This is a genomic window from Acinetobacter sp. SWAC5 (genome assembly GCF_003419885.1).
GTDB classification, from domain to species: Bacteria; Pseudomonadota; Gammaproteobacteria; order Pseudomonadales; family Moraxellaceae; genus Acinetobacter; species Acinetobacter cumulans.
Map to the genome: position 1 here is coordinate 1 of NZ_QUWR01000001.1, position 57,469 is coordinate 57,469.

59 protein-coding genes, 2 rRNA genes and 1 pseudogene (1 of these 62 cut by a window edge) are annotated in these 57,469 nt (G+C 40.4%); 28 read left to right on the forward strand and 34 right to left on the reverse strand.

The features are described from left to right. Both DYI81_RS00005 and rrf read left to right on the forward strand, forming a co-directional pair. A 23S ribosomal RNA gene (locus DYI81_RS00005) occupies positions 1–104 on the forward strand; the annotation flags it as partial. A gap of 244 nt (positions 105–348) precedes the next feature. Beyond that, positions 349–463, forward strand: a 5S ribosomal RNA gene (gene rrf, locus DYI81_RS00010). 230 nt (positions 464–693) lie between these two features. On the opposite strand, the gene DYI81_RS00015 is transcribed toward rrf, so the two are convergent. The 7 genes from DYI81_RS00015 to DYI81_RS00045 form a co-directional block, all read right to left on the reverse strand. Then, a complete protein-coding gene (locus tag DYI81_RS00015; RefSeq protein ID WP_117006350.1) occupies positions 694–1,119 on the reverse strand; it encodes a roadblock/LC7 domain-containing protein in 426 nt (141 codons plus the stop codon). A gap of 9 nt (positions 1,120–1,128) precedes the next feature. After that, positions 1,129–1,674 carry an ATP/GTP-binding protein gene (locus DYI81_RS00020; RefSeq protein WP_106986562.1) on the reverse strand — a complete coding sequence of 182 codons (546 nt, stop codon included), beginning with the start codon at positions 1,672–1,674 and terminating at the stop codon, positions 1,129–1,131. 16 nt (positions 1,675–1,690) lie between these two features. After that, on the reverse strand, positions 1,691–2,680 hold the full coding sequence (locus DYI81_RS00025; RefSeq protein ID WP_117006351.1) for a helix-turn-helix domain-containing protein: 990 nt from the start codon (positions 2,678–2,680) through the stop codon (positions 1,691–1,693). A 94-nt stretch (positions 2,681–2,774) separates the two neighbouring features. Continuing rightward, positions 2,775–3,134 (reverse strand): hypothetical protein, encoded by a 360-nt coding sequence (locus DYI81_RS00030; RefSeq protein ID WP_106986564.1) that lies wholly within the window; start codon positions 3,132–3,134, stop codon positions 2,775–2,777. A gap of 670 nt (positions 3,135–3,804) precedes the next feature. Next, complete coding sequence (locus tag DYI81_RS00035) at positions 3,805–4,455, reverse strand: hypothetical protein (RefSeq protein ID WP_106986565.1); 651 nt, start codon at positions 4,453–4,455, stop codon at positions 3,805–3,807. 19 nt (positions 4,456–4,474) lie between these two features. Beyond that, positions 4,475–4,903, reverse strand: a complete 429-nt coding sequence (locus DYI81_RS00040; RefSeq protein ID WP_106986566.1) for a ClpXP protease specificity-enhancing factor — start codon at positions 4,901–4,903, stop codon at positions 4,475–4,477. Between the two features lie 8 nt (positions 4,904–4,911). Further along, entirely contained in the window at positions 4,912–5,565 is a 654-nt protein-coding gene (locus DYI81_RS00045) for a glutathione S-transferase N-terminal domain-containing protein (RefSeq protein ID WP_106986567.1), read from the reverse strand. A 101-nt stretch (positions 5,566–5,666) separates the two neighbouring features. Between DYI81_RS00045 and DYI81_RS00050 the strand changes: the two genes are divergently transcribed. Then, complete coding sequence (locus tag DYI81_RS00050; RefSeq protein WP_106986568.1) at positions 5,667–5,903, forward strand: hypothetical protein; 237 nt, start codon at positions 5,667–5,669, stop codon at positions 5,901–5,903. Positions 5,904–5,988: 85 nt separating this feature from the next. Continuing rightward, positions 5,989–6,198, forward strand: coding sequence for a hypothetical protein (locus DYI81_RS00055; RefSeq protein ID WP_106986569.1), 210 nt, complete (start codon positions 5,989–5,991; stop codon positions 6,196–6,198). 68 nt (positions 6,199–6,266) lie between these two features. Here the strand turns inward: DYI81_RS00055 and rpsI are convergent, their stop codons facing one another. Together rpsI and rplM are read right to left on the reverse strand one after the other, a co-directional pair. Beyond that, a complete protein-coding gene (rpsI, locus tag DYI81_RS00060; RefSeq protein WP_106986570.1) occupies positions 6,267–6,653 on the reverse strand; it encodes a 30S ribosomal protein S9 in 387 nt (128 codons plus the stop codon). A gap of 12 nt (positions 6,654–6,665) precedes the next feature. Further along, on the reverse strand, positions 6,666–7,094 hold the full coding sequence (gene rplM / locus DYI81_RS00065) for a 50S ribosomal protein L13 (RefSeq protein ID WP_002117832.1): 429 nt from the start codon (positions 7,092–7,094) through the stop codon (positions 6,666–6,668). A 532-nt stretch (positions 7,095–7,626) separates the two neighbouring features. Between rplM and pdxA the strand changes: the two genes are divergently transcribed. Genes pdxA through DYI81_RS00080 form a run of 3 tightly spaced genes read left to right on the forward strand, consistent with a single transcriptional unit; the run spans position 7,627 to position 10,288 of the window. Further along, positions 7,627–8,595: a 4-hydroxythreonine-4-phosphate dehydrogenase PdxA gene (gene pdxA, locus DYI81_RS00070; RefSeq protein WP_106986571.1), complete on the forward strand. Its 969-nt coding sequence runs from the start codon at positions 7,627–7,629 to the stop codon at positions 8,593–8,595. A 30-nt stretch (positions 8,596–8,625) separates the two neighbouring features. Further along, the gene (rsmA, locus tag DYI81_RS00075; RefSeq protein ID WP_106986572.1) at positions 8,626–9,435 is read left to right on the forward strand and encodes a 16S rRNA (adenine(1518)-N(6)/adenine(1519)-N(6))-dimethyltransferase RsmA; all 810 of its coding nucleotides are present in this window, start codon (positions 8,626–8,628) and stop codon (positions 9,433–9,435) included. A 4-nt stretch (positions 9,436–9,439) separates the two neighbouring features. Beyond that, entirely contained in the window at positions 9,440–10,288 is an 849-nt protein-coding gene (locus tag DYI81_RS00080) for a symmetrical bis(5'-nucleosyl)-tetraphosphatase (RefSeq protein ID WP_106986573.1), read from the forward strand. A gap of 56 nt (positions 10,289–10,344) precedes the next feature. On the opposite strand, the gene DYI81_RS00085 is transcribed toward DYI81_RS00080, so the two are convergent. The 8 genes from DYI81_RS00085 to DYI81_RS18195 form a co-directional block, all read right to left on the reverse strand. Further along, positions 10,345–10,791: a DUF2147 domain-containing protein gene (locus tag DYI81_RS00085; RefSeq protein WP_117006352.1), complete on the reverse strand. Its 447-nt coding sequence runs from the start codon at positions 10,789–10,791 to the stop codon at positions 10,345–10,347. A gap of 144 nt (positions 10,792–10,935) precedes the next feature. Beyond that, positions 10,936–11,385: a DUF2147 domain-containing protein gene (locus tag DYI81_RS00090; protein WP_106986575.1), complete on the reverse strand. Its 450-nt coding sequence runs from the start codon at positions 11,383–11,385 to the stop codon at positions 10,936–10,938. A 51-nt stretch (positions 11,386–11,436) separates the two neighbouring features. Next, positions 11,437–11,886: a DUF2147 domain-containing protein gene (locus tag DYI81_RS00095; protein WP_106986576.1), complete on the reverse strand. Its 450-nt coding sequence runs from the start codon at positions 11,884–11,886 to the stop codon at positions 11,437–11,439. A 160-nt stretch (positions 11,887–12,046) separates the two neighbouring features. After that, the gene (locus DYI81_RS00100; protein ID WP_106986577.1) at positions 12,047–12,487 is read right to left on the reverse strand and encodes a DUF2147 domain-containing protein; all 441 of its coding nucleotides are present in this window, start codon (positions 12,485–12,487) and stop codon (positions 12,047–12,049) included. Between the two features lie 94 nt (positions 12,488–12,581). Then, positions 12,582–13,256, reverse strand: coding sequence for an LrgB family protein (locus DYI81_RS00105; protein WP_117006353.1), 675 nt, complete (start codon positions 13,254–13,256; stop codon positions 12,582–12,584). 9 nt (positions 13,257–13,265) lie between these two features. After that, on the reverse strand, positions 13,266–13,637 hold the full coding sequence (locus tag DYI81_RS00110; protein WP_106986579.1) for a hypothetical protein: 372 nt from the start codon (positions 13,635–13,637) through the stop codon (positions 13,266–13,268). A 35-nt stretch (positions 13,638–13,672) separates the two neighbouring features. After that, positions 13,673–15,013, reverse strand: coding sequence for a ribosome rescue GTPase HflX (hflX, locus tag DYI81_RS00115; RefSeq protein WP_117006354.1), 1,341 nt, complete (start codon positions 15,011–15,013; stop codon positions 13,673–13,675). 68 nt (positions 15,014–15,081) lie between these two features. After that, positions 15,082–15,210, reverse strand: a complete 129-nt coding sequence (locus tag DYI81_RS18195) for a hypothetical protein (RefSeq protein WP_256733497.1) — start codon at positions 15,208–15,210, stop codon at positions 15,082–15,084. A gap of 185 nt (positions 15,211–15,395) precedes the next feature. On the opposite strand from DYI81_RS18195, the gene DYI81_RS00120 reads away from it, so the two are divergent. After that, entirely contained in the window at positions 15,396–16,214 is an 819-nt protein-coding gene (locus DYI81_RS00120) for a lysophospholipid acyltransferase family protein (RefSeq protein WP_117006355.1), read from the forward strand. A gap of 20 nt (positions 16,215–16,234) precedes the next feature. On the opposite strand, the gene DYI81_RS00125 is transcribed toward DYI81_RS00120, so the two are convergent. After that, the gene (locus tag DYI81_RS00125; protein ID WP_117006356.1) at positions 16,235–17,866 is read right to left on the reverse strand and encodes a phospholipase D family protein; all 1,632 of its coding nucleotides are present in this window, start codon (positions 17,864–17,866) and stop codon (positions 16,235–16,237) included. A 103-nt stretch (positions 17,867–17,969) separates the two neighbouring features. Here DYI81_RS00125 and DYI81_RS00130 point away from each other — a divergent pair, with 103 nt between their 5' ends. Both DYI81_RS00130 and DYI81_RS00135 read left to right on the forward strand, forming a co-directional pair. Continuing rightward, the gene (locus DYI81_RS00130; protein WP_117006357.1) at positions 17,970–18,980 is read left to right on the forward strand and encodes a metallophosphoesterase; all 1,011 of its coding nucleotides are present in this window, start codon (positions 17,970–17,972) and stop codon (positions 18,978–18,980) included. A 158-nt stretch (positions 18,981–19,138) separates the two neighbouring features. Then, positions 19,139–19,492, forward strand: coding sequence for a hypothetical protein (locus DYI81_RS00135; protein ID WP_106986584.1), 354 nt, complete (start codon positions 19,139–19,141; stop codon positions 19,490–19,492). Between the two features lie 93 nt (positions 19,493–19,585). Here DYI81_RS00135 and DYI81_RS00140 read toward each other — a convergent pair whose 3' ends face one another. Beyond that, on the reverse strand, positions 19,586–20,896 hold the full coding sequence (locus DYI81_RS00140) for an MFS transporter (RefSeq protein ID WP_106986585.1): 1,311 nt from the start codon (positions 20,894–20,896) through the stop codon (positions 19,586–19,588). A 143-nt stretch (positions 20,897–21,039) separates the two neighbouring features. Next, positions 21,040–21,684 (reverse strand): hemolysin III family protein, encoded by a 645-nt coding sequence (locus DYI81_RS00145; protein WP_171356287.1) that lies wholly within the window; start codon positions 21,682–21,684, stop codon positions 21,040–21,042. A gap of 108 nt (positions 21,685–21,792) precedes the next feature. Here DYI81_RS00145 and DYI81_RS00150 point away from each other — a divergent pair, with 108 nt between their 5' ends. From DYI81_RS00150 to DYI81_RS00160, 3 genes are read left to right on the forward strand one after another with little or no spacing between them, the layout of a single operon-like run. Then, positions 21,793–23,013, forward strand: a complete 1,221-nt coding sequence (locus DYI81_RS00150; protein WP_117006358.1) for an SAM-dependent methyltransferase — start codon at positions 21,793–21,795, stop codon at positions 23,011–23,013. A gap of 9 nt (positions 23,014–23,022) precedes the next feature. Then, positions 23,023–23,448: a GNAT family N-acetyltransferase gene (locus DYI81_RS00155; RefSeq protein ID WP_117006359.1), complete on the forward strand. Its 426-nt coding sequence runs from the start codon at positions 23,023–23,025 to the stop codon at positions 23,446–23,448. Between the two features lie 2 nt (positions 23,449–23,450). After that, a complete protein-coding gene (locus tag DYI81_RS00160) occupies positions 23,451–24,170 on the forward strand; it encodes an endonuclease/exonuclease/phosphatase family protein (protein WP_117006360.1) in 720 nt (239 codons plus the stop codon). Positions 24,171–24,225: 55 nt separating this feature from the next. Here DYI81_RS00160 and DYI81_RS00165 read toward each other — a convergent pair whose 3' ends face one another. From DYI81_RS00165 to DYI81_RS00175, 3 genes are all read right to left on the reverse strand, one after another. After that, on the reverse strand, positions 24,226–24,567 hold the full coding sequence (locus DYI81_RS00165; protein ID WP_106985932.1) for a hypothetical protein: 342 nt from the start codon (positions 24,565–24,567) through the stop codon (positions 24,226–24,228). 320 nt (positions 24,568–24,887) lie between these two features. Beyond that, on the reverse strand, positions 24,888–27,017 hold the full coding sequence (locus DYI81_RS00170) for a 3-hydroxyacyl-CoA dehydrogenase NAD-binding domain-containing protein (protein ID WP_117006361.1): 2,130 nt from the start codon (positions 27,015–27,017) through the stop codon (positions 24,888–24,890). A 336-nt stretch (positions 27,018–27,353) separates the two neighbouring features. Continuing rightward, positions 27,354–28,559, reverse strand: a complete 1,206-nt coding sequence (locus DYI81_RS00175) for an acetyl-CoA C-acetyltransferase (protein WP_117006362.1) — start codon at positions 28,557–28,559, stop codon at positions 27,354–27,356. 218 nt (positions 28,560–28,777) lie between these two features. On the opposite strand from DYI81_RS00175, the gene DYI81_RS00180 reads away from it, so the two are divergent. Further along, positions 28,778–29,209, forward strand: coding sequence for an NUDIX domain-containing protein (locus DYI81_RS00180; RefSeq protein WP_117006363.1), 432 nt, complete (start codon positions 28,778–28,780; stop codon positions 29,207–29,209). Between the two features lie 117 nt (positions 29,210–29,326). On the opposite strand, the gene DYI81_RS00185 is transcribed toward DYI81_RS00180, so the two are convergent. Further along, positions 29,327–30,337, reverse strand: a complete 1,011-nt coding sequence (locus DYI81_RS00185) for an AraC family transcriptional regulator (RefSeq protein ID WP_117006364.1) — start codon at positions 30,335–30,337, stop codon at positions 29,327–29,329. Between the two features lie 210 nt (positions 30,338–30,547). On the opposite strand from DYI81_RS00185, the gene DYI81_RS00190 reads away from it, so the two are divergent. The 4 genes from DYI81_RS00190 to ygiD all read left to right on the forward strand — a co-directional run bounded on the left by DYI81_RS00190 (position 30,548) and on the right by ygiD (position 35,184). Next, the gene (locus DYI81_RS00190; RefSeq protein ID WP_117006365.1) at positions 30,548–31,687 is read left to right on the forward strand and encodes a CaiB/BaiF CoA-transferase family protein; all 1,140 of its coding nucleotides are present in this window, start codon (positions 30,548–30,550) and stop codon (positions 31,685–31,687) included. A gap of 288 nt (positions 31,688–31,975) precedes the next feature. After that, positions 31,976–33,619: a nitrite/sulfite reductase gene (locus DYI81_RS00195; RefSeq protein ID WP_117006366.1), complete on the forward strand. Its 1,644-nt coding sequence runs from the start codon at positions 31,976–31,978 to the stop codon at positions 33,617–33,619. Then, on the forward strand, positions 33,612–34,097 hold the full coding sequence (locus tag DYI81_RS00200) for a DUF934 domain-containing protein (RefSeq protein ID WP_117006367.1): 486 nt from the start codon (positions 33,612–33,614) through the stop codon (positions 34,095–34,097). Before DYI81_RS00195 ends, DYI81_RS00200 begins: the two co-directional genes overlap by 8 nt. 232 nt (positions 34,098–34,329) lie before the next feature. Beyond that, positions 34,330–35,184: a 4,5-DOPA dioxygenase extradiol gene (gene ygiD / locus DYI81_RS00205; RefSeq protein ID WP_117006368.1), complete on the forward strand. Its 855-nt coding sequence runs from the start codon at positions 34,330–34,332 to the stop codon at positions 35,182–35,184. Between the two features lie 82 nt (positions 35,185–35,266). On the opposite strand, the gene DYI81_RS00210 is transcribed toward ygiD, so the two are convergent. The 3 genes from DYI81_RS00210 to DYI81_RS00220 form a co-directional block, all read right to left on the reverse strand. Further along, positions 35,267–35,719: a VOC family protein gene (locus DYI81_RS00210; RefSeq protein ID WP_117006369.1), complete on the reverse strand. Its 453-nt coding sequence runs from the start codon at positions 35,717–35,719 to the stop codon at positions 35,267–35,269. A 289-nt stretch (positions 35,720–36,008) separates the two neighbouring features. Beyond that, complete coding sequence (locus tag DYI81_RS00215; protein ID WP_117006370.1) at positions 36,009–37,184, reverse strand: thiolase family protein; 1,176 nt, start codon at positions 37,182–37,184, stop codon at positions 36,009–36,011. Positions 37,185–37,292: 108 nt separating this feature from the next. After that, on the reverse strand, positions 37,293–37,814 hold the full coding sequence (locus tag DYI81_RS00220; protein WP_117006371.1) for a GspH/FimT family pseudopilin: 522 nt from the start codon (positions 37,812–37,814) through the stop codon (positions 37,293–37,295). Between the two features lie 376 nt (positions 37,815–38,190). Here DYI81_RS00220 and omp38 point away from each other — a divergent pair, with 376 nt between their 5' ends. Further along, positions 38,191–39,207, forward strand: a complete 1,017-nt coding sequence (gene omp38 / locus DYI81_RS00225) for an outer membrane protein Omp38 (protein ID WP_117006372.1) — start codon at positions 38,191–38,193, stop codon at positions 39,205–39,207. A gap of 135 nt (positions 39,208–39,342) precedes the next feature. Next, the gene (locus DYI81_RS00230; protein ID WP_106985944.1) at positions 39,343–39,873 is read left to right on the forward strand and encodes a cysteine peptidase family C39 domain-containing protein; all 531 of its coding nucleotides are present in this window, start codon (positions 39,343–39,345) and stop codon (positions 39,871–39,873) included. A gap of 142 nt (positions 39,874–40,015) precedes the next feature. On the opposite strand, the gene DYI81_RS00235 is transcribed toward DYI81_RS00230, so the two are convergent. From DYI81_RS00235 to DYI81_RS00245, 3 genes are all read right to left on the reverse strand, one after another. Further along, entirely contained in the window at positions 40,016–41,482 is a 1,467-nt protein-coding gene (locus DYI81_RS00235; protein WP_106985945.1) for an amino acid permease, read from the reverse strand. A 9-nt stretch (positions 41,483–41,491) separates the two neighbouring features. Then, positions 41,492–42,517, reverse strand: coding sequence for a methyltransferase (locus DYI81_RS00240; RefSeq protein ID WP_117006373.1), 1,026 nt, complete (start codon positions 42,515–42,517; stop codon positions 41,492–41,494). A gap of 64 nt (positions 42,518–42,581) precedes the next feature. Further along, a complete protein-coding gene (locus DYI81_RS00245; RefSeq protein ID WP_117006374.1) occupies positions 42,582–43,952 on the reverse strand; it encodes a uracil-xanthine permease family protein in 1,371 nt (456 codons plus the stop codon). Between the two features lie 173 nt (positions 43,953–44,125). Between DYI81_RS00245 and typA the strand changes: the two genes are divergently transcribed. Both typA and mscL read left to right on the forward strand, forming a co-directional pair. After that, positions 44,126–45,961 (forward strand): translational GTPase TypA, encoded by a 1,836-nt coding sequence (gene typA, locus DYI81_RS00250; RefSeq protein ID WP_117006375.1) that lies wholly within the window; start codon positions 44,126–44,128, stop codon positions 45,959–45,961. A gap of 279 nt (positions 45,962–46,240) precedes the next feature. Continuing rightward, positions 46,241–46,669, forward strand: a complete 429-nt coding sequence (gene mscL / locus DYI81_RS00255) for a large conductance mechanosensitive channel protein MscL (RefSeq protein WP_106985949.1) — start codon at positions 46,241–46,243, stop codon at positions 46,667–46,669. A gap of 96 nt (positions 46,670–46,765) precedes the next feature. On the opposite strand, the gene DYI81_RS00260 is transcribed toward mscL, so the two are convergent. Then, the gene (locus DYI81_RS00260; protein ID WP_106985950.1) at positions 46,766–47,188 is read right to left on the reverse strand and encodes a hypothetical protein; all 423 of its coding nucleotides are present in this window, start codon (positions 47,186–47,188) and stop codon (positions 46,766–46,768) included. A gap of 222 nt (positions 47,189–47,410) precedes the next feature. Here DYI81_RS00260 and eat point away from each other — a divergent pair, with 222 nt between their 5' ends. From eat to DYI81_RS17885, 6 genes and pseudogenes are all read left to right on the forward strand, one after another. After that, positions 47,411–48,850, forward strand: a complete 1,440-nt coding sequence (gene eat / locus DYI81_RS00265) for an ethanolamine permease (RefSeq protein ID WP_117006376.1) — start codon at positions 47,411–47,413, stop codon at positions 48,848–48,850. 25 nt (positions 48,851–48,875) lie between these two features. Beyond that, positions 48,876–50,261: an ethanolamine ammonia-lyase subunit EutB gene (locus DYI81_RS00270; protein ID WP_117006377.1), complete on the forward strand. Its 1,386-nt coding sequence runs from the start codon at positions 48,876–48,878 to the stop codon at positions 50,259–50,261. Between the two features lie 15 nt (positions 50,262–50,276). Further along, positions 50,277–51,095: an ethanolamine ammonia-lyase subunit EutC gene (eutC, locus tag DYI81_RS00275; protein ID WP_106985953.1), complete on the forward strand. Its 819-nt coding sequence runs from the start codon at positions 50,277–50,279 to the stop codon at positions 51,093–51,095. 765 nt (positions 51,096–51,860) lie between these two features. Beyond that, positions 51,861–53,336, forward strand: a pseudogene (locus tag DYI81_RS00280) (mechanosensitive ion channel); the annotation flags it as partial. 173 nt (positions 53,337–53,509) lie between these two features. Next, a complete protein-coding gene (locus DYI81_RS17880) occupies positions 53,510–53,683 on the forward strand; it encodes a hypothetical protein (RefSeq protein ID WP_165382494.1) in 174 nt (57 codons plus the stop codon). 142 nt (positions 53,684–53,825) lie between these two features. Next, the gene (locus tag DYI81_RS17885) at positions 53,826–53,975 is read left to right on the forward strand and encodes a hypothetical protein (protein WP_171356279.1); all 150 of its coding nucleotides are present in this window, start codon (positions 53,826–53,828) and stop codon (positions 53,973–53,975) included. An 87-nt stretch (positions 53,976–54,062) separates the two neighbouring features. Here DYI81_RS17885 and DYI81_RS00285 read toward each other — a convergent pair whose 3' ends face one another. From DYI81_RS00285 to DYI81_RS00295, 3 genes are all read right to left on the reverse strand, one after another. Then, a complete protein-coding gene (locus DYI81_RS00285; protein WP_106985971.1) occupies positions 54,063–55,262 on the reverse strand; it encodes an NAD(P)/FAD-dependent oxidoreductase in 1,200 nt (399 codons plus the stop codon). A gap of 235 nt (positions 55,263–55,497) precedes the next feature. After that, complete coding sequence (locus DYI81_RS00290; RefSeq protein ID WP_117006519.1) at positions 55,498–56,388, reverse strand: pyridoxal-phosphate dependent enzyme; 891 nt, start codon at positions 56,386–56,388, stop codon at positions 55,498–55,500. An 83-nt stretch (positions 56,389–56,471) separates the two neighbouring features. Next, a protein-coding gene (locus DYI81_RS00295; RefSeq protein WP_117006379.1) for an HlyD family secretion protein crosses the window boundary here: on the reverse strand, positions 56,472–57,469 show its 3' portion. Its footprint extends 124 nt past the window's final position; 998 of the gene's 1,122 nt are visible here — the last part of the coding sequence; its start codon lies off the right edge, out of view; it ends in the stop codon at positions 56,472–56,474.

Sequence of the window (57,469 nt, forward strand, 5' to 3'; positions counted from 1 at the left end):
TTCCTCTAAAGAGCCGTTGAAGACTACGACGTTGATAGGTTGGATGTGGAAGTGCGGTGACGCATGAAGCTGACCAATACTAATTGCTCGTGAGGCTTGACTATACAACACCCAAACAGTTGTTGTATTAAGCATCAATTGATTCACATATAATCAATCAAACTTGATTTAGTTGAAAAGCTAGATACATGAGCGAGGAATAAACAAACATTAATTATGTTTGTCCGAGCGCAAGACATAAAGCTATGCTTTATGTTAAAATCAACTCAAATATACCTGTTAATGAATTCTATTTGGTAGAAAGTAAGGCATCTCAATAAGACCTAACGAGTATCCATAAACAGTTGTGCTGGCGACAATAGCAAGAGTGAACCACCTGATCCCTTCCCGAACTCAGAAGTGAAACCTCTTAGCGCTGATGGTAGTGTGGGGTTACCCATGTGAGAGTAAGTCATCGCCAGCTCATTATTCGAAACACCCTCAACTAAATCGTTGGGGGTGTTTTTTTATGTGTGAAAAATATTATGGAAATTAGAAAAATTGGAATGTTATAAATAAAGGATATACAGAAAGAGGGCTTGGAGGATATTAGGGTCTAAGGGGGGGAGGTTACTTTACGAAGAAAAGAGATAAAAAAACACTCAAAGCAAGATGATTTGAGTGTTCTAGAATTTAAGAATCATGTAATGTATTTTAATCATCAAAATCTTGATCAGCATTTTTAATCACATTACTTGAGTTTTTTAAAGCGTATAGTAACTGACCAAGCAACACATCCTTATCCGCAAGTACAACAAGAATCATTGGATGTTGTTTTGCTTGAACTGAGCTTAATATCGCTTTACCATTTTCCGCATCAAGCGTAATAGATTGGCAACCAATTAAGTGAATTTCTTGTGTAAATGCTGTGACCATTGCGAGAATTGAGCTACTGACAGCAGCCAATTTTCCATTATTGTAGATATCTCTTTTGTGTAATGTTTCTAGTTCAAAACCATCAGTTGAACAAACCATTGCAAAATTTACGCCACGTACATTGGACATAATATTTTGTAATTCTTGTTTCGCAACATGAATGAGTTCAGGTGAAGCAGCACGTTTTTCTTTGATCTTAAACATAAGTGCTCCTTAGGCGCTGATATTGTGGTTAACTTCAACAGATGTGATTAATGCTTCTAACAGCAAAAGAGCATCGTCTTTTTTACGCGCATCTATAAAAAACAGAGGTGAAAATAAGTCTTGGCTAATAAGCCATTCTTTATACATACTCAAAGAATTGGTACTTGTATTATCATCCACGTGTGTAATACCAATGGCGATATTATCTGTGTAGTTTTGAAAGGTTTCTAGATAGCTTTCAAGCTCTTGTAAAGGTTCTTCTGAATTATGATCAATAAGGATAATAGCACCGATTGCACCTTTACAAATCACAGGCCAAATAAAATCAAAACGACTTTGCCCAGGTGTACCATATAATCCGATTTTTACACCGTCTTCTAAAGTTACTTCACCATAATCAATACCTACTGTTGTTTCCATTTTTTCATGGCTGTCTTGGTCGGTATTGAAGGCTTCTGTTAATAGTACGGGTACATCAGAAAGCGAACGAATTGCTTCAGTTTTTCCTGCACCCATAGAACCTGCAAATACAATTTTGTATTGCTGTAGAATCATAGATATTCTCCCTATATCAGAAACCAAATTTTCTGCGAATTTTTCCAAAAAAACTTTTGATTAGACTTTCTTCGGGTTTTTCTTCAAGAGTTTCTGGTGGGTTGTAATGGTTATCCCAAATATTAATTTTACTTAAGTTACCTGAAGCCATATTTGCTGCAATAAAACGGCGTACCGTTTGTATAGGGATATTATGTTGTTCCGAAATTTTTGAAATTTTGGCGCCTTGAATAAAGCAAGCTGACATTTGGAAGATTTGTTTACGATTTTCACGATCTTGCGGTTTTGGCCAAAAATGTATTCGATAATGGCCATCTTCGGGTGCAATTTGATAAAAGTTTGGAGAGAACCAAAAAAGATTCCATATCCAATCTTGTAAGATATAACAGTCTTTTCTTGAAGCTTTAATAAGATGTGAAGTCGAGGCAAATTCATAATTAAAACTAAAATCTGTTTCGAAATCTTTACGTTCAGAATTACAGAACACTAAATTTTGCTTAATATCAATCACGCCTAAGGCACCTTGTGCATCTGAAATATAGAGCTTATGGTGACCTTCATCGGTGTCATACATTGTTTTGAAATAGCTTTCAGTATATGGATGATTTTCTTTGAGAGTAGCTTGAGTGGCTCTTTTTACTGGGATTACTGGCTCATCAAGCGGAGGTGTAAAATCATTATGGATAATATGTTGATCAATCCATTGATTTAAATCTTGTGTACTTTGTATAGGTAGATAGAGCGTATTATTTTCTAATTTACCTGATAGGTTATTGTCTTTGGCTACTTTTAGCCAAGGAAAACTTTTATTATTTAAAATGCGTTGAATCCCTTCGGTATCAAAGAAATTTTCATGAATAAATAAGCAGTCTAAATTAATATCGGTTGCAGTTTTCCATTGAATGTTAAATTTATTGTCTATTATATTGCTTAGCTGGCCTTTGAGCTCTTCAGCATCGTGAATACTTAAACCAGAAATTGCAATATTAATATATTGCTTATTCATTATTATCTCTCTATCAACTGAACGGAATGTGATTTAGAAATAGCGGGGGAATAAAAACCCCTTATATAATAAATATATAAGGGGTTTTTTTGAATCAGGTGAAATCAAGATTTTTTTCGTATGCTTTTAACTCATGGCGTGCCATTGCTAAGTTAGCTTTTGCACGATCAAGTACTAAGTATAGGAAAACATTTTCATTTTTTTCTAATGGGCGGATCAAGTGATATTGTTTGCCTAAAGTAATTAGAATATCAACGATACTATCGTTTAGGTTTAATGACTGTGCTACACGGCGTTTAGCACGAACAACTTCGGTATTACCAGCAGCTGCTAATTCTAAGTCAATATCCCCACCACCTTGAGTCGCTAGTGCAAGGCCACTTTCTCCGTCTACAAGTGCTGCAGCATGAAAACCATCAATACTTGTGAGTGAATCTAATGATACTTTAGCCATAGTTATTTCTCTCTTTCGGTTATACATGTTGTTTATTTATTGTTTGTTACGGTAATTAATTTCAGAGGTTAATTACTTAAATTTATTATTAGCAAAGCAATATATCTTTTCAACAATGCATAATTTTTAGATCGAGATTGTGAAAAATGGCGAATAAATAGTGTGCGTTAGTTTGCATTTATGATTTAAAATTTTGTTTAAATCAGACTAAATTACTAAGTTTTGGTAAAATTATTTCAATATTACAAAATGTAATTTGTACGAAAAAACATGAAATTTTACAGGTTTTGCGGGATTGGTTACAAAAGTATACAAAAATATAAATAATTAAGCGTATGATTTTTAGCTCTTAAAAAAATAATAAGCCATATTTTATTACTTAAAAATCTTATTCTTATATAAAGAATTCATATATTAAAATGAAATAAATTAAACACTTACTGTTTAAATGAGTTTTTAATACTTCTAAAAAATCATGCGATTTTGCATGATGTTATTATTATTGCTTATATTATTAGAATAACCGTTAAGTAATTCATTTGTAATTGGCTTAAAAACTGTTGATCGATGTTTTTTTGGCAAGCAATGGGGGGTAAAAAAGCCCAGTTTTAAGTGCTGGGCTTGTATTTAAGTGTGCAATGCAATATTGCTGAAACACTTTGATTTCATATTAAGCAAAAATATTGCAGGCTGCTGAAGCCAAAACCCATAAAACTGCGAGTGCAACAATCGGTTCTAAAATTTTAGACCATGTTGGGATGCTCACAACAGTTTCAGTTTGTGCTTGATCGTCTTGTGTGTGTTGTTGGCTAACCATTTGATTAAACTCCTTCATAGATGCATCTAATGATATATCGTCCTGAGGGATTGGTTTAGAGCCAATAAGTTCTGTTAGGTTGTTTGTTGACCAAACCCAGTCATTTGCTTGTCCAGAAAGATGTTCAATTTGACCAATCAGTAGTTCTCGAATACTGTTTTGTGTATGACTACCCGTATCATGGAGTTGTTTAAGCTCATGTAGCTGAAGAGAAAATATTTCACTGGTGAGAGTTTCTAGTTCTGCTTTAGCAAGAATTGATTCGTTGTGTGCAGAGGTGGTGAGATGTCGAGCAACTTCTTGAATATACAGTGGATCAAGAGCATTAATTTCTTGATAGACTTTGGTTTCGTTTTCACGCCATTGTTGAATTAACTCGCCGAGTGTAAGTGCATTAATTTCTTGAATATGCTCTCGACGTTCTTGGCGGTTAAGTTGACTTAAAAGCGCTGGCTTTTGAGTGTCAATTTGTTCTGAAAAATATTGTACTAAATCAAAAGCCATTCATGTGCTCCGTTAATTTTTAATCTAGCAACCTTAAACTTGGTTTTTTCTTTGGTTGCTCGGTTTGTTCTTCATTGCTTGATTTTAAAGCATTTTGATCTGTATTGATATGTTCATATTCACTTGGATCAAAGAATAAACCTTGACCATTTTCACGGGCATATAGACCAATTACTGCATACATTGGGATATATAAATCACGTGATACGCCACCAAAGCGTGCAGAAAAGCTAATAGCTTCATTGCTAATAAGAAGTGCGTGTACGGCATGTGGTGCAAGGTTTAGCGTAATTTGACCATCTTGAATGAATTGTTCTGGTACGCTGGTGTGAGGTTGTGTTGCATCGACAAGAAGGTAAGGGGTGAGTTGATTGTCACAAACCCATTCATAAATAGCACGCGCTAAATATGGACGTGTGGGTGTGATATTTAATTCTTGTTCAGACATAATAAAACCTATGCTTTAGCTAATGACATGCCATAACGATTTTTTTCTTGCAATGTCATAGATTTGATAAATGCAGGACGACTAAAAATTCGTTGGCAATATAAATGAATTGGGCGACAGTGTTGTGCAGGTAGTTCGATCCCCATGCTTTTTAAACGCAGAAATATAGGGGCTAGCATGCAATCTAAAATACTTAATTGTTCAGACATAAAATATGGGAAATGCTGAAACAAGGGTGTGAGTGAAATAAGGGTATCGCGTAGTTGCTTTTGTGCTTTAACTCGATTCTCTTCATTCAGTGTATCTGGATGGCGAAGCATAATATCCGCTAATTTCATCCAATCTTGTTCAAAGCGCCAGATATATTGGCGTTGTTCTGCGCGAGGCATTGGTGCATCGGCATACAGTTTGTTTTGTCGATAGCGATCGTCTAAATATTCTGAAATGATTGCAGTATTAAAAAGTTTTAACTCATTTTCAATCATCATTGGTAATTGGTTATAAGGATTTAGGCTCGCCAGATCCTCATCTTCTTCATCAACAATAATTAAATTATATTTTATTTGTTTCTCGGCAAGGACATATCGAATCCAATGTGAGCGAAAGTCATCCGCATGGCTATACAGTGTAATCCCTTGTAAAGGCGCATTTTCGACTGACATATTTCCCAAGTTTTGGTGAATTGAATAATATAGAATACTAAAATTGGGGATTAAAATCACGGAAACAATTTTATTTATTCTAAAAATAGAGAACTTTAATAATGATAATACAGGCGTTGATTTATACATTTATTTTGATCGGTATAATCTCTATAGGTACTGCAAATGGATATTTTAACCAAGCTTTTTGGCGAAGCGAGGAGCTTTGGTTAGATGAAGATGATTTTGATGAAGAAGTTGAGCGCTGGTTAAGGTATGGAAATATTGCCTATAAAACTTGTATTGTGAGTTTTATCGTTTCGGGGATCCTAGGTTGTGTATATTGGTATCTTTACTAGAGGATAAATTTAAAACAAAGTAAAAAATTGATGATGCATTTAAGAAAAATTAGTTGCATCTAAGTGAAAATAGCAAATGCACTTTATGATGTTGTCTAAGTTACTATTTTTAATTGCCATAATTTTTATGGGAATGGATTTTTATATTGCCTTGGCTGTGGCATATAAATCTCATGCTGATTTTGATGAGGAATATCCAGAAGATTGTGGAAAGAATTATTGGGTAAAAAATGATCTCTCTGAGTTTAATCTGATTATTTGGGGGTATTTAGTTACCAAATTTAAAAAGATTTAAATATGGCTTAATAAATAAAAAAAGCCTTGGAAAATCCAAGGCTTTTTTGTCCGAATTCGGAAAACGAATTAACGTTTAGAGAATTGAGGACGTTTACGTGCTTTACGTAAACCAAGTTTCTTACGTTCAACTTCACGAGCATCACGAGTAACGAAACCAGCTTGACGAAGAGCAGGTTTAAGAGTTTCGTCAGAAGCGATCAACGCACGAGTAATACCGTGACGGATAGCGCCAGCTTGACCACCGATACCACCACCAGCAACAGTGATGTAAAGGTCATATTTAGTCGTAGCTTCAAGAAGCTCTAGAGGTTGGTTAACAACCATACGAGCAGTCTCACGACCGAAGTATTGTTCTAAAGAACGGTTGTTAATTACGAGTTTGCCTGTACCAGCTGACAAGAAAACACGTGCAGTTGCGGTCTTACGGCGACCTGTACCATAATTAGTAGCCATGTGCTGTATCCCTTAGATGTCCAAAACTTGTGGCTGTTGAGCAGCGTGTGGATGCTCAGTACCTGCATACACTTTCATCTTCTTGATCATTGCATAACCAAGAGGACCTTTTGGCAACATACCTTTAACAGCTTTTTCAAGAACTGCTTCTGGTTTGTGAGCGATTAACTTTTCAAAGTTAGTTTCGCGGATACCACCAGGGAAACCAGTGTGGCGATAGTATTTCTTATCAAGTGATTTTTTACCAGTCACTTGTACTTGCTCAGCATTGATAACAACGATGTAGTCACCAGTGTCAACGTGAGGAGTATAAGAAGTTTTGTGCTTACCGCGTAAACGACGAGCGATTTCAGTCGCAAGGCGACCTAAAGTTTTGCCAGAAGCATCAACAACGTACCAGTCGTGTTGAACTTCAGCTGGCTTAGCGCTGAGAGTTTTCATTAAACCACTACCTATTATAGTTGGTTTGGACTATGGAAGCTGTCCAAACAAAAGGAGACGCGATTCTAAACGAAAACGTGAAGAATCACAAATGAAAATATAAATTTCAAGCGCTGTATTCTAGTACATTTCTTCAGCAATAAACAGCAGAGAATTCAGAAAATATTAAAAAAGCAGATGAAAATAAATGATGTCAGATTCTAATCTGCTAAATCCGCTCATTTGGATCTTTATTTTTATGATCTGGGTTGCGTTTTCGTAGGGGGATGGAGCACGTTATTTTTAGTATTTATATATTGGATTTGTTTACAGGGTGTTGATGGCGCAATGATCTTTTTTAGATGTTGACTTCAGGTTTCTAGTGTCATTTTTCCATTGATCTATAGATTGGATTGTTGTTGGAAGAAAGATTATCGTGGTTGATGAGTATTTAGGCTCACATATTTTGACCATTCATTTTTAGTCAATTTAATTCGGCCCCTCATGCGTATCGCACAGTATAATAAGAGGATTACACATACAGGATAAACACATGCGTCCTTTATATATTACCAGTGGTGAGCCTGCTGGCATTGGGCCTGATATTAGCTTGAGTTTGGCAGCACGTGTTGATGAGCGACTAATTGTCGTTTTGGCTGACATAGATATGTTGCGCGATCGTGCCAAAATGTTAAATATCAATATTCAGATTATTGAATATAAAGGGCAAGAAGAACCCGCTGCCCAAGGGCAACTGTATGTCGAGCATGTGCCTTTATATGAAGATGTTGTGTTGGGTGTGTTAAATCCGAAAAATGCAGCTTATGTTTTAGAGCAATTACGACGTTCTGCTGATTATGCGATGTCTGGCAAAAGTGTGGGGGTTGCGACAGCGCCTGTGCAGAAGTCAGTGATCAATGAAGCAGGAATTCATTTTAGTGGACATACTGAGTATTATCAGGAATTTGCTGGTGTAGAATGCGTAGTGATGATGCTGGCAACTAAAACTTTACGTGTGGCGTTGGCAACAACACATTTGCCTTTACGTGAAGTGGCAGATGCGATTACTCAAGAACGTTTGCATCAAGTGATTGATATTTTAATTCATGATTTAAAAACCAAATTTAAAAAAGATCATCCGCATATTTTGGTGTGTGGCTTAAATCCGCATGCAGGTGAAGATGGCTATTTGGGCATGGAGGAGATTGAAGTGATTAATCCTGTGCTTGAGCGCTATCGTGCCCAGGGAATCAATATGAGTCTCAGTTTACCTGCAGATACTTTATTTACCCCTGAAAACTTAAAAGATGCAGATGCAGTTTTGGCGATGTATCACGATCAGGGTTTACCTGTGTTAAAATCTCAAGGATTTGGTGAAGCTATCAATATTACTTTGGGCTTACCCTTTGTTCGTACTTCTGTTGATCATGGCACAGCACTCTCCCTCGCAGGCACTGGTTTAGCAAAATGCTCCAGCTTGCATGCTGCTGTGGATTTGGCGCTTGATTTAGCGCATTCATGATTTTGTCTTATTTACACGTTGGAAATGTCTATGTATCAAATTAATGCCCTAAACCCAAAAGACGAAGGGCATCACACGCGTAAGCGTTTTGGGCAAAACTTCTTACATGACCAACGTGTCATTGCTAAAATTGTACGGTCGGTAAACCCGCGTACTGGTGACAATATTGTCGAAATTGGTCCAGGTCTTGCTGCACTTACATCACCTTTAATTGGTGAATGTGATGCTTTAACCGTGGTTGAACTTGACCGTGACTTAGCTGCAGGATTGCCAGGTCGTGTGCCATATCCTGAGCGTTTAACCATTGTAGAAACCGACGCATTAAAATACGATTTTACCGAATTGTTTGCTGAGGGGCGTCCTCTGCGCGTAGTCGGCAACTTGCCGTATAATATTTCTACACCTTTGTTATTCCATCTCTTGGAGTTTGGTGACAAAGTTAAAGACATGCACTTCATGCTACAAAAAGAAGTGGTAGATCGCATTACAGCATCGCCAAACACCAAAGAATATGGTCGTTTATCGGTGATGATTCAATACTTCTGTAAACCAACATTTTTGTTTGAAGTACCACCAGGTTCGTTTAATCCGCCACCAAAAGTGACTTCTGCTGTGTTTCGTTTAGAGCCTTATGCAGATAAACCAATTGTCGCGAAAGATGAAAAAGCTTTAGCGCGGTTAGTTTCACATGTGTTTACCCAGCGTCGTAAAACCTTGCGTAATAGCTTAAAAGGAATGTTGGTTGAAGATGGATTTGAAAATGCTGGGGTGGATCCGATGGCTCGTCCAGAGACCTTAACATTGGCTCAATTCGTTGCTTTAGCTGATCAAATGGTTTAACAAGATGACACGCGCAGTTCGATATAATTATGTAATTGGTGATGTGCAGGGCTGTTTTGAAGCTTTAAAAGCATTACTCAAAGAAATTAAGTTTGATGCAGATCAGGATTTTTTGTGGTTTGCGGGTGATTTGGTTGCTCGTGGAGAAAACTCTTTGGGCGCAATTCGCTTTATCAAGAAGTTAGTTGATAATGGCGTAGCTGCAACTGTGCTCGGCAATCATGATTTAAATTTATTGGCAGTTGCGCGTGGTATTAAAGAGATTAAGCCACAGGACAAGACTGAAGATGTTATTCATGCCTTAGAAAGTGATGACTTGATTCAATGGCTTCGTCAGCAACCACTGTGTTTATTTCCGAATGAACATACCGTGATTACGCATGCCGGTATTCCATGCAATTGGAGCGTAGAGCAAACCGCTCGTTTAGCCAAAGAAGTAGAAGCTGTACTTTCAGATGAAGACTTTGCGGTATTGGATGATTTTTTAGCAAATATGTATGGCAAGAAGCCAACGCTTTGGTCTGACGATTTAACGGGTCATGAGCGTTTGCGTTGTATTACCAATTATTTGACTCGTATGCGCTTAACCGATGCAGAAGGTCGCTTAGAGTTTAGTTTTAAAGACTCACTCGATGATCCAATGCCAGAAGGATTCAAGCCATGGTTTGAATTTGAATCACAGGCGGCTCAGACCCATCAGGTAATTTTTGGACATTGGGCGGCACTACAAGGCAAAACCATTTCGACACAGATTCAAAATGTTGATGGTGGATGTGTTTGGGGGAATCAGTTGATCGCTTACCGTCTAGAAGATCAAAAGCTGTTTTCGGTGGATAATCCAGTGCAACTGTAGATATTAAAAGATAATCATAAAAAAAGCCCCTATTGAGGGGCTTTTTTTATACTGGATTAATCTAAACGAATCCAAGTTTGGTTACGACCTAAGACTGATACGCCGATACTGGCACGAATGGTGAGGCGCTTACCTGTGCTATTCAAGCGGACTTTAGCGTCATATACATTGCCTGAAAGAGGGTCAATAATACGACCTTTTTCATAGTTATTGGTGCCTTTAATATGCTTTAAACCTTTAATGATTTCCATGCCTAAAATTGGCTGGTTCGTATACGGGGCAGGGCATTTGTTGCAGGTCTTTTGCGGTGTATAGCCTGGGCGTGGGGTAACTTTAATAATTTTACCTGTATAGCTATTATTGTCATCTTGTTGAATTGAGATAATTGCCTTGGCAGCCCCTGATTTATCATCAATTTGTTGCCAAAAACCAGAGATATCTTCTGCAAAAGAATGTCCTGCAAAACACAAGGTACTTACAGCAAGCAAAATACTTTTCAACATGATCGTCCAACCCCCCTAAAAAAGCTTTTTAATTTGCGGGCCTATGTTATAAAGTTTACTAGAATAGTCAACTTTATTTTTTAAAAAATGATCAATATAAAGTAGAAAAACCGCCTTGTGGCGGTTTTTGATAGGTCGGAAAAATTAGTCTTGACGAAGCCATGTTTGGCTACGGCCTAGGGCTGAAACACCCATATAGCCACGAAGCGTTAGGCGTTTACCATTGCCATTAATACGAACTTTTGCATCATAAACTTTGCCTGAAAGTGGGTCGATCACGCGACCTTTTTCATAGTTTTCTGTACCATCTACATGCTTTAACCCAGTTAGGATATCCATGCCTAAAATAGGTTGATTCGTATAGGGTGCAGGACAGTTATTACAGGTTTTTTGAGGAGTATAACCTGGGCGTGGGGTCACCTTAATAATTTTACCTGTAAACGTACCATTGTTTTCTTTGCGAATTTCAATCAATGCTTTTGGGGAACCTGACTTATCATCAATTTGTTGCCAAAGGCCAGATAAGTCTTGAGCAGCAACAGAGCCTGCCATGAACACACCCATCAAAAGTGTTGTAAGTTTGAGCTTTTTCATCATGCTATCCTTTTTATGATTTTGAGCTTATAGAGCAAAGAAACTAAGCAATTATTCTTGGCGAATCCACATTTGTGTACGGCCAATTGCTGATATTCCAATATAGCCACGTAAGTGCAAGCGTTTGCCATTTGACATTAACTTGCCTTTTAGGCTGTACATTTTCCCGGATAAAGGATCAAGAATTTTTCCTTCATCGTAGTTGTTTTCGTCCACCAATTTGAGGCCTTTAAATACTTCTAAGCCTAAAATAGGTTGGTCTGTATAGGGTTGTGGGCAATTTACACATTTTTCTCGTGGCGTATAACCTGGTCGAGGTGTGATCTTGATAATCTTTCCACTAAAAGACCCGTTTGTATCTTTTTTAATTTCAATGAGTGCTTTAGGTGAACCTGTTTTATCGTCAATTTGTTTCCAAACCCCAGTGAGGTCCTGAGCAAAACCCGATGTACTTAAAAAGAGTAAACCGATGAGAGATGCCCATTTGGTATTTTTATGCATCGTTCTTCTTCCTAGTTATTAAACTGTTCAATCTTTGAACTTAGTTTCATGTTAGGTAAGAATCTCTTGACGTGCAACTAGCTTTTGATAAAAAACTTCATAAAAAATGAATTTTGCCAAGAAAAATGTGACGAAATTCATATTTTATTTTGACTAATTGTTAGTCTTGGCGAATCCATGTTTGACTGCGACCTAATGCAGAGACCCCAACATAGCCACGTAGTGTTAAACGTTTACCATTTGGGCTTAATTTTGCCTTGGTGCTATAAATTTTTCCTGAAAGCGGATCTAAAATTTGGCCACGATCAAAGTTATTGTCTGTACTCTCACGTAAGCCTGTGAGGACATCTAAACCCAAAATAGGTTTATTGGTATAAGGCGCAGGGCAACCTACACACGTTTCTTTTGGGGTATAGCCTGCACGTGGTGTGATACGAATAACTTTGGCTGTGTACGTCCCGTTATTGGCTTTACGGATTTCTAAAAGTGCTTTAGGTGAACCTGTTTTATCATCAATATTTTGCCACAGACCAGTTAAATCGTTGGCAAAGGCAAGGCTAGAGAGTGAGCTAAGGACTAGTGCTGACATCAATTTACGCATGAATAAAAGCTCCTATTTATCTATTAATTCATTCACTTATTTAATTATAAGTGGAATAAACGAATGGAACAATGAGGGAAAAATGATCACTCAGTCATATTTTTTGTAGCATTAAAATGAAAGATGGCAGCCAAATTGCAGTGAATACTGCATTAACAGCCATACCAAAGGCTGCATAGCGACCAGCAATGCTTCCTCGTTGCCATGCTTGCGCTGTTCCAATGGCATGGGCAGCTAGCCCAAGTGCAAGGCCAGAGGCGCGTTCATCGTTAATGTGCCTGAGGATAAATGGTGAAAATGCAGCACCAATCACACCAGATAAAATGACAATTAAAATAGCTAAACTGACTGGCGCTTGAAGCAAGGTTGCAATATTGATGGCAATAGGGGTCGTCACTGCTCGTGTTGCAAAGGCCATGATGGTGGCATTGGATAAGTGCAAGAGATAGGCAAGTCCCATTGGCAGGGCGACAGCGCTAATACTGGCAAAAATAAGAATACTGACAATTCCCTTTAGTGGGAGGTCATCATAGCGCATGGCAGCCAGTGGTATCGCCAATGCAACGGTTACATAGCCCAGTAAGTGATTAAACAATGGGTTTACTTGTGACATATATTGCTCATAAGGAATGCCAAATACAGCAAGAAGCGCAATGACAAAACACATTGCAATCACAATCACAGGAATTTGTGGTAGGACTTTATTGATGGGTTTCGCGCAGATATAAGCAATAATGGTTAATACGAAGGCAAGGAGGATAGTCAGCATAAATTTCTCCTATAGCCACGTTTTAGAGATTTTGGCATACACCCAAAGCGGGATGAGCGTGCTAACAACTAATACGGTTAAAAATAGCGGAATTTCTTTGCCCATATGCATGAGCATCAGCAAAGAACCTGCACTAATGGGTAAGAAAGCAAAGGCGCTTTCTTTCATGATTTTATTGTTGGTATCAATCATGCGTGCTGGCAGATGCTTGAACTTACGCCATAATAACAGCACGGCCAGTAAGCTCAGCAGACCTACTAAGTTTCCAAGTTCTGGATGGTTAAATTGCCCCATGAGCCAGACCGCACCTTCACGAAAAATAATAATCAGTGCAACAGTGCCGACCCATGCTTTCCAATCGAGTGTTTTAATCCAATCCATTCTTGATCTTTCATTAAAATTTTATTTCTTTTGTTTTAACTGATTTGATCATCGATTTCAAATTCTTCTAGGGGACGTTGAAACTGCTGAGCACGTTCACCTAAGATTTCTTCAAGCGGTAAATGCGCTTGTTTAATCAATTGTTCAAGTTTATGTGGCGACATAATAACATGTAATTTTAAGTTGCCATGATCATCATAATGTTCGGATTGAATGACATTGAGGACATAAAACTGCGTGCGTAATTTGCCATAGGCTGGTTTTAGCGAGAGCTCAAAGCTTTGCATATTTCCCATTAAGCATTCATGCACAGCTTGGCGTAAATAATTGAGTCCTTGCGAGGTATGCGCAGATACATAGACACGCTCAGGTTGGTGTGGGCGATGATAAACAATTTTCGCTTGTTCACCTGATTGATCAATTTTATTGTAAACGCGTAATACAGGCACATCTGCACCAATTTCACGGAGGACTTTTTCTACTGCTTCAATTTGCTCAAGCATATCTGGGCTACTCGAGTCGATGACGTGCAGTAATAAACTGGCTTCGACTGTTTCCTCAAGCGTTGCTTTAAAGGATTCAACCAATGAATGCGATAAGTTACGTACAAAACCAACCGTATCTGCCAAGACTAAGTTACCAATCCCGTCCCAGGTTAAACGGCGTAAGGTTGGATCAAGTGTGGCAAACAGTTGGTCAGCTGCGTAGACATCACTGCCTGCTAAGATATTAAACAGTGTGGATTTTCCTGCGTTGGTATAACCCACTAAAGATACCGTTGGTACAGCGGCTTTTTTACGCGCAATACGACCTTGTATACGGGTTTGGCGGACTTTTTCAATGCGCTCTTTGAGTTGACCCATACGGATTCGAAGCAAACGGCGGTCTGTTTCAAGTACAGTTTCGCCTGGGCCTCTTAGACCAATACCGCCTTTTTGGCTGTCTAGGTTGCCACGACTGCGGATTAGGCGTGAAGCCATGTGTTGTAACTGCGCCAATTCGACCTGTAACTTACCTTCATAGGTACGTGCGCGTTGTGCAAAAATGTCTAGGATCAGTTCAGTCCGATCTACGACACGGCAATGCATGATTTTTTCAAGATTACGTGCTTGGGCAGGCGTGAGCGCATGGTCAAAAATGACTAGATCTGCCTCAAGTGCTTGAACTACTTCGGCAATTTCTTCGGCTTTACCTGAACCAATAAACAGCTTGGCATCTGGCTTAATACGTGAGGCATGAATATGTTGCAGAATCTCGGCACCAGCCGATTGCGCAAGTAGATGAAATTCTTCAGCATCGAGATCATCCAGCATTTGTACTGCTACACTGACCAAAATAACGCGATCGCCACTGTGCTGTTTATTCAAATGATTCACCCAGCCAATAATTTATAGATTAAACAGCTATTTTAGGCGAAAACTCAGGTGCCGAGCAAAGTACTACTTTAAAATACCCACGAAAAAAGTAAGGCAAAGCTCAGCATAAAACCAATATAGAGCAATGAAAGGCCACCAATCATCGCTAAAGCGGTGTGTTTTGACAGTTGTTCTGACTGAAGGTCGAGCTTGTGCATGAGAATGTGGATCTATTAATTCAATAGTATTATATTAATTGATTTGTTTATTCGATAAAAATGGGAAAAAGAAATCACAGTTTTCGGTTTTTATGATCAATGTAAAATTTCAACACGCAGTATAGTATGATGCGTGAAAGGCATTTTATGTCACGAAATACAATATTTTTAACAGCGATCATTTTATGACTCAACCTGTAGTACATCCACAAACAAACTCTAAAGGCGTCTCCCGATTTGTGCTTTATGTTCGAAAAGTCGTGGCCATGGTCGTTGCTGTAAGTGCAGGGTTTTATTTGGTGTTTCGTCACCGTTTATATAAAGATCCGAACAATCCTAAAAATACCCGTTATGTGCAGTACTTTTGTCGCAAACTGTGTAAGGTGTTTAACATTGATGTGAAGGTACATGGTGAAATACCGCGTGAACCTGCACTGTGGGTGAGTAATCATATTTCTTGGCTAGATATTGCTGTTTTGGGATCAGGTGCACGGGTGTTCTTTTTGGCCAAAGCAGAAATTGAGTCTTGGCCTTTATTGGGCAAGTTAGCGAAGGGTGGTGGAACTTTATTTATTAAACGTGGCTCAGGTGATTCCATGCGAATTCGTGAGCAAATGACTGATTTTTTAAAACAAGATAGTCCAGTATTATTTTTTCCAGAAGCCACCACAACAGATGGTACTCGAATTAAAAAGGTACATGGCCGCTTATTAGGTGCAGCCATTGAGGCGCAAAAACCTGTACAAATTTGCTTAATTTGCTATGTCAATCAGCAAGGTGAGCTGGATATGGTGGCGCCATTTATTGATGATATGACCTTTGCACAGCATGTAAAAAATGTGCTTGAAATGCCAGAAGTTACAGCGCATTTAATGAGTTTGCCTTCCATTGATTCGACAGGGCATACGGTAGATAGCTTAACAGCTGAAGTACAACAGAAGATGACAGAAGGCCTTGTGGCGTTACAAGCAAAAGTACTTCATACATCGCCTGTTGCATCTTAAACAGCATGCTAAGAAGGCTTTTACATAAAGCCTTCGATTGGTAACCAAGCAATCATTTTCATGCCAGCACGTTGCCACCATTTCATTTTTGGCTCTTTTTCATAGGTTCGAATTTGCTCATTGGCCAGCTTAATTTTCCAGTTAATATTTTGGTTGGCATCTAAGACCAGTTTATAGGCAAACTTACTTAAGTTTTCATCCATTGTATGGTGTACGGCTTTGGCCAATTGTGGGCTATATAGCAAGACACCAATTTCGGTATTGAGATAAGCCGAACGTGGATCAAAGTTAAATGAACCAATAAAGACCTGTTTTTCATCTAGTGCCATCAGTTTGGCATGTAAACTTGAACGGCTCAGCCCTTTAATGCTGACTTTGGCTTTTTTGGCCAATTCATCAGTATTGGCATTTAAGTTTTCAATATTTGGATTGGCCAAAAATTCATACAATTGCACGTCATTTTTGAGCAAGTCTTCGCGATATTTGGCATAAAACGCATGTACAACAGGCACGTCATTGGCCTTAAATGAGTTGGTCAGTACCCGTACTTTCGTGCCATGTGCAGCCAAATCGATTAATTGTTTTGCGCCCTTTTTTTCAGGGACAAAATATGCAGAAACAATATCGATGCTTTCATTTGGACGGTCTAAATGATTCAGCAATTGAAAGTTTAGATGTTCTTCTTTTTTTGCTTTGGCTTTAATTTTACTCGGTGAATCTTTGACTACTTCGGCTTTAACCCAGTCCAGTTGAATACTGTTGTTGAGCCAATTGTCAAAGGCATGGGAGCGGTTGGCCAAGTTTAAATAGTTTTGTACTGTTACTTCTTGATCATGCTTTTCTAATTGTTGTTTCAGTTCAGGAAAACGCAATGTGTAATGGCGTGGATTGACCAATTGCTTTACCGGGAAAGCGTAATCGTCGTTCCAGTATTCATCAAAAGAATGCACAATTTCATCAGATGCAGAACCCACCAACATCACATCTACATCAGAAAATTGATAGTTATCACTGACATTGTAATATTGATTACTCATATTACGGCCACCAATTAAAGCGATTTGGTTATCTGCAATAAAGCTTTTGTTGTGCATACGACGGTTGATGCGTTTTAAATCGAGCAACATATCCATTGCGCGATAATGTCGAAAGCGATAGGGGTTATACAATTTGACGTCAATATTGGTGTGCTGATCAAGCGCAAGATAAATGCCTTCCATTTTCTTGGCATTGTTGTCGTCAATTAATAAACGAACTTTTACCCCACGATCTGCCGCTTGAATAATCGAATGCAGGGCCATTGAGCCAATTTTGTCATTGTCCCAAATGTAATATTGTAGATCGAGCGTTTTTTCGGCTTTATTGATGAGCTCTAATCGGGCTGCCAGTGCTTCAAGCGGGTCATATAAGACGTGATAACCCGTTAAACCCGGCTTAGCATCGCGTAATGGGGTAATAATTTTGCCTAAGGTAGTTTGTTCTGTGGGTGTACTAAAACCGTACTCAACAGGTTGCTGGACTTGCTTGGGTAATGTTGTACATGCAGGAATACCTAAACATAAGCTCACACTGAGTAAGACCGCTGTTTTTTTTGTTGGACGCGATGTTTGAGTGGGGGCTAAGTGCTGAGCTTTGGGCTGGGCATTCGTCATATAGTAAGCTAATTTCAAAATTAGATTTGAGTATAGTGGCGAGCTATGAAAAGATAAATATAGTGACTAAGAAAACTGATCGATTAACTGATAGAGCAGATATATGTGGGATATGAATTCCGTGGTGATTTATTTTTATATAGCAATGGGACTCTTGGCTATTTGGGCCATCTCTCAGGCATGGCTGAGCCAATCACGAACGGAAACCATACATCCTTTTAAGGCCTTTGTTCACCTATTGGCTTTTTATTGCTCCTATTTATTAATTCCGCTGTTTTTCTTTAGCTTTTATGCGGGATGGAGTGGTTATTACGCCGTACATGAAGCTATTTTTATTGCCTTCATTACGGGGCTATTATGCTATGCACGTTTTATTGAGCCACATTTTATACAGGTAAAAACCCTTAAATATCAGCTTCACGAAGACCGTAAAATGCTGAAGCCTGTCAAAATTGCACTCATTGCAGATTTACATATTGGGTTGTTTTCGGGCCATGAACGTCAGTTAAAGCAAATTGTTGAAAAATTAAATGAACATAAGCCCGATTTAGTGGTGGTTGCAGGCGATTGGACTTATGAACCTGAAAATAAATTGGCTGAAGAATTGGCTGTGTTACAGCAAATTGATGCACCTGTTTATTCAGTCAATGGTAATCATGATGAGCAATATCCTGGACCACCGATACAAGAATTGCTAAATCGTGCCTTAAGCCAAAACAACGTAATGGATATTGAAGGGCAGGTGGTTGAGTTTAATGAATTTCGTTTAATTGGCATTGGTGATTTATGGGCAGGTAAAGCCGATATGCGCTTTATGCCACAGTTACCGCAAGATAAACCTTGGATTATTTTATCGCATAATCCAGATACGGTAGATATGGTACCTGAACTTCCAACACGTCCATTAATGCTGTCGGGGCATACACATGGTGGCCAAGTGGAATTGCCATGGCTGACCGATTATGTGATGAAAAAAGTTTCGATATTAGGTCATAAAAAAGGTTTATATCAGCATGAACATGCAGATGTGTTTGTGACTGTAGGCACGGGGATGGTCGGTGTGCCATTTCGTTTTCGTGTGCCACCAACCATCGATATTATTGAGTTGATTTAAACACAGCTCTTGTGAAGAGATTCACAGATTCTTTATATTAGAGTGGTGCTGGCTAAAATGATAAAAGCAACATCATGATGATTGAAAACACATTGTTATGCGGATAGTGTAAATGTAGTTTTGGCACAAGATCATTTTAATTACTTGAGAATAATTATATGTCAGAATTTTATAAAGAAGTGGGTACCTTATTTGGCTTGGATGAGCAACAAGCTGAGCATTTAAATCTAGGATTGGTACAACTTGCACAAGAGTTTAATCGTGCGTCTGAAGTGAGTGATCAGGCGTTTTCTGCACAGTTTTACCAAAAATTTGAGCAATTAGCATTGACCAGTGGTATTCAAGAAGATGAGATCGAAGCTTTGGTGAATGTGCTGTATTTTAATGATGTGCACCAGCAGGTCGTGACCTATATTGTGCCGAGTTATTATAATTCGGGTGGTGATCCAGAGCAGTTTGCGGATACTTACCAACTGATGATGGATGACTTGCAGCAAGAGCTGGAAGATTAATCTTGATATTGAATAATTGCTTGGCTTGCACAGCGCTAGAGTGAAATAAAAACGCCAGCATCATTGCTGGCGTTTTTATATGCATGACAAGACTTAGATTTGGTTGTTTACGTCATCATTTTTCGTTTCACGGATCAGCAAGAATGCGATCAATGAAAGAATAGACGCGGCAGTAAGGTAGTAACCTACAGCATATAAACCATAACCTGTCGCAAGTTTAGTTGCGATTAATGGCGCGAAAGATGCACCAAAAATACCTGCCAAGTTAAAAGTCAGTGCAGAACCAGTATAACGTACTGAAGTCGGGAATATTTCAGACAATACTGTACCAATTGGGCCGTAAGTTAAGCCCATAATGGCTAAACCAATACACAAGAATAAGAACACAATAGCTGTGCTACCAGACTCAAGTAAGCTAGAGAACATGAGGCCAAAGATTGCTGAAACTACACACACAGCAATTGAAGTGGTTTTTCGACCGAATTTTTCGGCAAAAACTGCTGACAATGGAATGAATGCTGCAAAGCAAAGCGTTGCAACCAATTGGAGTTTAAGGAACTCTTCACGTGTATAACCGAGTTGAGTTGTTCCCCATTGCAAAGCAAATACTGTAGTTAGGTAGAACACAACGAAAGTACAGATGGCTGCAATTGTACCTAAAATGAGCATGCCCCAATGCTTGGTTATCACTTCTTTAAACGGAATATTAACTTCTTTTTGTTTGTTTAAAACATTTTGGAACGCAGGCGTTTCATGAAGTTTTAAACGAATCCAAAGGCCCATAATCACTAGCAATGCGCTAGAGATAAATGGAATACGCCAGCCCCATTGCATGAAGTCGGCTTCAGACATGAAGTGACCTAATGTGAGGAATGAACCTGTTGCAAGAATAAAGCCGATAGGAGCTCCGAGTTGAGGGAACATACCATACCAAGCTCGTTTGCCTTCAGGTGCATTTTCTGTTGCCAGAAGTACTGCACCAGACCATTCACCACCTAAACCTAAACCTTGACCTAAACGGCACAGTGCCAATAACAACGGCGCAAAAATACCAATTTGTGCATAGGTTGGGAGTAAGCCAATACAAACGGTGGAAAGCCCCATGGTCAGCAAGGCTGCGACCAAGGTGGCCTTACGACCAATTCGGTCGCCTAAATGGCCAAAGAGTGCTGCGCCAATCGGGCGAGCAATGAAGGCAATTGCAAACGTAGCCAAAGACTGAATTGTCGCCGTCATCGGATCTGTACTTGCAGGGAAGAACAAATGCGGGAAAATAATAACGGCAGCCGTTGCATAAATATAGAAATCAAAAAATTCGATTGTAGTACCTACAAGGCTGGCTGTAAGTACACGAAATTTTGAATTGGTTGCTGGCGCTTGCGCAGCAGAATTTGTTGACGCCATGATAGACCTTACACTTACTAAAAATAAAAAAAACTTAGTTTTAAAAGCGTAATCTTTTTAAAAAAGGCGTAATTTCTTAAAAAAACAACAGCAATCTTCTCTGTTCTACTCGCTCAGGGTCGCTGAAATGAAGAAAGAGATGATTAAATCACGTACAGATAGATGGACAGAAAGTGTGATCCTGCACCTAACAATACAAAAATATGCCAGATAGCGTGGGTATATCTTACTCTTTTTAATGCATAAAACAATGCGCCTACGGTGTAAGAAAGCCCACCAATGATTAAAAAGGTTAAAGCTTGAGCGCTTAAAAAGTGTTTCATATCATCAATGACCAATAAAGCCAGCCAGCCCATAGCCAAATAAGCAAAGAGTGATACTTTTTGGAAAGAGTTAATGAATATTAACTTGAATAGTGTACCTACTATAGCGATGACCCACAGAGCAATTAATAAGTAGTGTGCTTTAGTGGTGGGAATAGCAATGGCTAAAAATGGGGTATAGGTTCCTGCGATTAAATAATAAATAGCCGTATGGTCGAGTTTTTTATAAAAATAGCGTCGATCGGCAGTGGTCGACATGTGATAAAGCATAGACGCAGAAAATAATAACACCATGCTCAAGGCATAAACGCATAGCCCGAACCATTGCCATGCAGGCAAATAAGCCCCTTTAATGACCAATAAAATACCAGCAATAAGGGCTAAAACTGCACCTACACCATGGCTGAGATAATTAATTCGTTCTTCAAGCGGGTCATAATCTGGAATCAGTGGAGCGTTGTTTATCATTTAATGTCGCCCAATATTTAAAATATACAGATGTATAATAATTGAAATTTGCATTTGTCGTAAGAAGATTTAAACTTTAGCTGCAATTATTTTTAGGTTTAAAGTATGTCCGCTTCGGCTTCTCTCTTTCCACAGGAACAGCAACTCCTTGATGTATTTCAGCAAGCGATTGATAAGCATCAATTTGAGCGCTTGATCCTGAGTCAATACAAGGGTGAACTTGAGCAGCTTGAAAAATTGACCTTAAGAGTCATTTCACTACAGCAACAACCTATGCTGAGTATTTTATACCGATATAAAACTCAAGATGTCACTAAAAATTATCCTTTAAGTGAAGCTTTGGATATTGTGCGTGAGTTATTACTGTGTTGTAAGCAGGCCAATTTATTTACGGCCACTGAAGAATTACAGCTGAAGAAAAACAAGAAAAAAGCCATGCTCACTGTCACTCAGCATAAGGCTGTCGCTAAGTCTGGGGCTGAACAGCAAGGCCATGACCGTGTTAAGCACCGTTATGTTGATCAGGACAGTTTATTTTTGCAACCGCTGGGCATTACAGATGCCAAAGCGCAAATCGTTCCAAGCATGGCCCGCAAATGGAAACAGATTAATAAGTTTGTTGAGATCTGTGCGGGGGCAGTAGAACAAATTCAGCAGCCTGATCGGCCTTTGCATATTGTCGACTTTGGTTCAGGTAAAGGTTATTTAACCTTTGCGCTGTATGACTATTTGGCAAAGCATCAGCAAACGCCTTTTGTGACAGGTGTTGAACTGAATCCGAAAATGGTTGAGTTTTGTCAAAATGTATCTGCTCAGGCAGGTTTTGAGCAGCTCGGTTTTTTCCAAGGTGATGTACGTACATACGAGCCAGAACGCTTGGATGTGATGATTGCCTTACATGCGTGTGATGTCGCGACGGATTTTGCGATTCATACGGGCATTCGTTTAAATGCGCAGATGATTATGTGCGCACCGTGTTGTCATAAAGAATTGCGTCCACAACTGACTGCGCCAAAAGTACTTTCACCGATGTTACAGTTTGGTATTCATGCAGGGCAACAGGCGGAAATGCTGACCGATACGATTCGGGCTTTATTGTTGAAAGCCTATGGTTATGAAACTAAAGTGTTTGAGTTTGTGGCCTTGGAGCATACCAGTAAGAACAAAATGATTTTGGCGGTTAAGCGTCAAGATTATAGTGAGCCAGATCAGGCTGTATTAGCACAAATACAAGCATTGAAAGAGATGTATGGGATTCAAAAGCATTCATTAGAATTGCTCTTGAATGATCAGTGGGACCAGCAAGATATTGGCTGTAAATGCTGAGAAAACGTGATGTCTAACTTCAAAGTTTTGTCTGGTGGATGGAGCGAATTGCAATCCGCAGTGGGGCCTGTGCGTGAAGCAGTTTTTATTCGAGAACAACAGATTGCTCCAGCTGATGAGTGGGATGCACAAGACTTGGTAAGTCTGCATTTTGCAGTCATGGATGGTGAAGCGTGTATTGCGACTGCGCGATTACTGGAAAATCACAGTATTGGCCGTGTAGCAGTGCTGTCTTCATCTCGTGGCAAAGGCATAGGCAAATTGTTGATGCTTGCTGTGATTGAGGTTGCAAAAAAACAGGGCAGACCTTTTGTTAAGTTGTCATCTCAAGTTCATGCGATTGAGTTTTATGTAGGGCTTGGCTTTAAGGTACAAGGTGAGGAATATCTCGATTGCGGTATTCCGCATATAGACATGCGACTCGAACTGGAATAAAGATGAAAATCATCACTTGGAATTGCAATGGCGCTTTTCGTAAAAAGGTTGAGGCTATTTTGCAATTTCAAGCAGATATTTATGTCATTCAAGAATGTGAAAGTCCTGAACAGGCGAATGGCTTGTATCAGCGTTATTTTTCAGATTTTCTTTGGAAAGGTGAAAATAAAAATAAAGGACTAGGGATCTTTGTTCGCGCAGGTATAAAGCTTAAAGCACTGCATTTACCTGATGAAAATCTTGAGCTTTTTTTGCCTGTGTTACTCAATGATACAGTACAGTTACTTGCAGTTTGGGCGAAACAAGCCAATTCTCCGACTTTTCAATATATTGGCCAGATTTGGAAGTATTTGCAGCTTAACTTGGCGCAACTCGATGAGACAGTACTGATCTGCGGGGATTTCAATAGCAATTCAAAATGGGATGTTTGGGATCGCTGGTGGAATCATTCAGATGTGGTCAGCATGCTGGAAAAACAAAATATTTTTAGTGTTTATCATCGCGCCTTGGCAGAGCAACAAGGCCATGAAAGTCAGCCGACCTTCTTTCTTCAGCGCAATCCACTTAAGGCTTATCATATCGATTATATTTTTGCATCCGATCAATATTGGAATCTAAAAAATGTAAAGTTGAGGATAGGTGATGCCCAAGATTGGCTGAGCCTCAGTGATCATTTGCCTCTGTGTTGTGATATCAATCCATTTACTAAAACACGCATGTGAACATCTTTTAAAATAAAAAAAGCGCTGTAGATCAGCGCTTTTTTTATACAGGAGATCAATGGCCGTGAGCGGTTTCTGAAGATGCTCCATGCGACATGCCGTTCATATTTGCATGCTCACTTTCGCTCATATTCATATCTTCAGCAGTTTGATTGCGCGCAGCTTCACGTGCTTGTTTTTGCTGCTGTGCTTCAGCCATTTGTTCCTGAGACATCGCAGGCGCATTTTTAAAAGCATGCTGCTGGGTATTGTCTTTCTTTTGCTGGCTTGGCATGTAATCTGGTTCATTGCTGACAGCAAGCCAGAAAAAGCCCATGAACAAGGCACCCAAAATACAGGAAATAATGAGTGCTTTCCAACCCCAAGGTGATTTTTCAGGAGATGTAGAATCGGTCATGATTGGATTCCAATAATCAAATAATCAACGAGATGTTATCTTATAACATGGAATGGCTGAATTAGGGATGATTATCTAGGAAAGTCATGATTATTTTAAGGTTTTTATTTATCCAAAATGAGCGAGCTGTTGAAGCAGTAGATTTAGACCTTTTTATGCATTTGTTTTCTTTTAATATGCTGCATCTATGATCTATCGTTCTCACTAGATCAGATTTTTCCTCTGAAGTGCAATTTATTCGGCCTTTAAAATGCTTTAGTGTGGCTATATAAAATAAAAAAGGAGCACTTGGCTCCTTTTTTAAATATGAAACGGATGGCTTAGATCAATTCACCCTTTGCTACTTTATCCTTCAGCAATTGTGGCGCTTTAAAGCGTTCGCCGTATTTTGCTTCTAGTGTATTGGCACGTAATAGCGCTTTTTCCAAACCATATTGGTTTAGGAATTGCAAAGCGCCACCTGTCCAAGGGGCAAAGCCAATACCGAAAATTGACCCGACATTGCCATCCACTGTTGACTCAAGCACGCCTTCTTCTAGGCAGCGTAGCGTATCGAGGGATTGTACAAACAGGAAGCGGTCAATCATTTCCTGTTCAGAAATATTGCTATCCTTTTGCCATTTGCTTAATCCATCCCAGAGATGCTTTTTACCGCCTTCAGGATATTCATAAAAACCTGCACCAGCTGCTTTACCTTTACGTCCGAACTCATGAATCATCGTTTGAATAACGTCATCCGCACCTGAGCGAGGCAAGTCTTTGCCTTCAGCTTGTAGGGCTTTACGGGTCTCAGCAGCAACATGCTCAGATAACGTTAAAGACACTTCATCTTGAATGGCCAATGGGCCTACAGGCATACCTGCTTTTAGTGCAGCCATTTCAATGCGGGCAGGGTGTACGCCTTCAGACAGCAGACGCAAACCTTCTTGTACAAAGGTGCCAAAGACACGGCTGGTAAAGAAGCCGCGACTGTCATTGACTACAATTGGTGTTTTGCCAATTTGCTGTACATAGTCATAGGCTTTGGCTAAGGTTTCAGCCGAAGTGTTTTTACCTTTAATAATTTCGACCAATTGCATTTTGTCGACAGGACTAAAGAAATGCAGACCGATAAATTTTGCTTGATCTTGAGATGCATTGGCTAAGCCTGAAATCGGCAAAGTAGAGGTGTTTGATGCAAAAATGCCGCCATCTGCCAAATAGGCTTCTGCTTCTTGTGTCACTTTGGCTTTCAATTCGACATTTTCAAATACAGCTTCAATGATCAAGTCACAGCCTTGTAGATCGGCAGCATCTGCAGTGGCATGAATCAGTCCTAAAACTTGATCACGTTTTTCTGCACTTAAACGACCTTGAGAAACTTTTTTATCTAGCAATTTTTGGCTATAGGCTTTGCCTTTTTCAGCAGCCTCAAGAGAAACATCTTTGAGTACAACTGTAATGCCTTTTGATGCTGTGGCATAAGCAATGCCTGCACCCATCATGCCTGCGCCTAAAATGCCGACTTTAGTGGCTTGCCATTTCGCGACGTCTTTTGGACGGCTTGCACCTGACTTAATGGCGTTAAGACCATGCCAAAAGGTGCCGATCATGTTTTTAGAAATTTGACCAGTTGCAAGGTAAGTAAAATAACGTGATTCAATGGTGAGCGCCGTATCGACATCGACTTGAGCGCCTTCAACAGCAGCCGCCATAATGGCTTCAGGCGCAGGGTAACAGCCCTTGGTTTTGTCACGCAGCATAGCAGGGGCAATGGCGAGCATTTGCGCCACAGTTGGAGTCGATGGTGTGCCGCCCGGAATTTTATAGCCTTTTACATCATAGGGCTGCTGTGATTTTGGATTGGCTTTGACCCACGCAATGGCTTTGTCCATTAATTCTTCAAAGCTATCTGCAGTGTCTTGAATCAGCCCCAATGATTTGGCTTTTTCGACACCAATTTGTTTGCCTTCCATCAAGAGTGGAAATGCATTTTGCAGACCCAATAAACGTACCATACGTACAATACCGCCACCGCCCGGCAGTAAGCCTAAGGTCACTTCTGGTAAGCCAAATTTAGCCTTAGCATCATTCAGCGCAATACGATAATGACAGCCAAGAGCTAACTCCCAGCCGCCAAGCGCTGTGCCATTTAAAGCTGCGGCAACTGGAATGCCGCGCGTTTCGATATAACGCAGTTTGGCTTTCATCTCTTCAATCATATTGAAGAATTCAGTTGCATGTTCAGGTGTAGCTTGAATCAGCTCATCTAAATCACCGCCAGCAAAGAAAGTTTTTTTGTTCGAGCGGAAAATGATCCCTGTAATATTGTCGTCTGCTTGCAGTTTGTCTACCGTTTCAGCCAGTGCAGCACGGAAGTCTGCATTCATGGTGTTGGCAGATTGGTTTGGAGAATCTAAAGTTAAAATGACGATATTGTCGGCATTTTTTTCAAATTGAATTGCGCTCATAAATTTTATCCAAATATTTTTTATGACGTTGCTAGTGACTTTTGAGATTTAAATTATTCATAGTCACTACGGAGTCTTTCCAAATTTGTTTATTACGGTTATTTCATTTCAGCTAAAGCAGTGCTTTAGCTTCATTCAGGTTCGACCTACCTTGCGAAATATATTTCTCATTCGGCAAAATGAGGAGCGATGCTCCGCAAGAAAACCATTTGTCATCCACAAAACCTGTCAACTAATGTCTTTTTTCTAAAAGTTCGCAGAAACATTATTTTCAATTTTTGGTCAGGTTGTGGATGACACATACCAAGTATCAAATGCTGTGTACGGTTCGGTTAATTAAACTAGCTCAATAATCGTTGCGATGCCCATACCGCCGCCTACACACAAGGTCGCTAAACCGCGCTTTTTACCTTGGCGTTCTAGTTCATCCATCAGGGTTCCTAAAATCATGGCACCTGTTGCACCTAGCGGATGTCCTAATGCAATCGCGCCGCCATTCACATTGACTTTGGCAGGGTCAACGTTGAGCTCGGTAATAAAACGCATCACCACTGCAGCAAAAGCTTCATTCACTTCAAACAGGTCAATATCATCAATGGTTAGGCCTGCTTTGGCTAAGGCTTTACGTGCAGCAGGTGCAGGGCCAGTCAGCATAATGGTCGGGTCTGCGCCCACTAATGCAGTTGCAAGCACTTTGGCACGTGGTTTTAGGCCTTGTTCTTTGACCGCTTTTTCAGAGGCAAGCAATACCACGGCAGCACCATCGACAATGCCCGATGAGTTTCCTGCATGGTGTACATGGTTGACCGCACCCACTTCAGGGTATTTTTGCAATGCAATCGCATCAAAGCCCATTTGACCCATCATGGCAAAACTTGGGTTGAGCTTGCCTAAGCCTTCTGCTGTGGTCGTTGGTTTAATAAATTCATCTTTAGCTAAAACAGTGACGCCTGCTTTGTCTTTAACCGGAACGACAGACTTGTCAAAATAACCCTTGGCTTGTGCTGCCGCTGCTTTTTGCTGAGAGTTGGCCGCAAAGGCATCCACATCTGCACGGCTATAGCCGTCAATGGTGGCAATTAAATCGGCTCCAATGCCTTGCGGAATAAAATCACAAGCCATATTGGTTTCAGGGTCGAGCGCCCAAGGACCGCCGTCACTGCCCATCGGCACACGAGACATCGACTCTACACCACCAGCTACCACAAGGTCTTCCCAGCCAGAACGCACCTTTTGCGCAGCCATATTGACTGCTTCTAAACCTGAGGCACAAAAACGGTTGATTTGAACGCCTGCCACATCATTATCCCAACCTGCTGCAATGGCTGCGGTTTTGGCAATGTCTGCGCCTTGGTCACCAATTGGGGTCACACAGCCCAATACAATGTCGTCAACTGCAGCAGTGTCAAACTGATGGCGGTTTTGTAATTCGTTTAATAAACCGGTCAGCAGGCTAATCGGTTTAACGGCATGCAGTGAACCATCTTTTTTACCTTTTCCGCGCGGTGTGCGAATGGCATCAATGATGTAAGCCTCGCTCATAATCCTGTCTCTTTGATGTATAAATTTTTATTGGTTTTTTGAGTGTACGGATAATTTGGATGAGTGCAATGACAAGAACGGGTCAGGTCAGATGTGATTTTTTGCCAGTTTGATTTTGTCTCTTGTAGCTAAAACAAGTATTCAAATGTGTGCCTGAATTAATTTTAATTTTTTGATTTGTCTGTATTAAGATATTGCGCCTTCTGTAGGAGTGATCAATGAGCCACATACGTGCAAAAGTGATTTGTTTATTTAGACATCAAGAGCAGGTTCTTTTAGCTCAAGCCTATGACCCAACAAAGAACGAGCATTATTTAATGCCCATCGGTGGCGGAATTGAGTTCGGAGAACGCGCTGCTGATAGCATCCGCAGAGAAGTGCAGGAAGAAATTCAGCAAGAAATTACCCAGCTGAAATATCTCGATGTACTCGAAAATATTTTTACGTTTGATGGAAAAGCAGGTCATGAAATTGTGTTTGTATATTCTGCTGTATTTATAGATCAGCGTATGTATGCTCAGGCAATGATTAAAGGTATAGAGTCGAATGGCGATGAGTATCAAGCGACGTGGTACACGCAGGCACAACTTACTCAATTGAACTTACCGATTTATTCTCTTGGCATAGAGGCACTTTTGTTTCAGTCCTAGCTTAAAGTATCGTTGAGTTTGTTTTAATACAATGCAAAAGCCCAAGCAGAGTGCTTGGGCTAAATGAATCACAGAGAAGTATAAGACAGTAAATTAGTCAAAAAGTCTCATTTCGACTTAGTGATAACCATGCAGTTGACGGTAAAGGCCTGGTGTTACACCTGTCCACTTCTTAAATGCACGGTGGAAAGTACTGGTTTCACTAAAGCCAACTTGCTGTGCCACATCTTCTAAAGTTAAAGCAGGGTTTAGCAATAGGTGAATCGCGGCATCACGGCGCAGTGCATCTTTTACACCTTGATAGCTTTTACCTTCGGCTGCTAGACGGCGACGCAATGTTTGAGGTGAAAGATATAACATTGAGGCAACATCGTTCAATGTTGGCATTTCTTCGCCAATTTGGCTCTTCAGCACTTCACGAATACGTGAAGTAAGTGAGTTGGTATTTTTAAATTTCACCAGCAGTTGTGCAGGGGCAGCTTTTAAGAATTCTTCTAAAGATTCTTCGTTTTGACGAATTGGAAGATCTAAATAATCCGCAGCAAAGGTGATTTCAGTACGTGGCGTATCAAACTGCATTACGGGCGCAAAGAAAAGCGCATCATATTCATCCGCATGTTCTGGGCGGCTATAGCCGAAATGTACACGCTCTAAAGGCAGACGACGCTCAATCAACCAAGACGCCAAGCCATGCCAAATCATGAGCATACTTTCAGTAATAAAATGATCAGGGTCCATAGATTTTGGGATGAGTGGCACCAAACGCGCTTCGTGCTTATCGCGTTCTAAGGTTACCGACCATTCATCACCAAATAATTTATAAAACTGAGAAGACAGCTCTAATGCATCACCCAATGTTTTGGCATGAATAATCAGCTGACACATGATGGCAAAAGTACCTAAACGACGTGGCTGAATATCAAAACCGACGTGTTCGTCTTGCGTCACCATCCACAACATTTTGATAAAACGCGTGTACTGTTCTGGAGAAATACGCGCTTTGGGTTGGCGCAGTAGTTCGGCTTCAATTCCGACGTGAGACAATAAAGTTTCGACATCCATGCCTAAGCGTTTTACACCAGACAAAGCAGCATTGACGAAATGGATACTGATCGTATCGCGGCTCATGTTGATTCCTTCAGGCTCTTTAATGTTCACAAATTTTGACCTAACTGACACTTAAAAAATTAAATATGGCAATTTACAACAGCGAAAATACCATTTTTACATGGTAAATTGCCGAAACTATCAAGGTAAATGGCTGAACATGACATTGTTTTGTATCATTTATATTTCTAATATGCATAAAAAATCAACATAAACAGAGTAAAAACTCCAATGTCAGCACCCCTAAAAGGCTTGAAAGTTCTTGATTTTTCCACACTTCTACCTGGTCCATTCGCCACTTTGTATTTGGCCGATCTGGGCGCAGAGGTTGTGCATATTGAATCACCTACGCGTCCAGACTTGGTTCGTTTGATGCCACCTTATGCAAATGGGCAGGCTGTGGCACATAGTTATTTAAACAGAAACAAGCAATCGATCGCACTCGATTTAAAAGACCCAAACAGTATTGCATTGCTGTATCAAAAAATATTAGAGGTCGATATTGTGGTTGAGCAATTCCGCCCAGGCGTTATGCAACGCTTAGGTTTGGACTATGCAACTTTGGCACAGATTAATCCTAAATTGATTTACTGCTCAATTACAGGCTATGGGCAAACCGGACTTTATAAAGATAAAGCTGGTCATGATATTAATTATTTAGCCTTGTCTGGAATCGCGGGATACAGTGGCCGTCAGCAGAGTGGGCCACCGCCACTCGGCATACAAGTTGCCGATGTTGCAGGCGGTTCTATGCATGCTGTTATGGGAATATTGGCTGCAGTCATTGAGCGCTATCAAAGCGGTATAGGACAGTATATTGATATTTCTATGACTGATTGTGCTGTGGCATTAAACAATATGGCGGCAGCCAGTAGTTTGGCTGGTGGTGAGCATGCCGAAGCCGAGCAAACGCATTTGAATGGAGCAACATTTTATGACTATTACCCAACGCAAGACGGGCGCTATTTTGCAGTGGGTAGTTTAGAGCCCCAATTTATGCTGGCTTTAGGGCAGGCGCTCGAACTACCCGTGCTTTTACAGAAGGGAGCATCATTTGATCAGGCTGACCGAGCAGAAGTGAAACAAGCGCTACGCGACAAATTTGCATCTGAGCCATTTGCAGTGTGGCAAGCATTGTTTCAAAACTTGGATGTATGTGTAGAACCCGTATTATCTTTGCAAGAGGCTTTAAATTCACCTTTGGCAGCTACGCGGAATTGGGTGGTTAATGTTCCCTTAAATGCTGAGGCCGTAGAAACCGAGCCACAGTTGGCCTGTCCAATTAAATTTTCACGTTCTCAGGCCAGTTATCAATATATTGGACAAGCACTTGATGCTGGCACTTGGTTTAAGTCTACAGCTGACGATTAGTGAATGATCATAGATGAATGCATGCTGTGGTTGATTGCAATTAACATCCTCTTTAATTAAAAGCCTACATCGTGGGCTTTTCTTTATGATAAAAAAATGCTAAAGATTAAATAAAATAATCAATATTAAAAAAAGCAATTACAAATGACCTGAAAGTGCCTATATCAATGATATTGAGATAGTCTTATCAATAAAATCGCTATTAAATATGTAAAAAACGCATTTTCTTGATAGATCAAATCTCGTTATTCTGTGCATCGTTATAATAGAAACTACTAGCTGTACGCCATGTATTTATATACTGATTTTGATCAGCAACTGATTAATGAACGTGTTGCACAGTTCCGTGACCAAACGGAACGTTATTTAGCAGGTAAATTGACAGAAGACGAATATCGTCCGCTTCGTCTGCAAAATGGTTTATATGTGCAGCGCTATGCACCCATGCTCCGTGTTGCTGTGCCTTATGGTTTAATGAACTCGACGCAACTGCGTAAAATTGCTTCACTTGCAACAGCGTATGACCGTGGTTATGCACACGTTTCAACACGTCAAAACTTCCAATTTAACTGGCCAGCGCTTGAAAATGTGCCAGATATGTTAGAAGAGTTGGCATCAGTACAAATGCATGCCATTCAAACCTCTGGTAACTGTATTCGTAACACGACAACAGACCAATATGCAGGTGTGGTTGCAGGCGAAATCGAAGATCCACGTGCAACGTGTGAATTGATTCGTCAATGGTCAACCTTCCACCCAGAATTTGCTTTCTTACCACGTAAGTTCAAAATTGCAGTATCTGCACTTGAAGAAATTGACCGTGCTGCAACAGCTTTTCATGACATCGGTGTTTACATCGTGCGTAATGAAGCAGGCGAGATGGGCTATAAAATTAAAGTGGGCGGTGGTTTAGGTCGTACCCCAATTATTGGTAGCTTTATTCGTGACTTCTTACCTCGTGAAGATTTAATTGCGTACTTAGAAGCTGTACTACGTGTTTACAACTTACACGGTCGCCGTGATAACAAGTACAAAGCACGTATCAAAATTTTGGTAAAAGCATTAACGCCAGAAGTATTTGCAGAAAAAGTTGAAGCTGAATTTGCACATACCATCAAAACATTAAAAATTGATGCTGCCACTTTGGCAAAAATGGATGCGAACTTTACGCCATTTAATTACCAAGATTATGCAGATGAAGATTTCACTGCAAAATTTGCTGAATATCCAAAATTCAAACAATGGTTCAACATCAACACCAATGCACATAAAGTAAAAGGTTACCGCATCGTAACGATTTCACTTAAACGTGCTGGCATTGCACCAGGTGATGTGACCACTGAAGAAATGAACTTGATTGCAGATCTTGCAGACAAGTACACATTTGGTGAGTTACGTACAACGCATGAACAAAATATTGCGTTGGTAGACGTTCCACAAAAAGATTTGTTTGAACTTTGGCAAGTATTGGATTCAAAGGATTTGGCGCGTGCGCATATTGGTTTTATTACTGACATTATCTGCTGCCCAGGCGGTGACTTCTGTTCATTGGCCAATGCGAAATCAATTCCAATTTCTGAAGCGATCTCTCGTCGTTTTGATGACCTAGATACGATTTATAACCTTGGCAAGCTTGATCTGAATATTTCAGGTTGTATGAATGCATGTGGTCATCACCACGTTGGTAATATTGGTATTTTAGGTGTAGACAAAAAAGGCGCTGAATTCTACCAAATCACGCTTGGCGGTAATGCTGATCATGATGCATCGATTGGTGACATCTTAGGGCCATCATTTGCAGCGGATCGCGTACCTGATGTTGTCGAAGAAATCTTAAATACCTATCTTGATCTTCGTGCGGAAGGTGAAGACTTTATTGATACCTATCGCCGTGTTGGCATTCAACCATTTAAGGAGCGTGCTTATGCTTAATACCGCACTACAAGTGCTCTCTAAAGATGGCACAATTGCAGACAATAGCTATCAAATCATTGCAGAAGATGGCGTATTACCACAAGGTGATGTGCTATTGACTGTTGAGCAGTTAGATCAGATTGCAAATGTAACGGGCAAAAAAGCATTGTTCTTAACGGTGGATGCTTCTCCTGAAACTAATGAATTTCCGCTAGATCAACTTGATGCAATTTTTATTGATTTTGCAGGCTTTAATGATGGTCGTGGTTATTCATTTGCTGCATTGTTACGTCGCCAAGGCTACCAAGGTGAACTTCGTGCCACAGGTGATGTATTTAAAGATGTATTAAATTACATGAAGCGTGCAGGCTTTGACACTTTTGTGATCAAAGAAGGCAAAGATATTCATGAAGCTGCTGCTGGTTTGGGTGACTTTACTCATCCTTACCAAGCTTCAACGGCTGTACCGCAAGCACATTATCAAACAGGTGCTTAATTAAATTAAGTAACTGAAAAAGCTGGACTGAGGTTCAGCTTTTTTTTGGCCAAATTAAATGCAAATAGAAATTTTAGTAATGGATGGGTGAATCTCAGCACTTCGCTATATGATCAATTTGCCTTATTTAGCTCCAGCGTTCTATTTTTGCAATGTTGTAGTGACGTAAACAGACTATCGGGACATGTATGAACTTTGCATAATAAAAATATCCATCACATAGGTGAATATCATGCACATGCAAACAGGCGATTTATCTCTTCTCAAAAATTGGAATGCAACACTTCCACACACTGCAGCTATGCCTGTTTTGTTTCTAGGGCATGGTTCACCCATGAATGCCATTCAAGACAATGAATTTACACGTGAATGGAATAGAGTAGGGGCGACTTTAGAAACCCCACCAACGGCCATATTATGTATTTCAGCGCATTGGTTGACTCAAGGTGGTACAGCGGTCACTGCGATGCAAATGCCACGTACCATTCATGATTTTGGTGGCTTTCCACAAGCTTTATTTGATATGCAATATCCTGCGTCAGGTAATCAAGCTTTGGTCGATGCAACTGTCGATGCAATCCAAAGCATTGATATTCATCATGACCATGAGTGGGGCCTAGATCACGGCACTTGGGCAGTGTTATGTCACGTTTTTCCTGACGCCAATATTCCTGTGGTGCAGTTGAGCATCGATTATAGCCAAGGTGCACAATATCATTATGATTTGGCAAAACAGCTTGCGGGGCTGCGCCGTAAAGGGGTGTTGATTGTTGCGAGTGGTAATTTGGTTCATAACTTGGGTCGAGTTGCCTTTGATAAAATCAACCATGAATATGGTTTTGATTGGGCGCTCGAAGCAGACCAGAAAATGCAGAGTTTTTTGTTAGCGCGTAATCACCAAGCACTCATTGATTGGGATAAACAAGGCACGGCTTTTAAACTCGCCATTCCAACGCCTGATCATTATTATCCAATGATCTATGCACTGGCTTTACAAGAAGACAAAGACGAGTTGAGTTTATTTAATGCCAAAGCAGTGGGTGGATCACTGACAATGACATCTTTTCGGTTAGATCAATTTGCATAAAATGACATGGTCACCGTATAAAAAAAGCGACCTTTCATTGGGTCGCTTTTTTGTGTCGAATGAGCTGAGATGCTGACCTCAATTACGCAGTTTCTAATTGGCAATTGATCATCCATTGAATGCCAAATTGATCGGTGAGTGCACCATATAATGCCCCCCAGAATGTTGGACTCAAAGCCATTTCAACTGTGCCATTGACGGCAAGTGCATCAAACAGTCGTTTTGCCTCATCTTGTTCACTGGCATCTAGATTAATCGAAATATAATGATTGGTGCCTACGGTAAATGCTTTATTGGTTTGAGCACAAAATTGTTCGCTAATATCTGAGGCCATTAAAACGGTATGTTCATTAATCGGAAGAGAAATATGCATAATTTTTTGACGGTCTGCCTCAGATAAAGGGGATTGACCTTCTTGTGTGGGCACATCGCTATAACGCATAACAAATAAAAACTCGCCACCAAAGACAGACTTATAAAAATTAAATGCCGCTTCAGTATTACCTTTAAAGTTTAAATAATGATTGAGTTGCATGTGAGCACCGCGTTTTTTGTTGTTGTGGTCACTTAAGATTAAGCTTAAATTCTTAAGCCAATGTGATTGCTGTGTTCAAAATTGTAATTGCTAGCATGCAAGCTTTATTAAAATGACGATAAGAAATTTTGATTTGAAGATCGGATTAAAAAATCCCCCATTACGGAGGATTTTATACAGATTTTTTGTGAGTGAAGATTGATATAGGACTTTAAGTTATCCATTAATAAGGAACTAAAGCGATGTTATTCATCTACCTAAATTCTTTTAAAAGGAGTGCCTTAAAGTCTTAAAGTACTTCAATCGCGACAGCAGTTGCTTCACCGCCACCAATACACAGCGCAGCAATACCGCGTTTACCGCCAGTACGCTTAAGGGCATGTATTAAAGTTAAAATAATGCGTGAGCCTGTAGAACCCACAGGGTGGCCAAGTGCACATGCACCACCATTAATATTCACTTTTTCTGCATCCAGTTTGAACTCATCCATTGGGCACATCGTCACCATAGCAAAGGCTTCATTAATTTCCCAAAGGTCAACGTCTTGAGCGTCCCAACCTGTAGCATTTAATACCTTTTGAATCGCGCCCACAGGAGCAATGGTAAATTCAGATGGATGCTGTGAATTTGAAGCATACGCAACAATTTTAGCTAAAGGGTTTAAGCCCTTTGCTGTAGCTTGTTCTGCAGAGGTTAAAACTAATGCTGAAGCACCGTCAGAGATAGAGCTCGCATTGGCAGCAGTAATGGTGCCATCTTTAGCAAAAGCAGGGCGTAATGTTGGAATTTTGTCGATATTGGCATTGAATGGTTGTTCATCTTTATCAATAACTACATCGCCTTTACGCGTACTCACAGTTACAGGCACAATTTCATCTGCAAAATAACCTTCAGTAATTGCTGTTTGCGCACGCTTTAAAGAACGAATGGCAAAGTTATCCATCTGTTCACGTGTATAGCCTTTGCTGTTGGCCATGTCTTGTGCAAATGAACCCATTAAACGACCAGTCTCAGCATCTTCAAGACCATCAAGGAACATGTGATCTTTGATTTCGCCATGGCCCATACGGAAGCCAGCACGTGCTTTAGGTAGCACATAAGGTGCATTGGTCATGGATTCCATACCACCAGCAACTACAAACTGTGCAGAGCCAGCTTTAATCATGTCTGCTGCTTGCATCACAGCTTTCATGCCAGAACCACACAATTTATTAATGGTGACTGCGCCAGTCGAATCAGGCAGACCAGCTAAACGCATCGCTTGACGCGCAGGGCCTTGTTTTAAGCCTGCAGGAAGCACACAGCCCATAATGACTTCTTCGATATCTGTTGCTTGTAAGCCTGAGCGAGCAATTGCTTCTTTAATTGAAGCTGCACCTAAAGTAGGTGCTGTTACACTTGCTAAGCTTCCTTGAAAGCCACCCATTGCGGTACGCGCACCATTAACAATTACGATGTCAGTCATTGTGATTTCTCCGAATCTGTTTTATTAAAATAGTTAAACCCACAGCAGTATATAAAAAAAAGCCGTGGAGAAAATGACCTTTGTGCCAGAACTTTAGACCCACCAGTTCTAACAACTGTTGATATTTTCTAGCCGTACATGGCCCATTTTACTCATGATGATTTTTTGATGAGGCAAATCGATCAGTGAGCAATGGAAAAAACTTCCGTTAGAACCAATAGGCATTCCTGTTGTGGCCTGAAAGGTTAGGCTCGGAATGCTGAGCGTGCCATGCCAATCGAGAGTGCTGTATTTAAGGTTGAGTTTTTCCTGATGCAGAATGTTTTCTGTACTATCAATTTGTCGATTTTTATTGTTATCGACAAAGATTACAAAGCCAGTGCTCCATTTGCTCGGCTGACATTGAGTGAAATTTTCACTCGGACAGATCACAATATTGGAATTTTGAATGGAGGCAAAATTTTTAGCTTGACGACTAAATGTTTGTATTTTCTTTGCTGTGAGTTGCATTTCTTGCATGGCTTGATGCCGTTGGAATGCGGGTAATGCATAGCTTGAAATGATACAAATAATTGCCACGCACACGATGAGTTCTAATTGTGTGAAACCATTTTTTACTATAAAAAACATTGGATTGAACCTTGTATTTGGTATTTATTTTTATTAATTCATGTTATTAATAATGTGCTTCAACACATTTTTGAGTTGAGCAAAAATTTTTATTACTCAAGTTTTAATAAAACTGCTAAAATATTTAGCAAGTGAAAAATAAGCGATTCACAAGAATAAATTGAGTAAAAAATTACCGAATTACAACGGAAATTGTAAGTAATTTTGTCAATAATTTACTTGATTAGACTAATCAAGCACTTGGAAAACCATTGAAGTGTTTGTATGATTCGGCGTGAATAGCTTAAAAAATAAAACTGGGGTATTAGAAAGCCTATCTCAGGATGCCGGTATTTTTAGGCTTGAACAACAATTGTTATCTCTGGAGGATAAATCCATGAAAATGAGTCGTATTGCTTTAGCAATGCTCGTAGCTGCTCCTTTAGCAGCTGCAAATGCAGGCGTAACTGTTACTCCATTAATGCTTGGTTACACATTCCAAGACACTCAGCACAACAATAGCGCTAAAGACCACTTAACTGGCGGTGCTGAACTTCAAGACGATTTATTCGTTGGCGCAGCGCTTGGCGTTGAATTGACTCCATGGTTAGGTTTCGAAGCTGAATACAACCAAGTTAAAGGCGACGTTGAAGGTGCTGGTGTTGCTGCTGGTGCAGAATACAAGCAAACTCAAATCAACGGTAACTTCTATGCTACTTCTGATTTGATCACTAAAGACTACGATAGCAAAGTTAAGCCATACGTATTGTTAGGTGCTGGTCACTACAAATACACTGGTGCTGGTCTTAAAGACGAAGGTACTTTGGGTAACGCAGGTGTTGGTGCTTTCTGGCGCTTAAATGACGTTCTATCTCTTCGTACAGAAGCTCGTGCTACTTACAACATCGACGAAGATTTCTGGAACTACACAGCTTTAGCTGGTCTTAACGTAGTTCTTGGTGGTCACTTGAAACCAGCTGCTCCTGTAGTTGAAGTTGCTCCTGTAGCTCCTGTAGCTCCAGTTCAACCAGCTCCACAAGAGTTGACTGAAGACCTTAACATGGAACTTCGTGTGTTCTTTGATACAAACAAATCAAACATCAAAGATCAATACAAACCAGAAATCGCTAAAGTAGCTGAGAAACTTTCTGAGTATCCAAACGCTACTGCTCGTATCGAAGGTCACACAGACAACACTGGTCCACGTGCACTTAACGAACGTCTTTCTTTAGCTCGTGCTAACTCTGTTAAAACAGCACTTGTTAACGAATACAACGTAGATGCAGCTCGCTTGTCTACTCAAGGTTTCGCTTGGGATCAACCGATTGCTGACAACAAAACTAAAGAAGGCCGTGCTATGAACCGTCGCGTATTCGCTACGATTTCTGGTAGCCGTACTGTTGTAGCTAAATAAGATTCAATAATTATTTATTGAATTGAGTTTAAAAAAAGCAGCCGAAAGGCTGCTTTTTTTATGGGGGCGAATTTTGCTGAGTTTGTTAGAATAAGCCTGTATGAAGATAAAGAAATCAATTGACTGCGAGTTGCTATGGGCTTGAAGATACCAGAGGCTTTATTAAAGCTAAAATCTAATAGTGGAGTTTATGCTGTGTGGATGGTGCTACAGCACTATGGGATACAGGCAGACATACAGCGGTTGGTTAAAATTACTGGCTATGATGGCGAAGGGGCATTTAGTATCGGTTTAGCATTGGCATTGCAAAAGTTAGGTTGTAAAACCAGTTTTCATACGGCACCAGATCCAGATAAGCAACCTAAAGAAATTGAATACTATCAAGAAGCCAAGCAACTCAATATTCCAATTCAAGCTGCTTTAAGCTATGAGCAAATTAAAGAAAAGATCGATCAGGGTTACTTTGTAATTGTGTATTACGATACTGTTGAAGGGGTGGGACACCATTCTTTGGTGTATTCAATGAATAGCCGTGAAATTTGTTTTTTTGATAATTTTACGACTTTATCTGCACGAACTTTTGAAAAAAGACGTAAAGCAGAAGGAATTTGTCGTCAGGCGATTGTGATTGATGGTTCAAAATTAGCTGATATTAAATTGAGTTAAGTTGCTTGTATATTGGCGAAACCATGAATGTACTGATTTTGGTGTCGGAATACTTAATAAGTAGGGACCGCAGTTTTCTTTTTGATTGTGATTACAAATAAAAAAAGCTACACCGGAGTGTAGCTTTTTTTGGGGTTAACTTTTAGGCGTCTTTATCAACATTCATTGGACGTACATCCATGTCTTGATATGAAACCATTTTTGCTTTGTATTTCCACTTATAGCCCAGCCAAATTGCTAGGAATAAGAAAATACCAATATACGTTGAAATGACTGCTAAGATGTCACCGTCAAGTACTGCTTGGTAGTTTTGACCGAGAACGACAATTGCACACAAAATGAAAGCAAACCATGGTGCAAACGGGAAGAATTTAGCGCGGTAAGCCAGATCTTCAAGCTTATAGCCTTGGTGTACGTACCCTTTGCGGAAGCGGTAGTGTGAAATCGCAATGCCTAACCAGACAATAAAGCCACACATACCAGACATATTTAAAAGCCAGTTGAATACAGCTTGCTCACCAATAAATGTGGTCAAGAAGCATAGAGCAGCAATTGCAGTGGTTGCATAAAGCGCATTCATTGGTACACCACGGCGGTCCAATTTTGAGAAGGCTTTTGGCGCACTGCCATTTTTTGCCATATCAAACAGCATACGTGTTGATGAATACATGCCAGAGTTACCTGCAGATAAGATTGCAGTTAAAATCACAGCATTCATTACAGAGGCTGCAAAAGCAAAGCCTGCTTTTTCATACAACAACGTAAATGGTGAAAGTGCAATATTTTCACTAGATGCTGCTTGTAAAAGCAGTGGGTCATCGTATGAAACGAGCGTGCCAATAATGAAAATACACACCACATAAAACAATAAGATACGCCAGAAAATTTGCTTGATTGCTACTGGAATTGTTTTCTTTGGATCTTTAGATTCACCTGCTGCAACTCCGACCATTTCTGTACCTTGGAAGGAGAATCCAGCAATCATGGCAACACCAATAAGAGCAGACAAACCACCCACAAACGGTGCTTCACCTTTAGTCCAGTTGGCAAATGTTTCTACACCTGGGGTTAACATGATTTTACCAATCATGAAAATACCAATGATGATAAACACAACAATCGCTAGCACTTTAATTAAGGAGAAGAAAAACTCAGACTCACCAAAACCTTTGACTGTAAGGGCATTAATACCGAAGACGATCGCTAGGAAGAGCGCACTCCAATAAAATCCTGGTATATCTGGGAACCAAAATTTCATAATGAATTGAACTGCAACGAGTTCGAATGCAACGGTAATTGCCCAGTTGTACCAGTAGTTCCAGCCCAAAGCAAAGCCGAAACCACTTTCTACATACTTGGTGCCGTATGTGAAGAAAGCACCTGAAGTTGGGTTATGTGTTGCAAGCTCACCTAAGCTGGTCATGAGGAAATAAATCATTACCCCAATTAAGCAATAGGCCAGTAGTGCACCACCTGGACCAGCATTCGCAATGGTTGCACCAGAAGCAAGGAATAAACCTGTACCAATAGAGCCACCAATGGCAATCATATTTAGATGGCGGGCGCCAAGCTTACGCTTGAGTTGCGCCTGTTGATTCGTTTCGCTCATCGTTATTCCTTAAGATTTTTTTTGAGTGCTAGCGAAGAGCACTTTAAAGCCTTGTTGATCAGCCTTGGTAATACACTGACCAAAACTTTGTTCAATTAAAACGGGATAATTTAAAAAACGGTTGGCAACAATCCACAGTTCGCCATCCGACTTGAGATGACGTCGTGCAGTTTTGCATAAATTTTCACTGGCATTGTAGTCGGTTTGAATCCCTTGATGAAAGGGTGGATTACTGACGATTGCGTGTAAAAACAGTGGTGCATCTTCTATGCCACTAACCGCCTTGATCTCAAGTTGTTCTGGAACAAGAGAATTTTCTTCAAAAGTCATTTTAGTCGAAGCAAGAGCAAAGGCGTCGACATCCATCGCAAAGATGCGGTTTTTTGGATTTAATTTGGCCAAATAAGCACTAATAACTCCAGCGCCACAACCAAAGTCTGCAATTTTGCCAGAGCTTACTTTAGATAGGTAAGGTAAGAACACAGCTGTACCCACATCTAAACGATTTTGGCTAAATACACCAGGTAATGCACAAATGTTTAAATCGCCTTGTGGTGTTGGTACGGTATAGCGTTGTGCCCAATCTTCCAATGCTTTGGCTGTGGTATTTTTTTCTAGTACCGTTTGCCACATTTGGCAATGGCGTGCGCTGTCTAGCTTAAGGGTTTTACCATAAGGAAGAAGCTGTTTAGATGCACGTTCAACGCCACCTTTTTTCTCACCCACTAAGAAGATCGAAGCACCTAGGCTTAAACGACTCGCAAGGTTATGCAGAATATAATTGAGTAATTCTTTAGATTTAGGAACAAAAACGATGGCTTGATCAAACGCGCCTTGAGGGAGTTCAACACCAAAATGTACAGTTGCTTGACGGGCTTGAAAATATTGAAAATCGTTAAAATTCCAAGTCCAAACACTGGCATTGATGTTTGAAGCTAAATTACTGAGCAAGTCATCTGTTGGTGCATTTACGAACAATACGCGACCATCAAGAAACGCTTCCTGACGAATTACAACTTCACTTTGAGGAATCATTTTATTTCTCCATAACAAAAGCACCGCCAAGGGATAACGCTTGACGGTGCTTGAGCAAAATGAATTATTTCTTCACTTCAGGAAGAATAATATTCAATACAAGGGCAGCAATACCGCCAGTTGCAACACCAGAACTAAAAATGTTGCGAATGAGTTCAGGCAAGTGTTCAAGAATTTGTGGTACTTGAGCAACACCTAAGCCGAGCGCTAAAGAAATCGCGATGATTAATAATGCACGACGATCTAACTGAATCCCAGAGAGGATATTAATCCCTGAAGCAGCAACAGCACCAAACATCACCATAACTGCACCACCGAGTACGGCCTGTGGGACAGCTTGGATTACGCCTGCAACAGCAGGAAGTAAGCCTAAAATCACCAATAAAGCAGCAATCCAAATACCTACATAGCGACTTGCAACACCAGTCAATTGAATGACACCATTATTTTGCGCAAACACAGAGCTTGGGAAAGTGTTGAAAATACCTGCAAGGAATGAGTTAGCACCGTTAACGAGGACACCGCCTTTAATGCGCTGCATCCACTGTGGGCCATTTACAGGTTGGTTTGATAATTTTGAAGTTGCGGTAATATCACCAATGGCTTCTAACGAAGTTACAAGGTAAATAAATGCCATTGGAATAAATAAGCTCCAAGAGAAGCTTAAGCCAAAGTGCATTGGTGTTGGAATTTGTACCAGTGGTGCATCTTTTAAACCATCAAAGTTTAAGTGCCCCATAAAGCCTGCAAGGATGTAACCCACCACAAGTGCGATTAAAATCGCTGAGCTTTTTACCCATGTAATACGTACACGGTTGAGTAAAATAATTAAAGCCAATACCGTGCATGACATGATGAGATTATCTGCATTGGCAAAGGTTTTATCGCCCATGGCTTGATAACCACCACCCATTGAAATTAAACCTTCTTTGATTAAGGTTAAGCCAATAAGCAGAACCACAATACCTGTAACCAGTGGCGTGATTAGTTTTTTAATCCACGGTAAAATTTGTGATACGCCCATTTCAATGAATGCACCTGCAATCACCACACCAAAAATAGAAGCCATCACTGCTTCTACAGGCGTGCCCGCAGCCACCATTGCTGAACCAATACCAATAATTGGGCCAATAAAGTTAAAGCTTGTACCTTGAACGATTAAAAGACCTGCACCAAAAGGGCCAACTTTTTTACATTGAAGGAAAGTTGCGATGCCTGAAATGACCAGAGACATCGATAAAATCATATTCGTGTCTTCTTTAGACACACCTAAAGCCAAACAGATTAAGAGGCCAGGCGTCACGATAGGGACAATAATGGCCAATAAATGTTGGAAGGCCGCTAAAAAAGCGACGAATGGTTTTGGTCGATCTTCGAGTCCATAGACTAAATCGAGTTGATCTTTAGGGTCAGGAGATTGGTTCAAATCAGACATAAGGTACAGCAAATTAAGGCTAGGTGGCGCTATTCTAATCTGTTTACATCCCTTTACAAAATTAAAAGGGGCCGTATGGCGAAAAAAATTGATCATGTCAATAAACTGTCACTACTAAAATCTATATTTTTTCTGTATAATTTGCCCTCAAACTTTAGGCGTATCGAATACACATGTCAGATATTAAAACTCTCCGTAACATTGCCATCATCGCGCACGTCGACCATGGTAAAACAACTCTAGTTGACAAACTTTTACAACAATCAGGTGCTCTTGGCGATCGCGCAGGCGAGATCGAACGTGTAATGGATTCGGGCGCTATTGAAAGCGAACGTGGTATTACCATTCTTGCAAAAAACACTGCAATCAAATGGTTAGACAAGCGTACTAACACTGAATACCGTATCAATATCGTGGATACCCCGGGACACGCCGACTTCGGTGGCGAAGTTGAACGTGTAATGTCAATGGTTGACTGCGTACTTCTTCTTGTTGACTCTCAAGAAGGCCCAATGCCACAAACTCGTTTTGTAACGCAAAAAGCGTTCGCACGTGGTTTGAAACCAATCGTAATTATTAACAAAGTCGACAAGCCAAACGCTCGTCCAGACTGGGTAATTGACCAAGTATTCGATTTGTTCGACAACCTTGGTGGTTCTGACGAACAGTTAGACTTCCCAGTTGTATATGCTTCAGGTCTTCGTGGTGTGGCTGGTCCATCTCCAGAAGAACTTGCTGAAGACATGACTCCATTGTTCGAAACAATTGTAGACATCGTTGAACCACCAGCGGTTGACGTTGATGGTCCATTCCAAATGCAAGTGTCTTCACTTGACTATAACAGCTTCGTAGGTGTTATCGGTGTTGGTCGTATTCAACGTGGTTCAGTGAAATTAAACACTCCTGTAACTGTAATCGACAAAGACGGTAAAACACGTAACGGTCGTATCTTAAAAATCATGGGTTACCATGGTTTAGAGCGTATCGATGTTGAATCAGCTTCTGCTGGTGACATTGTTTGTGTAACGGGTATTGATGAACTTCATATCTCTGACACAATCTGTGATCCTAAAGCAGTTGAAGCTCTTCCAGCGCTTTCTGTAGACGAACCTACAGTATCGATGACTTTCCAAGTAAACAACTCACCGTTTGCTGGTAAAGAAGGTAAATTCGTAACTTCACGTAATATTCGTGAACGTCTTGACCGCGAATTGATTCACAACGTAGCACTACGTGTTGAAGATACTGACAGTCCAGACCGTTTCAAAGTATCTGGTCGTGGTGAACTTCACCTTTCAGTACTTATTGAAAACATGCGTCGTGAAGGTTTCGAAATGGGCGTATCTCGTCCACAAGTAATCTTGAAAGAAATAGATGGTGAAAAACAAGAACCTTACGAAAACGTAACGTTTGACGTTGAAGAACAGCACCAAGGTTCTGTAATGGAACAAATGGGTCACCGTAAAGGTGAAATGACAAATATGGAAGTTGACGGTAAAGGCCGTATCCGTATTGAAGCAACTGTTCCTTCACGTGGCTTGATTGGTTTCCGTTCTGAATTCTTAACAATGACTTCAGGTACAGGTATCATGACTTCAAGCTTCTCGCACTACGGTCCAATGAAACAAGGTACTGTTGCGAAACGTCAAAACGGTGTATTGATTTCTATGGTTCAAGGTACTTGCTTGGGCTATGCATTGTTTACACTTCAAGACCGTGGTCGTCTATTCGCTAAACCACAGTTAGAAGTTTATGAAGGTATGATCGTTGGTATTAACTCACGTTCAGACGACATGACTGTAAACCCAACTAAAGCGAAACAGTTAACAAACGTACGTGCTTCTGGTACTGATGATGCGTTAACACTTGTTCCTAACATTGAATTTACGCTTGAACAAGCACTTGAATTCATTGAAGATGACGAGTTAGTTGAAGTAACACCTAAGTCAATTCGTATTCGTAAACGTTGGTTGACTGAAAACGAACGTAAACGTAACCGTAACGGTTAATTTTATCGTTCCGAAAAAAACCGCTGACTTAGGTTAGCGGTTTTTTTATGCATGGATGTTTTAAATAAAAAAGAAAAACTTGAATGAGTTTATTCATCTAATCTGACATGCATAATTTTGATAAATCCTTTTTAATATAGAGAAAAATGTTTTGTGTGAATTTTTATACATGGCATTTAGAATCTAATAAAAACCAAGTAAATTAGGTGGAAATAGTTATACAGATATAATGTATACTTCGTCACAAAATTAAAGCTGAAAAAAATTTCTGGAGATAACATGAGTATTATTCAAGAATTTAAAGAATTTGCCGTAAAAGGCAACGTGATGGACTTGGCTGTCGGTGTGATCATCGGTGGTGCGTTCGGTAAAATTATCGATTCCATGGTAAAAGACATTGTGATGCCATTGATTTCATGGATCCTTGGTGGTGACGTGGATTATTCAAACTGGTTCGTTGTACTGGGTGATAATCCAAATAACCTGACAACTTTAAAAGCAGCGCAAGATGCAGGCTTAAATGTTTTAGCTTATGGTAACTTCCTCACCATTTTGATTAACTTCCTATTGCTTGCATGGGTTGTGTTCTGGTTAGTGAAATTGATGAACAAAGTTCGTCGTCAAAAAGTGGAAGAGCCAGCTCCAGCAGCAACACCAGAAGATATTGAATTGTTGCGTGAAATTCGTGATGAATTGAAAAAACGTTAATCATGATGATACATATAAAAACGGCGCTTTGAGCGCCGTTTTTGATTTTGAATCAAGAGCTATAGACATGTAATACAGGCTCAAATGGCCAAGGTATTAATGCACAAACATATCCATAAATTCGCGAATTTCTTGAATAGCTGTTTCCACATCAGTGGTTAGCCAAGTTGGTTCAAAAAAACCTGCATAATGGTCTAAGCGGTCTTGCGGTACAACCAAGCGAACGGGGCATTCTTCTTCTAATAAACGCCAAGGAATGATCGGCACCTCGTTGTCTAAGAAGGCTGAGACATTGCGAATATCAATCACCATCGCATTGATGCATTCCGGAAAAGGCATCACCGAGAACTCTTCTGTACGACGACGAAAATATTCTAAATCGCCCCATTTCAGCAGAAAGCTCGGTTTATTAAATTCCATGATCCCAATCAGATGCTGATCACGGGTGTAGTGTAATGTACAGTGATGAGTGACGTCAGTGTCAAGATCAAGCGTTACACTTTGTTGACTATACGCCATAAATAATCAGTGCATAAAAAATGAAGTGCATAATTATAGCTCATTTCCTTTTGGAAATGCAGACTTTCCCTGATGGACAGATGGGCGTACTAAAATACTTAAAACTCAATAAATTTGAATAAGATAACAAATTAGAACAAGGCAAATTTGACTAAAAATTCAAAATTGGTATAGCTTGTGCTTATCACTGAGTGAAAAATAAACATAAGATCAGAGGTGCCTATGTCTGAATTAAAATCTGCTGTTGCACCATCGACAGCACATGCAGAAACAGCCGATTATTTTGCACAACGACAACTCAAAAAAGGGGCTGTGGGCTGGTTGCTTTTAGTTGGCTTAGGGGTGGCCTACGTCATTTCAGGTGATTTTGCAGGATGGAACTTCGGCCTTGCTCAAGGTGGCTGGGGTGGCATGTTTATAGCCACAGTTGTGGTTGCGCTGATGTATTTGTGTATGTGCTTATGTATGTCGGAAATGTCGACCATGCTTCCAACTGCAGGTGGTGGTTATAGTTTTGCCCGAACTGCATTTGGTCCGATGGGGGGCTATCTTACGGGCACTGCGATTCTGATTGAATACGCAATCGCACCTGCTGCTATTGCCTGCTTTATTGGTGCTTATTGTGAATCCTTATTTGGTATTGGTGGTTGGATTATTTATTTGGTCTGTTATCTACTGTTTATGGGGATTCATTTAAAGGGTGCGGGTGAGGCACTTAAGATCATGTTTGTGATTACAGCAGTGGCTGCTGTCGCACTTATGGTATTTATTTTCGCTATGTTGCCAGCATTTAACAGCGCGAATTTATTTGATATTGCTGTACATACAGAGGCTACAGGTGCAAGTGCTTTCTTGCCACTAGGCTATTTAGGGATTTGGGCAGCAGTACCTTATGCCATTTGGTTCTTCTTGGCTGTTGAAGGTGTGCCATTGGCAGCAGAAGAAGCCAAAGAGCCTGAAAAATCATTGCCTCGAGGCTTAATTGGCTCAATGCTGATTTTGGCTTTTTTTGCACTTAGTATTTTATTTTTAGGGCCTGGTGCCGCCGGTGCTGATGCATTAAAAGCCTCTGGCGCACCGTTGGTCGATGCATTAAAAGCAGTTTATGGCGCCAATACTTGGTTGGCAGGTTTTGTTAACTTTGTGGGCTTGGCAGGTTTAATCGCAAGTTTCTTCTCAATTATCTACGCTTATTCACGTCAGATCTTTGCCTTGTCTCGTGCAGGTTATCTCCCTAAAAAATTGTCTTTGACCAATAAAAACCATGCTCCCCATTGGGCAATTATAGTGCCGGGTGTGATTGGTTTTTGTATGTCATTGTCAGGTGAAGGTGATTTACTTATCTTGATGGCTGTGTTTGGCGCAACCATTTCTTATGTGCTGATGATGCTGTCTTATATTAAATTAAAGACCTCAAAAGCAGACTTGGTGCGCCCTTATAAAGCACCTGGCGGTGTAGTGACAGCAAGTATTGCTTTGCTATTGGCGGCTATTGCTGTAGTGGCTGGTTTCGTCGTAGACCCTAAAGTTTGGTTGATGGCGGCTGCCATTTACGTGTTATTTATCTTGTATTTCTTACTGTATAGCCGTCATCACTTGGTTGCGGGTACACCTGAAGAAGAGTTTGCAAATATTCAACAAGCAGAACAAGAGCTGAAATAGCGATAAAGGGAATTAGGAGGGAAACATGCTCTACCAAATGAATGTGGTACATCATCATTATGTTTTTGCCGATTTAAAAACCTTAATGGCTAAGGCGACGCCAGAACGTTCGGGCGATCAGTTGGCAGGTATAGCTGCAGTGGATGCCACAGAGCGAGTGGCTGCACAAATGTGTTTAGCAGATGTGCCATTAAAGCAGTTTTTAAATGAGGCGTTGGTCGATTATGACCGTGATGAAGTGACACGTTTAATTATGGATGAGCATGATGCTGTCGCGTTTTATCCTATTTCACATTTTACCGTAGGAGATTTTCGCGATTGGTTATTAAGTGCAGATGCCACGACTGAAAAACTACAGGCGCTACAACTCGGGCTGACTCCTGAGATGGTGGCAGCGGTCAGTAAGATCATGCGTAATCAAGATCTTATTTTGGTTGCCAAAAAATGCCGAGTGATCACAAAATTTCGTAATACGATTGGTTTAGAAGGACATTTATCGACGCGCTTACAACCCAATCACCCCACAGATGATGTATTGGGGATTTCTGCCAGTATTTTAGATGGACTGATGTATGGCAATGGCGATGCCGTTATTGGCATTAACCCAGCAACAGATAATGTGCAGAACCTGTCAGAGCTGCTCAAGCTGATGGATTATATTATCCAAGAATATGACATTCCGACCCAGTCTTGCGTACTCACGCATGTGAGCTCAGGCATACAGCTGGCGAACCAAAATGTACCTGTGGATTTAATGTTTCAGTCCATTGCAGGAACGCAAAGTGCCAATACAGGCTTTGGTATTGATCTTGCCATGTTACAAGAAGGTTATGAGGCGGCATTGAGCCTGAAACGTGGCACCGTTGGGCAGAACGTAATGTATTTTGAAACAGGGCAAGGCAGTGCCTTATCAAGCAACAGCCATTTTGGGGTGGATCAACAAACTTTAGAAGCACGTGCTTATGCCGTGGCAAGAAAGTACAAACCCTTTTTGGTCAATACCGTGGTGGGCTTTATTGGGCCTGAGTATTTGTACAATGGTAAACAGATTATACGTGCAGGCTTAGAAGACCATTTTTGCGGAAAATTACTGGGTGTGCCGATGGGCTGTGATATTTGTTACACAAACCATGCTGATGCTGATCAAGATGATATGGATGTGTTACTGACTTTACTGGCCAATGCAGGCCTTAATTTTATGATGGGCATTCCGGGTTCAGATGATGTGATGCTGAATTATCAAACCACGTCATTTCATGATGCTTTATATATTCGACAGCTGTTGGGCTTAGAGCCCGCGCCAGAATTTGCAGTCTGGTTAGAGCAACAAGGTATATTGAAGCAACAAGCACAGCAATTGAATTGGCCAAGCCAAATGCCAGATCAATTTGCACGACTGTTGCGCTCTTAAAGGGAGTTGAAGCGAATGAAATTATCAGCAGATCTTCAGTTTCAAACACGTGTTGAGGCCAACGCGTGGGAACGCCTAAAACAGTTTACTGATGCACGTATTGCATTAGGACGTGTGGGAGGGAGTTTACCTACACAGCCTTCTTTAGCATTTCAGTTGGCACATGCCCAAGCAAAGGATGCTGTGTTAAAACCCCTAGATATAGAGGGGTTACGATTGCAACTCACTGTGGTGAATAATGAGGTTTTGCAAGTCGAAAGCTGCGCACAGGATAAAGATCTTTACCTAAAACGGCCTGATTTAGGGCGGGAACTATCAGAGGCTTCACGTCAGTTACTCAAAGATTATGTGCAGTCAAACCCCAATACTTATGATGTGGTGATTGTGGCGGGAGATGGTCTGTCTGCACGAGCCATAGAAGATAACGCGCCGTATTTTATGCAGCAGTTTTATGCAAGTTGTCAGCAGGCGCAATGGCGTGTAGCACCTTTTGTCATTGCGACTGGCAGTCGTGTTGCATTGGGCGATGAAATTGCCGAAATTTTACAAGCAGATATGTTGGTTATGCTGATTGGTGAGCGGCCTGGGTTGAGTTCACCTGACAGCATGGGGATTTACTATACTTGGCAAGCACGGCGTGGCTGTCATGATGCGATGCGTAATTGTATTTCTAATGTGCGCCCTGCAGGTTTATCTACACAGCTTGCCATACAGCGCTTATTGGGGCTGATGAACAAATCTAAACAACTGGGCTTATCGGGTGTGCACTTAAAAGATGAACATGAAATGACCATAGATACACAAGATACAACACGCCCTAAACGCTTATTTTAATGTTCAGATAAAGTATCACCTTGAGTACATTTGACTGTGCTCGACGGATACATTTATGCTTTACAGGTTTTCACTAGATGTTAATGCATTTATACAGTGTGTAGTGTTTGGCTTGTTAAAATAAAAGAGTCAAAGGACACAAGGTGTAAAGATTATGATGCATGATTTTAAAAAACCACCTTTTAGTTTGAGTCGAGCAGACATACAACATAAAGAAAAATTGCCTGTCTATATTTTGATGTTAGTGGGATTTTTCTTACTTGCTTTATTATTGTATATGTTTGCTGGGATGAAACCCTAGCTAAAAAGCGTTCGATCCTCAGTATGTTTTCAATATTTAAAATGTTGAAATTAAATATTAAATAAACCATTTGATTCAGTTTGCTTAAGCTTTATTACTTGAATTAGGCGAGAAGCAATCAAAAAGTATAGGTTTCTACAGTGAAGTTGAGCATCTGTGTTTAAGGTGGATTACAACGTGATCTACTTCAATAAAACCTGATCACTCATGTTATGAGTATATGATTTAAGTCTCTAATATACATAATTTTTAAATCCAAGACCCAGCCCATGTGCTGGGTCTTTTGCAATGCTCTGTGCTCTTTTGTTGTAGTTATGCATTTAACTATTGTTTAGAAAGTGAACAAATCTTAATGTTTAAAGGTTATATAAAAAGATAACTGTGTCACAGATATAAAGACCTCGTACAACAAGTATTAAAGCGTGTTACGACATGATTTCTAGCAATAAAGAGGGCCAAACAAAATGAATCAATATCTTAATCGCCCAAATGGGCAGTTCGATGCAATGTATTACTGGGATCAGTTCCATCCAATTTTAAGTGCAGTGGCTATTTTATTAATTGGTTGGATTGTTGCTTTATTGGTTGCAGGGGCAATTAAAAAGCTTTTGCAAAAAATTGGCACCAATGACAAATTGTCCAATGCAACAGGTCATCGCTCAAATATCGAAAGTATTGTGTCTCGGATTGTATTTTGGATTATCTTGGTAATTGCTGTCATTGGCGCATTAAATGTGCTGAATTTGAACAGTATTAGTGGTCCATTTAGTAATATGATTCAGCAGTTCCTGCTTTTTGTTCCTCAGCTTTTAGCGACATTGGCTGTTGGATTTATTGGCTGGATTGTGGCCAATTTGGTCAAAGTCGGTTCCCAAAAACTATTAGATAAAACACAACTAGATGAAAAACTCAGCTCCGATGTTGGTGTGAGCCCACTGAGTGAAAATATCAGTAATATCGTATATTGGCTGATTTTATTGCTATTTTTACCGATTGTGCTGTCGATTTTAGGTCTGAATGGCTTGCTGTATCCTGTACAAAATATGGTGAATGAAGCCGTTTCATATTTACCAAATCTGTTTATTGCCGGCGTGATTATCTTCGTAGGTTACATCTTGGCAAAAATTGTGCGTGGAATTGTCGAAGGTCTGGTCAGCAGTTTGAGCATACAACAACAAGCTGAAAAACTGGGCTTGTTTAAAAATGGCAATGTGGCACGTTTACTGGGCTCATTTGTATTTGCCATTATTATCTTCACTGCATTAATTGTGGCATTTGAAGCTTTAGGCATTGATGCGATTTCGCAACCAGCGACTGCAATGTTGCACGAAGTGATGTATGCCATTCCCAATATTATTGCAGCAGGCCTAATTTTAATTTTGGCTTATGTCGTATCACGTTTGGTGGCACGTTTAGTTTCTGAAGTTCTAGCGGGTACAGGTGTAGATAACGTACCAGCAAAAGTGGACTTACAGCGCTTTTTAGGAAACACGAAACTGTCTGATATTGTGGGTTATCTGATTGTATTCTTTACCATGCTGTTTGCAGTATCCGAAGCGGCTAACCGTTTGGGCTTTGCACAAATCAGTGACTTAATTGCCATGTTTATTCACTTTGGTGCCAATATCTTGCTCGGTGCTGTAATCTTAGTGATTGGTTTTTGGCTGGCAAATGTTGTGGCAAATGTCGTACAACGTGGGGAGTACAATAGTTCGCGTTGGTTAGCTAATCTAGTCCGTGTATTGATTATGGGCTTGGTTGTCGCGATGGGTCTACGTGCGATGGGCATTGCAGATTCGATTGTGAATTTGGCTTTTGGCCTAACATTGGGCGCCGTTGCCGTTGCATTTGCTTTGGCCTTTGGTTTAGGTGGACGTCAACCTGCAGAGCGCTTATTGTCTGATTTGTTAGATAAAGCCAAAAAAGAAGCTGAAAAACCGACGGATGTGAAAGCGCAATTAGTCGCACCACAAAAGCCAATTATTACGCCACCTCCAACGGATACACCAGAATGACCTAAAATAACCTGTACAAATAGACTGAAAATAACCACTTTAGAGTGGTTATTTTCATGAAATCAAGTTAAATTTATATACGAAAAAAGGTAAAAAGAATGTCTAAGAAAGCCCCAAATAAATTTTTTGCGCCTATTGTGATTGCTGGCATTACTATTGGGTTTCTTGCTAGTGCATATCAATTTATATTTGCACAAAAAAAGCGCAAAGAAAAACAACAACCAGTGACAGAACAAGTTGAAAATGAACAAGAAGTAAAAAATAATGATTGAAATTTAATCTTATTTTGATATTTTAGTGAATACATTGAAGCATAAATAATAAAAGAGACGCCGTCGTTTTCATCGGATTGAAACAGGCATGAATTATGCTTTCAATTATATAAACGGAGTTAAAATAATGGGGGTATTCCAAATGATGCATAAAGTATTCAATTTCATCACGTCAAACACAGTTGCAACACCAAGTCATATTCAACATGCTGTGGCTAAAATGGATCGTACGATTGATCGTATGGACAACAGTCAACATGTACAATTGTTTAAAACGGATTACTTAGAATAAGTACTCGCAATATTTAAAATGCATATATAAAAAGAGGCTGTTGATATCAACAGCCTCTTTTATTTTAAGCTTGAAATGAGCTGAGCATTAAACATACTCTGAGGCTGCATGTGCTGATGACCATGCCCATTGGAAATTAAAGCCACCCAAGTGACCAGTAACATCTAAAATTTCACCCACAAAATACAGGCCTTTCTGTTTTTTACTTTCCATGGTTTTGGATGAAACTTCAGTGGTATCTACACCACCTAGTGTTACCTCTGCGGTACGGTAGCCCTCAGTTCCTGATGGTTTTACCTCAAATGCAGATAAGCGCTGTGCGATTTGTTCCAGCTTATCATCACTGATATTGCCAATTGCCGTGTCGGCTTGTTCTAACCAAATCAAGTTTTGTAATTCAGTCACCACGCTTTTAGGTAAATGCTCAACCAATAAAGTACGCAGTAGAACTTTGGCTTGGTTTTGCTTTTTCGACTTTAAAAAATCAAGTAAATCTAGGCTAGGTAAAAAATCGATTTTAAAGCTTTGACCTGCATCCCAATAATTTGACAGTTGTAGCGAGCTTGGTCCACTCAAACCGCGATGGGTAAAGAGCAGGGCTTCAGTAAAGCTATTTAAATCGTTAGACAACGTTGCTTCAACGGCATTACCACTTAAGCGCGTGGTGACTTCTTTAAAGCTGTCCGAAAACATAAACGGAACCAAGCCTGCGCGTGTAGGATAAACATGATGACCAAATTGCTTGGCAATGTCATAACCAATGCCAGAGCCACCTAAGGTAGGAATAGACAAACCACCAGAGGCCACTACCACAGATTCGACTTCAAAGTAGCCCAGTGAAGTTGCAACTTGGAAGCCCTGTGATTCTAAAGCGTTGACTGCTTTTACTTCACAGTTGGTTTTAATGTCGACCAAGCCTGTTTTTTCGCATTCTGCCAATAGCATTGCCAAAATTTCTTTAGCGCCATTTAAGGTAAAAAGCTGGCCATGTTTGCGCTCTTCATATTCGATGCCGTATTCGCACACCATGCCAATGAAGTCCCAATTGGTATAACGCGTTAAAGCAGAAATCACAAAATGTGGATTGTGTGAAATAAAGTTTTCAGGCTCGACATACAGGTTGGTAAAGTTACATTTACCACCGCCCGACATGAGAATTTTTTTGCCGACTTTATTGGCTTTTTCGACCACCACCACTTTACGGCCACGTTGAGCTGCCATATATGCTGTCATTAAACCCGATGCACCTGCACCTAAAACTAAAACATCATAGTGATTTGAAGACATGGCAAACTCAATGGAACAGAAAAGCACAGCATTATAGACAATTTTAGGCAGAAGCCGAATGTTGTTTAGCGTTTTAAGGGCAGATTCAAATGGCTGCAATGCAATATGCTAAAGCAGAAGGTGGCTAAGTGATTTAAATTTAGTAGATATTGGACAGTCCAAGACCATCGGATCTATCTAGAAAATTTTAAATCACAAACTTTGTATGGGATTGCAGGGGGGGAGGATCGCCTTATTAAGGTGCCACAGATGTCTTGCCTGAATCTGTTTTGATTTTTCCCTGTAAGCCACCTGTATGGAGCGCAAGAACCCGTTGCTCAGGGCTAATTTCGCCTTGCAAAATCATGTGCTCTATACCCAGCATCATTTTCGCTGTATAGACCTGCTCTAAAGGAATGTCGTGCATGGCTTCAAAGTCTTGCATAAATTGCAAGAGTTCAGGCGTAGTTTTGGCATAACCACCACAGCAGTAGGTGTCGATAATCTTCCAATTTCGTTTACGGGTAAGTTGGGCGACATCATCATTTAAAAACAGGCCTTTTAAGGCTGAAAAGCCCAAAATCTGCTGCTGTGAAAGGCTGGCTTCAATGAGCCCTGTCATCGTGCCACCTGTACCCACAGCACAGCAGATCAGGTCAAACTGTTGATCGCTTGGTTTTAATATCTCTGTGCAGCCCCGAATGGCCAAATCATTTGTGCCTCCTTCGGGGATGATATAACAGTCTGGAAATTGTTGTTGTAGCTGTGCCAAATAGTCTGGGTTTTGTTTACGTCGATAGTCTTCACGACTGACAAAATGTAATTGCATACCAAATTGTGTAGCACTCGCTAAGGTAGGATTAAGCGCTTTGGTTTTAAGCTCTTCCCCTCGAATGATGCCAATACTTTGGAAGCCAAATTGCTGGGCAGCATAGCTCGTGGCTGCAATATGGTTGGAATAGGCGCCACCAAAGGTCAAAATTTTGCGATAGCCTTGCTGCTGTGCTTCTAGAAAATTGTATTTGAGTTTAAAAAACTTATTGCCTGAGATTTGTGGATGTACCAAATCTAATCGTCTTAAGCTGACTTGTACGCCATGCAAATTCAGCATTTGATCTTGTATGGTATGGGCAATGGCATCAAACATAGCAAAGGTGGACTGAACAAAAATCATGACTATTGTAATAGATTCTGTGTAGTCCGACGATTGCTAACATCGGCACTCACCTCTTAATGAGTGCCTTCAGATGCGGTGTCGACAGAGGTGACAACCGACATACCTGGGCGTAAACGGGCAAAGTCTGTTTGATTGGGATCAATTTCAATACGCACTGCAATCCGTTGGACCACCTTGGTAAAATTGCCCGTGGTATTGTCGGGTTTTAATACGCTAAATTCAGAACCTGTTGCTGGTGAAATGCGTGAGACTTTGCCTGTGAAGTGTTGATGATTCAGTGCATCGACGCTAAACCAAGCCTTTTGACCAATTTTCATGTGCGCAATTTGTGTTTCTTTAAAGTTAGCCGTAACCCAGCGCTGCTCAGGAATGAGATACATCAACTGTGTGCCTGCAGCAACATATTGGCCAACACGTGGGCTGACTTCACCGAGCTGACCATCCATTGGGGCAGAAATGATGCTGTAGTCTTTGGTGGTCACGGCTTGATCAAACTGCGCTTGAGCACTGCTCACTTGGGCTTTTAAACCTGTTTGCGCAACTTGTGCTGTTTTTAGGGCTTCTTCTGCAACCAATACATTGGCTTCAGCTTGATGTAGTAGCGCAAGGTTATTTTTGACATCAGCATTGGCTTTGTCTTGTTCTGTTTTAGAGGTGGCACCTGAGTCACCTAATTGTTGATAGCGTTTTAATTGGTTGAGTGACAGCATATAGCTGGCTTCAGCCTGATCTGCTTTGGCTTGTGCGGCGATAATATCCGCCTTACGTTGTTGAATGGTTTGGCTTTGATTGGCCAAACTATTTTCGGCCTGATCAATGCCTGATTGTGCTTGAGTGACTTTTTGATTATAGGTTGTGGCATCAATATGCATTAAAGGTTGACCCTTTTTGACCACTTCAAAGTCAGTGACTAATACATCTTTCACATAACCATTAATCTGTGAAGAGAGCACTGTGGTTTTACCTTTGACATAGCTATTTTCAGTCGACTCAATACTGCTATGAAAAGGCCCAAGCTTCCATGCCCATAAAATTAAGCTGATCCCGACTA

Coding starts and splice junctions, on each gene's coding strand:
- DYI81_RS00015 (WP_117006350.1), bottom strand. CDS start 1,119: ATGTTTAAGATCAAAGAAAAACGTGCTGCTTCACCTGAACTCATTCAT.
- DYI81_RS00020 (WP_106986562.1), bottom strand. CDS start 1,674: ATGATTCTACAGCAATACAAAATTGTATTTGCAGGTTCTATGGGTGCA.
- DYI81_RS00025 (WP_117006351.1), bottom strand. CDS start 2,680: ATGAATAAGCAATATATTAATATTGCAATTTCTGGTTTAAGTATTCAC.
- DYI81_RS00030 (WP_106986564.1), bottom strand. CDS start 3,134: ATGGCTAAAGTATCATTAGATTCACTCACAAGTATTGATGGTTTTCAT.
- DYI81_RS00035 (WP_106986565.1), bottom strand. CDS start 4,455: ATGGCTTTTGATTTAGTACAATATTTTTCAGAACAAATTGACACTCAA.
- DYI81_RS00040 (WP_106986566.1), bottom strand. CDS start 4,903: ATGTCTGAACAAGAATTAAATATCACACCCACACGTCCATATTTAGCG.
- DYI81_RS00045 (WP_106986567.1), bottom strand. CDS start 5,565: ATGTCAGTCGAAAATGCGCCTTTACAAGGGATTACACTGTATAGCCAT.
- DYI81_RS00050 (WP_106986568.1), top strand. CDS start 5,667: ATGATAATACAGGCGTTGATTTATACATTTATTTTGATCGGTATAATC.
- DYI81_RS00055 (WP_106986569.1), top strand. CDS start 5,989: ATGATGTTGTCTAAGTTACTATTTTTAATTGCCATAATTTTTATGGGA.
- rpsI (WP_106986570.1), bottom strand. CDS start 6,653: ATGGCTACTAATTATGGTACAGGTCGCCGTAAGACCGCAACTGCACGT.
- rplM (WP_002117832.1), bottom strand. CDS start 7,094: ATGAAAACTCTCAGCGCTAAGCCAGCTGAAGTTCAACACGACTGGTAC.
- pdxA (WP_106986571.1), top strand. CDS start 7,627: ATGCGTCCTTTATATATTACCAGTGGTGAGCCTGCTGGCATTGGGCCT.
- rsmA (WP_106986572.1), top strand. CDS start 8,626: ATGTATCAAATTAATGCCCTAAACCCAAAAGACGAAGGGCATCACACG.
- DYI81_RS00080 (WP_106986573.1), top strand. CDS start 9,440: ATGACACGCGCAGTTCGATATAATTATGTAATTGGTGATGTGCAGGGC.
- DYI81_RS00085 (WP_117006352.1), bottom strand. CDS start 10,791: ATGTTGAAAAGTATTTTGCTTGCTGTAAGTACCTTGTGTTTTGCAGGA.
- DYI81_RS00090 (WP_106986575.1), bottom strand. CDS start 11,385: ATGAAAAAGCTCAAACTTACAACACTTTTGATGGGTGTGTTCATGGCA.
- DYI81_RS00095 (WP_106986576.1), bottom strand. CDS start 11,886: ATGCATAAAAATACCAAATGGGCATCTCTCATCGGTTTACTCTTTTTA.
- DYI81_RS00100 (WP_106986577.1), bottom strand. CDS start 12,487: ATGCGTAAATTGATGTCAGCACTAGTCCTTAGCTCACTCTCTAGCCTT.
- DYI81_RS00105 (WP_117006353.1), bottom strand. CDS start 13,256: ATGCTGACTATCCTCCTTGCCTTCGTATTAACCATTATTGCTTATATC.
- DYI81_RS00110 (WP_106986579.1), bottom strand. CDS start 13,637: ATGGATTGGATTAAAACACTCGATTGGAAAGCATGGGTCGGCACTGTT.
- DYI81_RS18195 (WP_256733497.1), bottom strand. CDS start 15,210: ATGCACAAGCTCGACCTTCAGTCAGAACAACTGTCAAAACACACCGCT.
- DYI81_RS00120 (WP_117006355.1), top strand. CDS start 15,396: ATGACTCAACCTGTAGTACATCCACAAACAAACTCTAAAGGCGTCTCC.
- DYI81_RS00125 (WP_117006356.1), bottom strand. CDS start 17,866: ATGACGAATGCCCAGCCCAAAGCTCAGCACTTAGCCCCCACTCAAACA.
- DYI81_RS00130 (WP_117006357.1), top strand. CDS start 17,970: ATGTGGGATATGAATTCCGTGGTGATTTATTTTTATATAGCAATGGGA.
- DYI81_RS00135 (WP_106986584.1), top strand. CDS start 19,139: ATGTCAGAATTTTATAAAGAAGTGGGTACCTTATTTGGCTTGGATGAG.
- DYI81_RS00140 (WP_106986585.1), bottom strand. CDS start 20,896: ATGGCGTCAACAAATTCTGCTGCGCAAGCGCCAGCAACCAATTCAAAA.
- DYI81_RS00150 (WP_117006358.1), top strand. CDS start 21,793: ATGTCCGCTTCGGCTTCTCTCTTTCCACAGGAACAGCAACTCCTTGAT.
- DYI81_RS00155 (WP_117006359.1), top strand. CDS start 23,023: ATGTCTAACTTCAAAGTTTTGTCTGGTGGATGGAGCGAATTGCAATCC.
- DYI81_RS00160 (WP_117006360.1), top strand. CDS start 23,451: ATGAAAATCATCACTTGGAATTGCAATGGCGCTTTTCGTAAAAAGGTT.
- DYI81_RS00165 (WP_106985932.1), bottom strand. CDS start 24,567: ATGACCGATTCTACATCTCCTGAAAAATCACCTTGGGGTTGGAAAGCA.
- DYI81_RS00170 (WP_117006361.1), bottom strand. CDS start 27,017: ATGAGCGCAATTCAATTTGAAAAAAATGCCGACAATATCGTCATTTTA.
- DYI81_RS00175 (WP_117006362.1), bottom strand. CDS start 28,559: ATGAGCGAGGCTTACATCATTGATGCCATTCGCACACCGCGCGGAAAA.
- DYI81_RS00180 (WP_117006363.1), top strand. CDS start 28,778: ATGAGCCACATACGTGCAAAAGTGATTTGTTTATTTAGACATCAAGAG.
- DYI81_RS00185 (WP_117006364.1), bottom strand. CDS start 30,337: ATGAGCCGCGATACGATCAGTATCCATTTCGTCAATGCTGCTTTGTCT.
- DYI81_RS00190 (WP_117006365.1), top strand. CDS start 30,548: ATGTCAGCACCCCTAAAAGGCTTGAAAGTTCTTGATTTTTCCACACTT.
- DYI81_RS00195 (WP_117006366.1), top strand. CDS start 31,976: ATGTATTTATATACTGATTTTGATCAGCAACTGATTAATGAACGTGTT.
- DYI81_RS00200 (WP_117006367.1), top strand. CDS start 33,612: ATGCTTAATACCGCACTACAAGTGCTCTCTAAAGATGGCACAATTGCA.
- ygiD (WP_117006368.1), top strand. CDS start 34,330: ATGCACATGCAAACAGGCGATTTATCTCTTCTCAAAAATTGGAATGCA.
- DYI81_RS00210 (WP_117006369.1), bottom strand. CDS start 35,719: ATGCAACTCAATCATTATTTAAACTTTAAAGGTAATACTGAAGCGGCA.
- DYI81_RS00215 (WP_117006370.1), bottom strand. CDS start 37,184: ATGACTGACATCGTAATTGTTAATGGTGCGCGTACCGCAATGGGTGGC.
- DYI81_RS00220 (WP_117006371.1), bottom strand. CDS start 37,814: ATGTTTTTTATAGTAAAAAATGGTTTCACACAATTAGAACTCATCGTG.
- omp38 (WP_117006372.1), top strand. CDS start 38,191: ATGAAAATGAGTCGTATTGCTTTAGCAATGCTCGTAGCTGCTCCTTTA.
- DYI81_RS00230 (WP_106985944.1), top strand. CDS start 39,343: ATGGGCTTGAAGATACCAGAGGCTTTATTAAAGCTAAAATCTAATAGT.
- DYI81_RS00235 (WP_106985945.1), bottom strand. CDS start 41,482: ATGAGCGAAACGAATCAACAGGCGCAACTCAAGCGTAAGCTTGGCGCC.
- DYI81_RS00240 (WP_117006373.1), bottom strand. CDS start 42,517: ATGATTCCTCAAAGTGAAGTTGTAATTCGTCAGGAAGCGTTTCTTGAT.
- DYI81_RS00245 (WP_117006374.1), bottom strand. CDS start 43,952: ATGTCTGATTTGAACCAATCTCCTGACCCTAAAGATCAACTCGATTTA.
- typA (WP_117006375.1), top strand. CDS start 44,126: ATGTCAGATATTAAAACTCTCCGTAACATTGCCATCATCGCGCACGTC.
- mscL (WP_106985949.1), top strand. CDS start 46,241: ATGAGTATTATTCAAGAATTTAAAGAATTTGCCGTAAAAGGCAACGTG.
- DYI81_RS00260 (WP_106985950.1), bottom strand. CDS start 47,188: ATGGCGTATAGTCAACAAAGTGTAACGCTTGATCTTGACACTGACGTC.
- eat (WP_117006376.1), top strand. CDS start 47,411: ATGTCTGAATTAAAATCTGCTGTTGCACCATCGACAGCACATGCAGAA.
- DYI81_RS00270 (WP_117006377.1), top strand. CDS start 48,876: ATGCTCTACCAAATGAATGTGGTACATCATCATTATGTTTTTGCCGAT.
- eutC (WP_106985953.1), top strand. CDS start 50,277: ATGAAATTATCAGCAGATCTTCAGTTTCAAACACGTGTTGAGGCCAAC.
- DYI81_RS17880 (WP_165382494.1), top strand. CDS start 53,510: ATGTCTAAGAAAGCCCCAAATAAATTTTTTGCGCCTATTGTGATTGCT.
- DYI81_RS17885 (WP_171356279.1), top strand. CDS start 53,826: ATGATGCATAAAGTATTCAATTTCATCACGTCAAACACAGTTGCAACA.
- DYI81_RS00285 (WP_106985971.1), bottom strand. CDS start 55,262: ATGTCTTCAAATCACTATGATGTTTTAGTTTTAGGTGCAGGTGCATCG.
- DYI81_RS00290 (WP_117006519.1), bottom strand. CDS start 56,388: ATGTTTGATGCCATTGCCCATACCATACAAGATCAAATGCTGAATTTG.